This is a genomic window from Paenibacillus jilunlii (assembly GCF_900102965.1).
Classification (GTDB): Bacteria; Bacillota; Bacilli; order Paenibacillales; family Paenibacillaceae; genus Paenibacillus_AQ; species Paenibacillus_AQ jilunlii.
This window is the reverse complement of sequence record NZ_FNGM01000001.1, coordinates 1-57671: the sequence shown is the minus strand read 5'-3', so window position 1 is coordinate 57671 and position 57671 is coordinate 1. Positions and strand designations below refer to the sequence as shown.

The window sequence follows — 57671 nt, the reverse complement described above, 5'->3', positions numbered from 1 at the left end:
TTGCCCTTATGCACCAGCGTCACACTCTTGCGGCCATGCTTGATTGCATATTCCACCGCAGAGCGCACCAGGCGCTTCGAGCCTTCGGAGGATACCGGCTTGATGCCGATGCCGGATGTTTCCGGGAAACGGATTTTGTTCACGCCCAGCTCTTTCTGCAGGAACTCGATCACCTTTTTCACTTCTGCGGAGCCTTCCTTGTATTCGATGCCGGCATAGATGTCCTCTGTATTTTCACGGAAAATCACCATATCCACCAGCTCGGGATGCTTCACCGGAGAAGGCACACCATCGAAATAGCGTACCGGACGCAGGCAGACGTACAGATCCAGTTCCTGGCGCAGCGCCACGTTCAGGGAACGGATACCGCCGCCGATCGGAGTAGTAAGCGGCCCCTTGATGGCTACAATGTACTCACGGATTGCTTCCAGCGTATCATTCGGCAGCCATTCACCATATGTATTGAAGGCTTTTTCGCCGGCAAATACTTCGTACCAGGCAATCTGCTTCTTGCCGCCGTAGGCTTTGGCTACTGCAGCATCCAGCACCCGTTTGGAGGCTTTCCAAATGTCGCGGCCTGTACCGTCACCCTCGATGAACGGGATGATCGGATGATCCGGAACGAGCAGCTTGCCATCTTCGATTGTAATTTGTTCGCCTTCTGTCGGCAGATCGTATTTTTCCAGTTTCAACATTATTGGGTAGTCCTCCTAAAAGTTTATGAGCCTATACTCCCTTGATTGGTCTTCGCAAAAAACGCACGTTTGGAAGCATAGACTTTAGTATGGTTTATATTTCATTCTACTAAAGGGGTGTAGCGGCCCGCAAGGGGCCGCATTATCTCTCGTCCACCGGAACGTACTTTTGTTCGGACATGCCTGTGTATTCCGCACGCGGGCGGATGATGCGGTTGTCCTCATACTGCTCCAGAATATGTGCAGTCCATCCAGAGGTACGGCTGATGGCAAAAATCGGCGTGAACAGCTCCCGCTCAATGCCAAGCTGCGTATAGACCGAAGCCGAATAAAAGTCCACATTGGGCTTGAGGCCCTTCTGTGAAGTAATCAGCTCTTCGACTTTGACCGACATCTCGTAGAGCGTGGTATCATTCTTCATTAATCCCAGCTCGTGGGACATTTTCATCAGGTGTTTGGCGCGCGGATCGCCATTTTTGTAGACCCGGTGGCCAAAGCCCATAATCTTCTCCCGGCGCTCCAGCTTGCCTTGGATATACGGCTCAACCGCGTCCAGGCTGCCGATTTCCTCCAGCATCTTCATCACAGCCTCATTCGCACCGCCGTGCAGCGGCCCCTTCAGGGCGCCGATGGCCGAAGTGACACCCGAATAAATGTCCGACAGCGTAGCCACCGTTACCCGTCCGGCAAACGTAGAGGCGTTCAGCTCATGGTCGGCATGCAGCACCAGCGCAGCATCGAGTGCTTTGACGGATACGATATCCGGCTGTTTACCCCAGAGCATATAGAGGAAATTCTCGGCAAGCGATAAGCCTTCTTTGGGAGCAACAGGCTCCAGTCCCTTGCGGATGCGGGCCAGCGCAGCCACCACCGTCGGAATCTGCGCCTGCAGCTTCACAGCCTTGATCTCATTGGCCTCACGGCTCATATCGTCCGCTGCTTCATCGTACAGGGCAAGGCTCGATACAGCCGAGCGCAGCGCAGCCATAGTGTTGGCTTCTTTGGGATACAGCTTCATTTGCGCAATCACCTGTTCAGGAATCGGGGCAAAAGCGCTGAGATCACGCTGCAGAGCCTGCAGCTCGGGAGTTGTCGGCAGATTGCCGAACCACAGCAAATAAGCGGTCTCTTCGAAGGTGGCGTTCTCGGCAAGATCATCAATATCATAACCGCGGTAAGTGAGTACGCCGTCTACAATCGAACTGATCGAGGAGGTAGTGGCAACAATGCCTTCCAATCCTTTGGTAGCTGTCATAGTATCTCTCTCCTTTGCCAACAAGGGTATAAAAGCTGTTTTTACGCTAATGAAAACATTTACATTTTGATGTATCCCAATCTTTAATGACTAGGCGTTGTGGCCTCTTGCAGAGATTGCAACGAACTTTTTGCGTATAGCCTTTATTTATCATAACGGATTTTGACGGTTATGTGAACAACGTGGAAGCTTTGGAGAAGATCAAATGATTTTATCGGACAGATAGAAAAAAACTTCCGAATTCCCTGTTTCATGTTTGCGCTTTCAGTTTAGCGTTTGACTCCCATGAGCGGGATAAATGTATCCGGGTAGTCTCAAAAATCAATCTCTGAATATATATTAGACGAGCCGTTGTTGTGTCCGGGGAGCCTGATCAGGGGGGATGAAGCATGGATTCGCTGGTATTAAAAAGAGTGCTGCGCGGCCTCTGGGTCGTGCTGGCCGCCGCATTGCTGCTGCTGGGGGTCTATGTCCTGCTGCCGCTCGTGTACCCTCTGCTGCTTGCCTACCTGCTCGCCTACCTGATGCATCCGCTGGTGCTGATTCTGAGAGGCTTCAGGCTTCCGCGCTGGCTGGCCGTGTCGCTTTCTCTGCTCTTTTATGTCGGGGGTACCGCTCTGGTGCTGACCGCGCTGATCACCCGCCTTGTCAAAGAATTGATCGGGCTGCTGCAGACCTTCGATCTGCATACCGACCAGTGGCGGGAGCTGCTGCTGTCCATCAGCCGGAATGCCAGCATTCAAAATATTATTAATCAAATCAACCAGTTTTACCACGATAACCCGGACTATCACGCCACTATCGACAGCAATATCAGCAGAACCACGGAAACGGTAGGCCAGGCTGTGACAGAGGTCATCACCGGCTTCTTCAATATGGTCCTTAAGCTGATCTCCGCACTGCCCAGCATGGGCTCCATTATGATCGTCATCATGTTATCTGCCTTCTTCCTCAGCACGGGCTGGGAGCGGCACAATGCCAAACTGAGAGCACTGGTGCCTGCACCGCTGCGCAGACCGGTGTCAGAGATTTGGCAGGATCTGCGCAATGCGCTGTTTGGCTACCTGCGGGCGCAGCTGGTGCTGATTTCTATCACGGCCATTATTGTCATCACCGGTCTGCTGCTGCTTGGCGTGAATTCGGCCTTTGCCATCGGTCTGACGATCGGTCTGGTTGATCTGGTGCCCTATCTCGGCGTAGGAATTGTACTGCTTCCCTGGTCCATCTACTCTTACATGACCGGCAATCTGGCGCTCGGCATCGGGCTGTCGGTGCTCTACGCCGTGATTCTTATCACCCGCCAGATCCTGGAGCCAAAAGTCCTTGCGAGCAGCATCGGCCTGGACCCGCTTGCCATGCTGATCGGCGTGTTCGCCGGCCTTCAGCTGTTCGGCATGCTCGGTCTGCTCCTCGGTCCCGTCATACTGGTCGTGCTCGATGCCTTTCACCGGGCCGGTGTGTTCCGCGCCCTGCACAGTTATATTGTGAGCGGGAGACTGCATTAGATCTAAAGTGTGCTGTTTAACGGGTGAACCACCTTGAGACTGCAGCTTACGGCATCGGTATGATTGACTTTAGATGGTGTTTGTAATCTCAAAAACCATAGGAGTACCCCGGAAGCTATTCTTCATCGCTTTGGGGCACTCTTCTTTTTTTGCAAACGGGTGCTGCAGCCAATGATAGAGTGCGTGCCCGAACTTTCTTAAAGTGAAAAAGCGCGATATGATAGTTGCATCCTATCATGTAACGGGAGGTGAGCATCATCGCTTCAAACATACTCATTGTCGAAGATGACCATGTAATTCACGACCTGCTTATCGACTATTTACGAAAAGAAGGCTATGAAACGGAATCTGCTTATACAGGGGAAGAGGCAGTCCGCCTACTCAAGCAAATGCCTTTTCAACTCCTGATCTTGGATCTGATGTTGCCTGAGATGGACGGTTTCGAGGTGCTCCGCCGCGTGCGCGAAACCCAGACCATTCCTGTGCTGATCTTGTCTGCCAAAGGGCAGGAGGTTGATAAAATCATCGGGCTCGGGCTGGGAGCGGATGATTATTTAACAAAGCCGTTCGGGCTCGGTGAATTGTCCGCCCGAGTCAAGGCGATGCTTCGCCGCTACTTCTATTTCAACAACCATCCGAACGATCAGTCTCCATCCGTGCTGAACCATGGCGGGCTGGTGATCGACCTGCATACCTATGAAGTCTCTTCCCGGGCCGGTAAAAAGACACTGACAGCCAAAGAATTCGATATTTTGAAGCTGTTTCTGAGCTATCCGTCGCGAGTGTTCACGAAAGCGCAGATTTTCCAGGCCGTCTGGAAAGAAGACCCTACCTTCAACGAGAATACCGTCATGGTCCACATCCGCCGTCTTCGCACGAAAATTGAGCCGGATCCGTCAAGTCCGATCTATATTCAAACCGTGTGGGGAATCGGATACAAACTTGGAGAGGCCATGAGCTGATGCCGGTGTATATAATGATTTCCGTCCTCTTGCTGGCTGCGAGCAGCCTGCTCGTATACCGGCAGTGGCATCTGAAGCGGCAATTGACGCTGATGACCGCACGCATCGAGGAGATACGGGCAGGCGCTATCAACCAAAGAGTGCGCCTCCCCAGCGCGGACCCCGCTTTGAATAAGCTTGGAGGCGGTATGAACCGGCTCATTGACGACTTTCAGCAAAGTATGGAGAAGGTCAACCTGCTGGAATCTGAACGTAAGAAGATGATTACCCATCTCTCCCACGATTTACGCACCCCGCTGACGGCGATCATGGGATATGTGGAAGTCATGCAGCGAGATCCATTATTGACGGAAGCCGCACGGCAGCAGTACTTCCGTATCATTGCCGCCAAAGGGAACAAGCTGGACGCGTTAATCCGGGATTTCTTCGAATTGTCCAAATTTGAAGACGATAACAGTATGCCGGAGCCTGAGAGAATAAATATCGTCGAAAAAATGCAGGAGGCCGTCCTCTCCTTCTACCACCAGTTTCATCAGGCACAGCTCACGCCGCAGCTGCAGTTCCCGGAGAAGTCCGTTTACGTTTGGGGGGACAGACAGAGCATCGAACGAATCATGAATAATCTGCTCACGAATTCGCTTCGCTATGGGGCAGACGGCGAAACAATAGGTATTCGGGTCCGGGAAGAGGAAGACCATGTATGGGTCGACGTATGGGATTGCGGGCAAGGGATTTCGGAGATCGACTTGCCCCATGTCTTCGAACGCCTCTATACCGGCAAAGCTTCCCGCAACGCGGCACAGCAAGGTAACGGACTGGGGCTGACGATCGTTAAGAAATTGGTAGAGAAACAGCTCGGCGAAATTCATGTGAGCAGCATTCCGAACGAAATGACCATCTTTTCCTTTTGTTTGCCCAAAGCAATGTAAGAAATTTTTAAGGAATATGTCAGTCCCATGTAAATTCCCTATCGTATAATCAATCCAACCAAGCGAATGGTTATGAAGTCCAGTTGCTTCGAAAAATCTTAGGGGGTTGGAATTAAGTGGAATACATCTTGAAAACAAGGGATCTTACCAAGAAGTATAAGACACATACAGCGGTCGACGGGATCAGCATCTCTCTGAAAAAAGGGGAAATCTACGGCTTTCTTGGGCAGAATGGAGCCGGTAAGACAACTACAATCCGAATGATCATGGGCCTTATAAAGCCCACATCCGGCCGAATCGAATTGTTTGGGGAGAACGCCGAATCGAGCCGTAAAGCCGCTTTCGAACGCATCGGCTCCATGATAGAAATTCCCGGCTTTTACCCAAATTTGACCGCTGCCGAGAACCTGGACATTCACAGGCGGATGATGGGCATGGGGAACAAGGAGAGCATCGAGGAATCGCTGGAACAAGCCGGCTTGCTGGACGCCCGCAACAAAAGAGTGAAAAATTTCTCGCTGGGGATGAAGCAGCGGCTCGGCATTGCCCGCTCCCTGCTGCACCATCCCGATCTGCTTATTCTCGACGAGCCGACCAACGGGTTGGATCCGGCCGGAATCAAGGAAGTGCGGCAATTAGTTATGGACTTGGCCTCAAAACGGAATATTGGCGTGCTGGTATCGAGCCATATTTTAAGCGAAGTCCAGCAGATGGCGACGAAGCTTGGCATCGTCCATCACGGAAGATTAGTCGAGGAGATCGAACAGCAGGCGCTGCAGATGAAAAACAGGCATTGCGTCGAGTTCAAAGTGAGCAATGATCGCGAAGCAGTCATGCTTCTGGAGCAGAAATTGGGCATTTACGATTATTCGGTTCCCGAACCGGGGGTTGTCCGGGTGTTCGAGAAGTTGTCGGACTCTGCCGTAATCAACCGGCTGCTGGTCGAGAACCGGGTAGACGTCGGGGAGATCACGATGCTGCGCGAGACTCTGGAAGATTACTTCCTCAGCTTGACGGGAGGCGATCTCAGTGCTTAACGTTTTCTACACCGAGGTATTGAAATTGAAGCGAAGCAAGCTCGTGTGGCTAACTATCTTCGGCGGTGCGTTGCCGGCAATCTTGGCAATATTCGGACAATCGGGGCACATGAATTGGAACGATCTTTTGGTTAACAATTCTCTGTTTCTCAATGTCATGATCGCGCCGATGCTTCTATCGCTGCTCGCGGGTTTTGTTGTCGTCCGGGAATACGGAGATAATACGATCAACCAGCTCTTTGTATACCCTCACCGCCGAGTTACAATCCTGGTTGGCAAAATGGTCGTCATCCTGCTCCTGACGCTGGCAATCTTTGCGCTGAATTATGTCTTGATCTGGTCAGCAGGCAGCCTCATGACCGACCAGGCCATTACGGAAGAGCTCTTCTGGAAGTTTACCCGCGCGCAACTGTGGATGTTTGTACTGCAAGCACTACTGATCCCGGTTACAATGACGGTCGGGACCGTAGGCAAAAGCTTCATTCCTCCTGTTGTGCTCGGAATCATCGCCATTCTCATCAATATGATGGGGCTGCAGAGTGTCGAAGATAGTATTGACGGCCGGATTACGTTGGTCAGTTTTATCCCTTTCGGTTCTATGATCGTACATTTGCTGGATATCATGAAATCGAATGTCAACGAGGATATTTACCGTATCCATGCTTTGTATCCTCAGGGGGTTGTTTTTCTCATGTTTTTCATCTTCAATATCTTCTACTACGCCAAATCCGAGGTGCATAGCGGCTCTTGAACACCCGGACTGACAACAATATAAGCTGTTGCCGGGTTATCCGGAGATGTTGCGGATCACTGCGAATTCACCAGCGTGATGGGATAGATGCTCACCAGAATGTTTCACACCGCTTTTCACAAGACGCCGTTACTTTCCCATGGTAATTTAAACATCGTGTCTTTCCACAAAAAAAGAGCGTTTCTACTGCATAATCTGCAATAGAAACGCTCCAGATGAACCGGAAATTAGATTCTGCTGCATTTCCTGCACCAGATTTCAGGAATTATCCGATATTTCCCGGAATTCCCCGAATTAAGCACAAACTGCAACAAGGGGCCAAACCATGCAGAAATAGCATTTATTCTGCATCCAGGCGGAGCCTCTTGTACAGAACCGAGTGTGCTTCACACGGCGGTACCCTCCTCTTACCCCCCTTACCTGCGGTAAAAGGTGAAGGTGCCGTTTTTCATCTTTTTCTCAATCCATTTCAACAGAAAAACCCGGTACAGCGGCCGGGTCAGCGGAAATACCAGCGAAAAGCCGACGATATCCGTCACAAAACCTGGGAGAATCAGCAGCAGCCCGCCAAAAAAGATGCACAAGCCGTCCAGCATGGTCCTCCCCGGCACCCGGCCTTCCTGCATCTGCGTTCTGCTGTCCAGCAGCACCTTCTTGCCCTCGAAACGCATCATCAAGAAGCCGATCACGGAACTGGCCAGCATGAGCAGCAGCGTTTTGGGGGCTCCGAGAAAACCTGCCACGTAAATAAACCCGAATAATTCCACGGCCGGGATAACAAACAATGCAGCCCACAGCCATTTGTTCCTGATCATACTGCTCCTCCTTCTTTCCTCAGCGCCATGGTTATGGCCAAAAACAATTCCGGAAGCACCCGGTCCAGCCTTACAGGCTTCCAATCCGTATTCAGCCACACATGGCTCGTTGAGCCGGTAACCAGCAGTTCTCCGGGCAATTGCCCGGGATCAGCAGGCGCAGAAAGCCCCGCAAGCGCGGATGCCCCTGGTTCACCCGTCTCCGTCCCGGCCAGCCGGCGGATTTCATATTCATATACAACCCGAAGTGCCCCAAAAGTCGTAAGCCGTGCATACACAGCGACAAGATCATCATATCGCGCCGGACTTTTAAATTGCAAATCTGCTGTTGTTACCGGGAGAAACACCCCCATATTTTCCAGCGAACGGTAGGCAAAACCAAGCTCCCGGAACATCTCTGTACGCCCGCTCTCGAACCAGCTCAAATAATTGGCGTGATAGACTACTCCCATCTGGTCTGTCTCCTGATAGCGTACGCGGAACGTTGTGCCATGCCAGCGGCTGGTCCATACCGGATTACGTGATTTCATAAGAACAATGCCCCTTTCCAGGCAGAAACAGTTCCGCCAATCTTAGCTATCCACATGGGAATGTTATAACACAAAACATAGATATCCTCATAGTTTCGGCAGCTCCCCTAAAGGCTCGCTCTTTCGGACGCTACCGGTATTAGAACGCGCTTCCGCGTGCTCCGGGAGACGTAAAAGATCAGCAGCACTCCCACCGCAGAGCTGAGCATGCAGGATAAATTCATCAGCCACACTCCCCCCTCCCTAAGCAAAATCCCATTAAGCAGATTGCCCAGAATCCCCGCAAAACCGGAGAATACGATGTTGAACACACTTTGGCCTGTAGCCTGCATTTCCGGCAGCGTAATATGCGATACATACTCCACGGCGGCGATATAAAAAAGCCCGAAAGACAGGCCATGCAGCACCTGGACGCCGATCATCACCCCCGGGGTCGGAAAAGCGAACTGGATTCCCCACCGCAGCACATAGATAAGGGCACCAAGCAGCAGCGTACGCTCCCTGCCCAGCTTCTTGATGACCTTCGAGGCATACAGCATTGAGGGAAAGTTCGTAAATGAGGCTATGAACAACGCAATCCCGGCATGGCTGGTCGAGCCCCCCACAGATTGAAAGGCCAGTACAAAATAAGTACCGAAGGCTGTCATCGTCTGGTTTACGAGAAAACTCCCGCCCAGAAAAGCCAAAAATATTTTGTTGCCCAGCAGCTTTTTGATGCCCTTGGAGAACGACTGGCTCATCATCCGGTTCTCTTCCGCCTGCTTAGGCAGGGTAAGCGCAAACACAACGGCCACACAGTTCAGCAGCAGAAACGGCACCCAGATCGTGGATACGGAAAAATGCGAGACATACTGCGACCCCGCATAGGCCCCTACGGCCGCTCCTATGCTCAGCATCATCCGGATGCTCCCGTAAGTGGAGCCGGCCTTGTTTGCCGCTACAATGGCGTAGGAATCGGCGATAGGCGCCTGTGTAGAGGAGAAGATGGTCGAAAGCGTATAAACCACCAGCAAAACAATGAAATAATCCGACTGGTAAAAAACCGCCAATACCGCCGGAACCGCCACACTTAAAATCAGCACCAGCCGGGCTTGGTTGTAGCGGTCAGAGATTACGCCCCAGAGAGGCTGAATACAGATGGCAATCAGCGTGCCTGTCGCCATCAGCATTCCGATCTGGCCGCTGTCCAGTCCACCCTGCTTCAGCAGCAATGTAAGATATGAGCCGAATGAGCCGCCGGCAAGTCCCAAGAACAGATAAAATCCGCGCAGCTTGAGCAGTTTTTTCATTTGTGCAATAAGTCCTCTCTATTCCTTTTTAACGGAATACCCATACTTTATAACTTTGCGCCGCATTTAATAGAGCAGCAAGTCTTAACTTCTATATTAATAAAAGGCGGTGGATATGTGAACAGAACTGAGCTTTCAAAACGCACCCGGCCCTGCTTAACGGACAAATCCCATTCGGGCAAAGCGCAAAGCACCGGTTTTGGCTGGACCTCCGGCAACTGGAGCGGGTATGCCATCTCCGGAAAAAAAGGCGCGTTCCGGCGGATATCCGGCGAATGGATTGTCCCATTGGTCAAACCCACTTCCAGCCCTACCTACTCCTCAGCCTGGATCGGGATCGACGGCTTCAAAAACAGCAGCCTGATACAGACAGGCACCGGTCATGAATCTATAGGCGGGGTTGTCCACTATTATGCCTGGTGGGAGATTCTCCCTGCCGCAGAGACCGTTATTCCTTTTCCCGTATCGCCGGGGGATCACATGAAGGCTTCCATCGTTAAGCTGGGCAGCGGCAAATGGTGCATCACGCTCTCCAATCTCAGCAAATTATGGACCTTTCGCACATTTCAGCGTTACACCGGGCCCCAAACCTCCGCCGAATGGATCATGGAAGCGCCCCAAGTGGGCGGTATCATCGCAGCGCTGGCAAAGGTGTCAACCACCCGCTTCTTCCGCTGCCGTGTCAACGGGAAAAGCCCAAGGCTGACACCTGCTGACGGCGGAATCATGGTGCAGAAGAAAATTACAGTAGCTGTACCCGGTAGCCCCAATGCAAGCGGCGATGCTTTTATAGTCAAACGAGTCTATCGTAAAGGGAAACCTCTGATTCACTCCAGAAGCCCTATTATTGTCCGCTCTTAATGGTATTTTTGCCTCAAAGCGCCCGCTTCAATATACAAGTATTCATTTTAGCAAAAAAAAGCAATGGCGTCTTGCACCATTGCTTTTTTGGAATTCAATCATCATGGCAAAGAACAGATGTCCAGAAGACTAGTCAGCTGGAATCGTGTCAACCTTTACCAGGTTCGTGGAACCGGAACGTCCAAGCGGAATACCGGCTGTAATTACAACCAGATCGCCGGCTTTGACGAGACCGGAAGCTTTGCCGCCTTTAAGAGCCGTTTCCAGCAATTCATCGGTAGAAGTAGCTTCAAGTCCGTGAACCGGAGTTACGCCCCAGACAAGAGCGAGTTGACGCATAGTTCTTTCTTGTGTGGTCACAGCGATAATCTGTGATTTAGGACGGTATTTGGAAACCACGCGTGCAGTGTGGCCAGTTACAGTCGAAGAAATAATCGCTTTGGCATTCAGGTCCAGAGCGGAGATCGCTACGGATTGGCTGATTGCTTCAGTTACAGTGGTTTCTTGAGCGATCTGCTGCTTCATGAAGATCTCGCGGTGGTTCAAAGCGGATTCTGCCTTCTCAGCAATGCGGGACATGGTCAGCACGGATTCTACCGGATATTTCCCGGCAGCTGTTTCACCGGACAGCATGATTGCATCGGTTCCGTCAAAGATTGCGTTCGCTACGTCACTCGCTTCAGCACGGGTAGGACGCGGGTTGCGCTGCATGGAATCCAGCATTTGTGTTGCAGTAATTACCGGTTTGCCGGCAATGTTGCATTTTTGAATCATCAATTTCTGAGCCAAAGGCACATCTTCAGCCGGAATTTCCACACCAAGGTCGCCGCGGGCAACCATCAGGCCGTCGGAAGCTGCCAGAATTTCATCAAGGTTGTCAACACCTTGCTGGTTTTCGATTTTGGAAATGATTTGGATATGGGAAGCGTTGTGCTTCTCAAGCAATGCACGGATTTCCTGAACGTCGCTGGCTTTGCGGACGAAGGAAGCGGCGATAAAATCGATGTCCTGTTCGATCCCGAAAATGATATCATTGGTGTCTTTTTCCGTAATGCCCGGCAGGGAGATAGCAACTCCAGGTACGTTAACACCCTTCTTGCTCTTGATCGTACCGCCGTTAACAATGCGGGTCTTGATTTCTGTGCCTTGAATGTCAACAACGGTAAGTCCGATAAGGCCGTCGTCGATCAGGATGGTAGATCCTACTTGAACATCGTTAGGAAGGTCGGCGTAAGTGATGGAGATACGGTTTTGGTCACCAAGGATTTCTTCCGTAGTCAGTGTCAGATACTCATCCTGAACCAGTTCAATCGGTTCTACTTCCAGTTTGCCTGTGCGAATCTCTGGTCCTTTGGTGTCGAGCAGGATAGCAACAGTCTTGCCAAGCTCCTGGGAAGCCTGACGGATCGTTTTGATCCGGTTGCCATGCTCTTCAAAATCGCCGTGGGAGAAGTTCAGACGGGCTACATTCATACCGGCCAAAATCAATTTTTTGATATTCTCCAACGATTCACTAGCAGGACCAATCGTACATACAATTTTACTTTTCCGCATTAGGTTTTCCTCCGTTTTTTCGTTCTCTCTGTCTCACTTTTTCCAACTACAAAATCTACTATAAGGCATGCAATTTGCATAGGAACTTTGTCACATGTACCTTTTACTGCACCCTAATGAATATTACTGCAACTTGGACACAAAATCAATGTTGCAGCGACTTTTTACAGTAAATTTACTTTAGATTTTCAAAAAAAGCCGGCAAAACAAAAACAGCCCTGCAGCTATCACAGGGGTGTTGTATTGGTAATAAAAGTATACTGAAGCCCGTCCGGATTGAGGGCTGCCAAAAATATACTTATGTCTGAAAGTACAAATGGAAACCTGTCTTTAGTCGACGCTGTGCACTTCAGCCTCAGCACTGACCAGTTCAGCCTCAGCTTCGGCAAATACGCCAATTTTGCGGAATTTACGATAGCGGTCCTCTTTGAGCCCGGCCGGGTCCAGCCCCGACAGCTCCTGCAAATGGCGCCACACGGCATCCTTAATCGCCGCTGCGGTCTCTTCGTAGTCACGGTGAGCCCCGCCCCGGGGTTCCGGCACGATCTCTTCAATGACCTCCATCTCCAGCAGATCGGCGGCTGTAATTTTCATGGCTTCCGCAGCCTGCTCCGCCTTGGAGGCATCCTTCCACAGAATGGACGCCGCACCGTTCGGAGAGATGGCGGAATAAATGGCATGCTCCAGCATCAGGACGCGGTTGCCCACTGCCATAGCCAAAGCACCGCCGCTGCCGCCTTCGCCTATAATCACACAAACCACAGGTACGGCCAGCTGCGACATTTCATACAGATTTCTGGCAATAGCTTCGGATTGGCCTCTTTCTTCTGCCGTATTGCCGGGGTAGGCCCCCTTGGTATCGACAAAAGTAATGATCGGACGGCCAAACTTCTCCGCCTGCTTCATCAGACGCAGGGCCTTGCGGAATCCTTCCGGATGGGCGCTGCCGAAGAAACGGAGGATGTTTTCCTTCGTATCTTTGCCCCGCTGCTGGCCGATCACTGTGACGGGCGCCCCGTTTAGCTTGGCTATTCCGCCAACTACAGCCAGATCATCGCCGAAATGGCGGTCGCCATGCAGCTCGATAAAGTCGGTAAACATCAGGCTAATCAGATCGAGTGAGGTTGGACGGCCATGATGCCGGGCCAGATGCATCTTCTGGGACGGCGATATATTCGAGTATATCTCATCTTCCATCACACGGTACCGCTCTTCAAGCCGGGCGGTTTCATCGCTGAAATCAATCCCTTTTTCTTCACCGAACTGTTTCAGCTCGGCAATTTTCTTGCGCATCTCTAACAGAGGCATTTCAAAAGGCAACTCTCCCGCCAACCTAAAATCCCCCTTTCGAATCATGCAGATCCAGCAGCTTGGCAAGGGTTGCACGCATTTCCTTGCGGTGCACCACCAAATCCAGCTGCCCATGCTGAAGGTTGAATTCAGCGGTCTGGAAATCCTCCGGAAGCTTCTGGCGGATCGTCTGCTCAATTACAATCCGTCCGGCAAAGCCAAAGACTGCCCCCGGCTCGGCGATGATGATATCCCCGAGACTGGCAAAGCTCGCCGATACACCGCCCGTGGTAGGATCGGTAATGACGGAGATATACAGCCCGCCAACCTCGCCAAATCTGGCAAGCGCGGCGCTGGTCTTGGCCATCTGCATCAGACTGAGAATACTCTCCTGCATCCGGGCTCCGCCCGAAGTTGAAAAGATCAGCAGCGGCAGTCTCTTCTCGGTGGCTTCTTCCACCGCACGTGTAATTTTCTCACCCACAACCGAGCCCATGCTGCCGGTAAAAAATTCAAAGTTCATTACCGCAACAATCACCGGATGGCCGCCAATGGTACCCTGGCCTGTGATCACAGCTTCAACCTGTCCTGTTTTGGACTGCTGTTGTTCCAGCTTGGACGCATAGCCAGGGAACTGCAGCGGGTCCACCGAGGCCATCTCACTGTCAAATTCAATAAACCCTTCAGGGTCCAGCGTCATCGCGATCCGTTCAGAAGCGTTCAGGCGCATATGGTAGCCGCAGGAAGGGCATACCTTCAGGTTCTTCTCCAGCTCCTTGCTATACTGGATCGTTCCGCATTTGGTGCACTTGCTCATGAGCCCTTCGGGAATCTCCCGTTTGGGCCGCTCACCTTCACCCGGTCCGCCGGTCCTCTCCACACGTTCTGAAGGAATGGTCGCGTACTTCCGTTTTTTCTGAAATAAATCTTTGAACAAGGGTCGCACCTCTTCAGCCGTTTATTTGCGTATGCCATCTAATGTTTATCTAGGGATGCAGAATCAGATTAAGGGCTTCCTGCACTTCCTCAAGCTCACCCGAAGGAACCAGAATCTCAAACTGCTGCTTGGACATATTGACCGGACGGCATTTTATCAGAAATCCTTCTTCCGTAAGCTTGCTCTGAATCATATCCGCCACTTTGGCGGTCGGCGCTATATAGATTACCGTCCACATGCCCTGCAAAGCCTCCCTAATCTTAATTCCCAGCCGTATCCCGTATAATGGAATCATGATAACACAGTTTTCTTTTTTCCCGCAACAGGATCAGAGTGAAGGAATTCAGACAGGGGGCCGCATCCGTATATTCTCGGGCAGGCCATTATTCCGTTCCGGTCACGTGGGGATACACCTTTGCCCCTTCATGCCGGTGGGCGATTCTGGCCGACGCCGCAGCCGCGATCCCGGCGACCAGATCGTCCAGAAACACATGAATTCTTCCTCTATCATCGTTCAATTTGCCGATAATTCCCAGCTTTATTTTGTCGAGATAACCAAAACCTGTAAGTCCGATCATCCCGTATACGCCTGTGATGCCGAGCGCCAGCGTCTCATCTGCGCCGTAGAGCGATTCGTCCGCTTCGAGAACCGCCTGCAGCGGCTGGGGAAGCAGCCTCTTCTCTGCCAGCTCATCCAGCGCGACTCCGGTCATCAGCGTGTACTGGACCTCTCTTTTGCCGAGTACCGCCTTCACACTGGACAGGCACTCTTCTTCCGTTAAATCCGCATAATACGCCGATTGCAAAATATATACGATCTCAGCGATGGACTCAAGCGATACTCCCCTGCGCTCCAGCAGTTCTGCCGCCATTTGATAGGACATCATGGAACTCCCCTTTCCGCACGGGCCTTGCCCTGTGGTTTCCTAATGTATGCGGAAAGGGACGGAAATGTTCTTATTTAATTCTTACGGTTCCGTTGCCCATCATGGCCTCAATGGCGGCAACCAGATCCTCGGAGGGCCTGATCCGGTAGCCGTCGCTGAGCGCCAGCAGCTTCTGGTTACGCTCATAGAACAGCAGCGTGGCGGCAGGTCCGGGATGGCGCTGCAGCAGCGCCTGGAGGCGCGACAGCAGCGCCGGATTCTCGGCGGACGGCGTGATCTTGATGAAGACACGCTGTCCGCTGTCCGCTGCCCCGGAGTCCCGGGCAGCGGCTTCTCCGGCGGCCGGGCCAGGCTGGCCGCCGGTTTCCTGCGGCGGGCGCGGGGCGGCAGCCCCCGCCGCGCCCGCCGCTGGCGAGGCCGCGCGCGCAGCAGCACGCGGCGCGGCGGCAGGCGCAGCAGCTCCGCCGGCTGCGCCGCTGCGGGAGGCGCCGGCTGGGGCCGCCCGGCCCGGGCCGCCGGCCCGGGCAGCGGCTGCGCTGCGGCGCTGCAGCAGGCCGCGGAGCGTGTCCGCGCCAAGCGGCGCGACCTCTTCGGCCAGCAGCTTGAAGCCCTCATCCTCCTGCTGCACCTTGGCGCGCAGGGCCAGCAGCGCACCCTTCACGATCAGGGTGCGGCTGCGTTTCCAGACCTCGGGGAAGAGTACGACCTCGCAGCGCTCGATCTGGTCTTCCCACTCCACGAAGGCCATTGCCTTCCCGGCCTTCGTGGTGATTTCCTTGACGGATACGACCATGCCCGCGGTCACGGCCTGGCTCTCATCCGCCGCTTCGCCCAGATCCATGAGCCGCTGCAGGCCCGGCTCCTCCAGCAGCGCGGCGGCATCGTCAAGCGGATGCCCCGACAGGTAGAGCCCCAGCAGCTCGCGCTCCAGCTCCAGCTGCTGGGTAACTGTGAAGCCCGGGATATCCGGGTAGCGGATTTCCCAGTTGGGCGTCTCGATCAGATCGTCGAAGAGCTGAATCTGCAGCTCATCGCGTTCCTTCCGCCACTTCAGCGCGGCATCCACCGTCTCGTCCAGCATCGCAAGCAGCTGCGCGCGGTGGCCCGGCAGCTGGTCGAAGGCACCAGCCTGCAGCAGGGACTCCACCACCCGCTTGTTGCAGACACGGAGATCCACGCGGCGGCAGAAGTCGAGCAGGCTGTCAAAAGGCCGTTCCTTGCGGACTTCTATTATGTTCTCTACGGCGAGAGTTCCGACATTCTTGACGGCCGCCAGTCCGAAACGGATGGCTCCTGCGCCTTGATCATCCGGAACCGGAGTGAACAGCACGCCGCTCTCGTTGACATCTGGCGGCAGCACGCTGATGCCGCTGCGGCGGCATTCCAGCACATATTCCGCCACCTTGCGGTGGGTGCCCATCACAGCCGTCAGCATGGCCGCCATGAACTGGACGGGATAATGGGCCTTGAGGTAGGCTGTCTGGAAAGCCAGCACGCCATAAGCCGCCGCATGGGCACGCGGGAAGCCATAGTTGGCAAACCGCACGATCATATCATAGACAGCGTTGGCATCCGTCTCGGTATAGCCCTGCTGAAGGCTGCCCTGCACGAAATGGCCGCGTTCCTTGTCCAGCGTCTCCCGCTTCTTCTTCGAGACGGCCCGGCGCAGCAGATCCGCTTCACCAAGCGAGAAACCGGCCATCAGCGAAGCGATCTGCATGATCTGCTCCTGATAGACGATAATGCCATAGGTATCGTCCAGAATCTGCTTCAAATCGGCATGGGGATACTCCACTTCAATCTGGCCGTGCTTGCCTGCGATATATTTAGGAATAAATTCCATCGGGCCCGGACGGTACAGCGCGACCACAGATACGATATCCTCGAAGCCTGAAGGCTTCATATCCTTAAGCACGCGGCGTACGCCTGCGGACTCCATCTGGAATACTCCGGTGGTTTCCCCCGCTCCCAGCATTTCATAGGTGAGCGGATCATCATCCGGAATGGTGCGGAAATCAGGAGTGCTCCCGGTCATCTCCGTGATCCAGTTCATGCTGCGTTCAATAATGGACAGCGTGCGCAGTCCGAGAAAATCCATTTTCAGCAGTCCGATGCTCTCCAGATGCTCCATGGAATACTGGGTCAGCGCCGTGCTTTCATTGCCCGCCTGCAGCGGTACAGCATCCGTCAGGGGCCCCTTGGAGATCACGACACCTGCCGCATGGGTGGACGCATGGCGGGGCATGCCCTCGACCTTCATCGCCATATCTAGCAGTCCTTTGATCTTCAGATTGCCGTCGTACAGCGCCTTCAGCTCCGGAGTGCCCTCCAGTGCCCGGGAGATGCTGATGCCAAGCTGCCCCGGAATGAGCTTCGCCGCCTTATCTACCTCGTTATAAGGCAGGTTCAGCACACGGCCTACGTCCCGCACCGCCGCTCTCGCTGCCATGGTTCCGAAGGTAATAATCTGGGCCACATGCTGCTTGCCGTATTTATCCACCACATAGGCAATAACCTCATCGCGCCGTTCATCGCTGAAGTCGATGTCGATATCCGGCATCGTAATGCGCTCAGGGTTGAGAAACCGTTCAAAGAGCAGATTATACTTCAATGGGTCCACATCGGTGATCCGCAGGCAATAAGCAGTCAAGCTGCCTGCGGAAGAGCCTCTTCCCGGACCGGTAACGATGCCCTGCCGGTGGCAGAAGGCAATGAAGTCCCAGACGATCAGAAAATAATCGCTGAACCCCATGCTCTCAATAACGCCCAGCTCATACGCCAGCCGCTTCCCTGCGGCCTCCTTCTCCTCAGGAGAAGCCCAGCGGGGTGTATCCGCATAGCGGGCTTCCAGCCCGTTCCAGCACAGCTCCCGGAGATAGGCGGCCGCATCCATCCCCTCAGGGAGCGGAGAATAGGCAGGCAGGATATGCTCGCCGAAGGTCAGCTCCAAGTTGCATTTCTCGGCGATATTCAGCGTATTTGCGATAGCCTCGGGCACATGCGGGAACAGCGCGGCCATTTGCTCCCCGCTTTTGAGGAACAGCTGGTCTGTGCCGATCTTCAGGCGTTCCTCGTCATCCACCGTCTTGCCCGTGCCGATACAGATCAGCACATCCTGGACCTCGGCATCCTCCTTAGCCAGATAATGGACATCATTCGTGGCCACCAGCGGGATGCCGCATTCGGCGGCGAGGGCGATGAGCTGCGGATTGACCCGCTTTTGCTCCGGCATACCGTGATCCTGCAGTTCCAGATAGAAGTCCCCGCCAAAAATCTCCTTATACCGCAGCGCAGCCTTCCGCGCCTCTTCTTCCCGTCCATGCAGCAGGTGCTGCGGTACCTCGCCGCCGAGACAGGCGCTGAGGCAGATGATACCTTCGGCATGTGCCGCCAGCGATTCCATATCGATCCGGGGTTTGTAATGCTGTCCCTCCAGATGGCCGATGGTCACCAGGCGCATCAGGTTTTGGTATCCGGTCTCATTCTTCGCGAGCAGGATCAGATGGTAGATCGGCTGATCCTTGCGGCTGCCCCGCTCGCGGCGGGAGCCTGCGGTTAAATAGGCTTCGCAGCCGATGATCGGCTTGATGCCGCTGGCCTTGCACGCTTTATAAAAGGGGATTGCCCCGTACATCACTCCATGATCCGTAAGCGCAAGCGTCGTCATGCCGTATTCGCCGGCCCGGCGCACAAGATCTGTAATGCGCGCCGCCCCGTCCAGTAAACTGTATTCGCTGTGCACATGCAAATGCACGAAAGGGCTCATATCCCCACTTCCCTTCAGGTTCCAAAATCAAAACATAAGATGAAACTATTTTATCATATTAGAGGGGGAGCCGCCCATAGAATGAAGAAAGAGCACAAGGACAGGCTGAGTCAGGAAGAGCCTGGTTCGGAAAGGGGCCTTGTTATGAACATTTTTTTGAGCAAAGCCGTTCTCGATTTTTTTATTGCCTTCGGGATTGTGCTCGGAGGCGCCATGCTGGGGGGCATCGGGGCCGTTGTTTCCCTGCAGCCGCCGACGCAGACCATGCTGGATGTGGCCGACCGGATCAAAATCTGGGCGCTTGCCGCCGCCGTCGGAGGAACCATTGACCCGATGCGGGTCATTGAGAGCAATATGCTGGGCGGCAATCTCTCCCCTGCCATCAAGCAAATCCTCTATTTAGTTTTTGCGTTTCTGGGCGCTCATATGGGCAGCGAGCTGGTCAAATGGGTGTGCGGCAAGGGGTGAGACGGCCATGAGGGTTCCTCCTTTCCGGCAATTCCGCCGGTTTTCGCAGCTTTCTGCCATATTTGTGCTGGGAATGGTGGCCGGGAGCATCATGTACAATGCCGTTTTTCATATGGGCTATAATGTGCTCTGGCTGAACAATCAAGATCTGCGGGTCCAGATTGAGCAGTACCGCAAGGATATCCAGACGCTAAAAAAATACAATAATACCTCTACCGTGATCAGGGAAATCAAGCTGCGCACTGAAGACAGCAAAGCAAAGGAAGGTGCTGCCGCGCTCGATCCCGTAACCGTAAAGGAAATCATCCGCAAAATGAGCACAGACCTGGAGCCGATGCGCGGGCGCAGCATGTTCGATATCGACACCGACGGCAAGCTGGCCCGGCTGCTTCTGGACGGCAAAATCTACATTGTGCGCGAGAAGGAATACGCTGTCCGGATCCGCACCATGCTTGTGATGGAGGGTGTGCTGCAGATTTGGGTTGAAATCAGCCCCTATAGACGCAGCTGAGGGCAATCATGGTACAATAGTGGGCAACACGGCTTTTTATAATGAGCTAAAGGAGCTGCCTGTCCATGATTCTGTTCATCAAGTATGTGCTGTTCATTCTGGTGATGGTCTGTTTGATTGGTGCCGCCGTCTACAGCTACACTTCCCGCAGAGCGCAGAATCCGCTCGAAAAAGGAGCCAAACGCTCCATCATGAACATTCTGCTTGGCGCCATGCTGGTCTCGCTTTCCCTGATCTGCATGTTTGTGTTCCGCGGCTCCACGGTTAATGTGATTATCGAAGCGGTGTTTCTGCTGATCGGAGCGTTCAATATCTTTTCCGGGCTGCGCAGCTATGGATTTTACAGCCGGAACCGGAAAAACGAAACACCGCTTCATTGACTGCAGCACATTGAATAGAATCTGCGCCGCGCCAATACAATACAATACAATACAATACACTGGGATAACAGTGTATTTGTAATTGAACGTACCGCAAAAAGACTATCCCCGGCTTACGTGCACGCGCCCAGGATAGTCTTATTGGCATTTGACGGCAGCGGCGCCGTTTGGAAAATGTCCCGGTGGAATCCTGAACGGCATCGGCTAGTTGAAAACTTCAGCCGGCACGGCCGGAATCCCCCTGTCAGCCGTGGTCAATCGACTGCAGCATCAGCACCGCTTTGGCGACCAGGATGTCCATATGGCTGATTTCGATCTCCAGCTTACAGGTCCGGCGGCTGATTTCCAGCAGCTTCGGCATCACAATAACAGCATGCTCGATCTGTACCGGACGGATGAAATAGGTAGACATATTGTCCAGCACATAATCATTCCCCGTGATATCCTTGGCTGCCTTGAAGGCGGAAAGAGTCATCAGGGTAGACAATACGCCTTCGGAAATGGTCCCGAGGTCCGTCGCCATCTGCGGGGTAATGAAACCATGGAAAAACAATTTTCCCTCTTCGTCCCGCTCGTCGGCAAAGCCGTTCCAGATCAGATGGTCAAAGGTTTCCCCGAGCTGCGGCTGGTTGCTGACATCCCGCAGGCTCTGCAGCACCTCTCTCCGGGTCAGCGAACCGACCAGCTTCCGGTTGCGGTCAACGATCGGCAGGAAATCAATCCCTTCCCACATCATAATCTGCGCCGCTGAAGCCAGTGAGGTCTGAAGCGCCGCAGTAACGGGGCTGCGGACCATGACCTTCTCAATACTCTGGCCTTCGGCCAGCTCCTCTGCGTCCCTGCGGCCCACGATGCCGATGACCCGGTTCCATTCATCCGTCACCGGAAAACGCTGCTCCCCGCTGTCCAGCGACAGCTGCCGCAGCTCGGCAACCGTGCTTGAAATTTTGAGGGTGTTCAGGCGCGGCTTGCTGTCCACAATATCCTCAACAAGCATAATCTTCTTCTTGATCAGCCGGTCAAATATCGCCCGGTTGATCATCGAAGCTACGGTAAACGTATCATGCCTGGAGGAAATCACAGGCAGATCCAGTTCATCCGCCAGCGTTTTGACTTCACGGCTTGTCCCAAAGCCCCCGGTCACCAGCACCCCTGCCCCCTGCTCCAGCGCAAGCGAATGGACATCCTCGCGGTTGCCCACGATCAGCAGGCTGTCCGCATCGATATACCGGATCATGGCGTCCACCTTCATCGCCCCGATGACATACTTATGAAGATGCTTGTTCAGTCCGTTCGCACCGCCCAGCACATGCCCTTCTACGATATCCACCACATCACCAAAGGTCAGCTGGTCGGAGATGTTGCGTGGTTTCTTCTCCACCCGGACCGTGCCGATCCGCTCCTTCGTAATGACGATGCCGAGATTCTCGGCCTCCTTCACCGCACGGTAGGCCGTGCCCTCGCTGACCCCCATTTCCCTGGCCAGCTTGCGGACGGAAATTTCGCTCCCTACCTTCAGACTCTCGATGTGCTGCAGCAGTTGCTCATGCTTGGTAATGTTATCGCCTTGACCTTCCAACTGTTACACCCCCATGCTCCGATCTGTACTACTCTGTACCCATTATACACGGTTCGAACGCAGGAGCACAACCGCTTTGCGGGGCATTTTGATCAGGATGGACAGGGCTGGCGTGCATTGGCTCCCCTCCTATTTTCATATGATCTAATTCAGCATATTCGCACCCGTACCGGTGATTCCGCTTATATTAACTCTACTTTTTCCCCGGCCGCACCGGCATAGAATAATCAACAGGTCCGGTATGTTTGCATGAAAAAATCCCCCGTTCCCGCTGCTATTAGCGGACTCAGAGGATAGTTTCATATAAGACGCCGGTTTTAAGATCTCTGTGACGCTCTGGCTGCTTCTTCATTCCACTTCCCCTGCCATTGCTCCAGCTTGTGTCTGCGGACGGCTTCCAGCTGTTTGTGCTTCTCTTCATCCACGCCGATAATGAAATGCAGATGCGCAGCAATGACCAGAAAAGCAAAAAGACACCAGACTACACCAAAGCCAAACACCCAGCCGGGGCCGTTCTGAAAAGACAGCTGAGGCAGCGCATACAGCAGCATGGCCAGTGCCACCAGCATGTAGATGACATGCTTGAATTTGTTCCTTTTTTTCATTGAAGACAGCTCCTTCTTCCACAAGGTTGTTCAATTGACTCTATATCTCTACTCTATGAACAGGCTGCCTTAAATATGAGACAAGTCGGAAAAAAACATGCGGGATGAGCGTTTACTTATGGCAAAGGAGTGCGGTGATGTGAGATGATGGAACCATTTCAGGGGGGGATTTTCATTGAACAACGCATTTAACTATTCCGAGTACATTATCCGCAAAAAAGTATTTTCCATCATGGGAGCCAAGCTGCATATCTACAACAGCTCGGAGGAGCTGGTTTTGTATTCCCAAATGAAAGCCTTCAAGCTGAAAGAAGACATTGCTTTGTTCACCGACGAGGGTATGGAAACAGAACTGCTGCGCATTAAGGCACGCAATGTGATTGATTTCAGCGCCACCTATGATGTGCATGATTCACAGACCGGTGAGCATCTCGGCGCATTGCGCCGCAAAGGGCTTAAATCCATTGTAAAGGATGAATGGGTTCTGCTGGACAGCCGGGATCACGAAACCGGGCTGATCAAGGAAAACAGCACCTTTATGGCATTGCTGCGGCGGTTCATTACACTGATTCCGCAGAAGTATAATATAGAGCTGCGGGACATCACTATTCCCGCCTTCCGGCAGAACTTCAATCCCTTTGTCACGAAGATTATCGCTGACTTCTCTGAGGACCGCAAAGGCTTGCTTGACCGCCGCCTTGCACTGGCTGCCGGGGTTCTGCTCTGCGCAGTGGAGGGCAAGCAGGACTAAGGCGCTTGCAGCAAGCTCGACCGGGTAGCCGGGCTAACCGGCCGCCAGCGCTTCAACAACGGTATTTCTGCCGTTGGCATACAAATGCTTATATTTTTACAAAAAAACGGGGGCCGTTCCTTCAGCCGTGTGGCTGGTGGAACGGTCCTCGTTTTTTGCATTTTTTGCGGTGTTTCCAGTGTATCCGTAAATACTGTAAAACTTATTGTGCACCGCCGTACATTTGTGACAGGCTGTCCGTAATTATTTTGTTCACATCCTCAATAACCACGCTTAGGCGGCGTTCTGCATCGAATAAACGGCGGATGCCCAGATTCAGGTTAAGCACCTCGAACAGCTTCTCCATCTTTTCCATTTCTTCCTGCGGCGGCATTTCCCCGTTCATCATCCGCTGCTGCAGCTCGATCTGGCTCTGCCGGAAGTTGTCCAGCATCCGTTTGCTCTCCTGATCCGCTTCAATCACCCTCATCGCGCTTGTGATATCGGCTACCTCGCTGCTGTCCTTAATGGCCCGTGCCAATTCATGGGCTTTGTCGATTACGTTCATAATGGTTCCTCCTAAAGTTATTCTGCTGCTGGTCTGTTCCCTCTGCGGGCGGATGAATTCCGCCCAGTGCGGCTTTTTAGCAAATAGGTCAATCACCAAGGGTCAGATGTCTCCATATGATGAATGATATGTAACCCTTAAGATTCAAATAGCCGGCATCATGCTGCATACCGGAAGGAGATCCACGATGTCTAAGTTCAAGATCCCGGTCCAAACGGTCCACTCGGGCATCCTGCAGGAAAACGCTGTAATGCTTGGCGACAAATCCATGAAGAAGCTCAAAATACCGGCGCATGGAACCATCCAGCTCACCTTCGGATCTTTCCGGCAGGAGGTTACGGTTATTCCGGTACCCAAATCCGACATTCTCCGCGTCAGCGAAGGACTGGCGCGGCGGCTTGGGCTCCGGCAACGGCTGGCGCTCAATGTTTCCTACAGCTCAGGAAGCCGCACCTTGCGCCTTGGTCCGATCATCGGAGTGCTGGTGAGCCGTGACCATCCGGATCAACCCGACAGGCTGTTCGGCCCGATCACCATGTTCTGCCGGGAGCTGACCAATGCCTGCCATGCACAAGGAGCCTATGTATATTTCTTTACCCCGGAAGCGCTCGAATCGCACAGCACTTCCATTCAGGGCTGGGTATACGATGAAGGCTGGCGTAAGCTGAGTCTGCCTATTGCCGATGTGATCAACAATCGGCTTACCACGCGAAAGGTGGAGAACAAACCTAGCGTACAGCATTTTCTGGCGGATGTAAAATCCCGCTATGGGACACATTTTTTCAATGAGAAATTTCTTGACAAGACTGAGGTATTTGAAGCGCTGGCCCAAGACGCCACCCTGCAGCGGTATTTGCCGGAATCCCATGCCCTGAAGGGTTTCGCGATACTTAAGAAAATGTGCGGAACCTATAACAGTGTGTTTCTTAAGCCGGTTCGCGGGAGTCTCGGCAAAGGCATTCTGCGCATTTCCAAGGATGAGAGCGGCGGCTACCGGCTGTTGTCCACCACGCCAATGGGCACGCGCAAACAAACCTATTCCAGTCTGGCAAAGCTGTTCCAATCCGTTGCCCCCAAAATGAAAACCACCCGCTACCAGATTCAGCAGGGTCTGCCCCTGATGGAGGTGGGCAAGCGGCCAGTCGATTTCCGGGCCCTTGTGCAAAAGAACGGCACCGGAAAATGGGGGGTTACCTCAATTGTCGCCCGGACTGCAGGCAGCAACCATTTTGTCTCGAACCTGGCCCGCGGGGGGACGCTTAGCACGGCACGAGAGGCTATAACGAAAAGCAGCTTGCCCTCTGGAGTGAAAGAGAACTCACAGGTTCTGCTTCCGCGGGCCGCCCTGGCCATTGCCAGGGGTGTAGAAACGTATATCCCCGCACATTTCGGAGAGCTGGGTATCGACCTCGCTCTGGATCAATCGGGCAGAATCTGGCTGCTGGAGGTCAACTCCAAGCCATCCAAAAATGACAACACCCCGCTGAACGATCAAAAGATCCGGCCGTCTGTGAAACAAATGATTTTATACTGCCGTTATCTGGCCGGGTTATAAGGAGGACATCATGACGGAGACAGCAATGGGGTTCCTGGGCATTATGACAGGCCGGGGCCATGGGAATCCCCCTATCGCAGAACGGGAGTTCTGCAGCCAGCTATGCCGGGCAGCCCCGCTGTACAATCTCCAGGTCATCGTGTTTCACCCGGATGGCGTAGCCAGCGACGGTCAAACCGTCAGCGGATACGCCTGGGAGAACGGGAAGTGGAAGCCCGCGCGGGCCTCAGCCCCCGACGTCCTGTACAATCGCTGTCTAACCACCAGTCCGCAGGAAAAAAGAGCAGCTTCCTCCGCCTTGGCCGCTCTATCCCGCTCCCTTCCCTGGTCGCGCGGACTGCCCGATAAATGGAGGGTCTATGAAATTCTCCGGCGGAGCCGCCATGCTGCGGAGATACTGCCCGAAACCCGGCTCTACAAGAACACCTGGGAGCTGGGAACCATGCTTGCGGAAAGAGAACATGGGGTGTTCCTGAAGCCCAGAGCCGGCTCGCACGGCAAACGCACCCTTCATGCCGTCAGATTGCCCCGAAGCCAGGGCGGAGGGATTAACCTGCACGGGCGGGATGGGGCAAATCACCCTTTTCACCATGTATTCGGCACGGTGGATGAAGGGCTGGACTGGGTCCGCGGCTTCATCGGCTTGCGCCGCTATATTATACAGCCATATTTGCAGCTTACAGACAGCTGCGGCCAGCCGTTCGATGTGCGCGTGCTTATGCAGAAGAACGGCCGCGGCGTCTGGACGCTGACCGGCATGGCCGTTCGACTGGGCAGCCGAGGCTCGCTTACCTCCAATCTGCACGGTGGAGGAACTGCAGTCGCTCCCCTGCCATTCCTGCTTGCAGAATATGGGGAGTCTGGAGGGGAACTGCTGCAGGAACTGGCCGGGGCTGCGGCTTATTTGCCTCCATTGCTGGAGGAAGCCTGCGGGAGACTTGGAGAGCTGGGTCTCGATTTCGGCCTTGATGCCGCCGGCAGAATCTTTCTGCTTGAAGCCAATTCCAAGCCAGGGCGCACAGTGTTCCGGCTGACGGGCGACCGCCGGGCTGCTAGACTCGCTGCCGAGAATCCGCTGCGCTATACCCGGCATCTGCTGCTCACGTCTGCGGCGGGTTCGAATGTTCGCCGCTGGACCGCTCCATTATATAGGGGAGAATGATATATCAATGGTTCCTAAGGAGGATTCATAAATGGGTCTCACTTTTTGCAATGTGCATTTCACCAAGCAGCCCCAAAGAGTTGTCTACGTTTCGGGTGAACTGATGAAAAGCCTCAAACTGTCCGGCAAGAAAAACATCCGCCTGCGGCTTGGCAAAGATGCGACTCCGGCAACGATCAAACCGATCAAACGTGCCGGGAAACATCTGTTCCTTGCTTCCGGGGTGAAGAGCGCAATCAAAATCCCGAAGTCCGGAGGCGTCTACCTCCGCAATCTGCAGAATGATGAAGTTCAGCTGGGTCCGCTTGTCGGGGTGTTATCCGACGGGCCGTCTTCGTCGGGGAACCCTTTTGGCTCCCGTACCGGCTTCATCAAGCAGCTGCTGCGTGAGGGCAGCAACAAATGCTATATCTTTGCGTTCATGCCGCGGGATATTGACTGGCAGCAGGAGCAGGTCAACGGCTATTTCCTGAACGCAAGCGGCAAATTCGAGCGCAAGCTGGTTCCGCTGCCGGATGTCGTCTACAACCGGCTCCCCAGCCGCAGAGCGGAGACTTCACCCTACATCAACCAGCTTCGCGAACGGTTTGCACGGAAGAAGATCCCTTATTTCAACTGGAGCTTTTTTAATAAATCAGATGTATACCGGCTGCTGGAGAATGACGGCGTGGCTAATCGTTTTGTCCCCGAAACGCATAGCAACCCGAGCCCGGAACAGATGCGCGATATGCTTGACCGCCATCATTTCGTATATTACAAGCCTTCCGCCGGCAGCCTGGGACACGGGATATACCGGCTGACCTATCTCCCGAAGAAGGGCTACTTCGCCCGTTACCGGAAGAACGGCAAAAATGTGCTGCTGCGCTTTGCCAGCTTTGACAGCCTGATGCGGATGCTGCGGGGCCGGCATGGGCAAAGCCTGCAAAGCTATATAGTCCAGCAGGGCATACGGCTCATTGAAATCGACAGCTGCCCGATCGACTTCCGTTTTCACATGCACAAGAACGGCAGCAATCAATGGGTTGTCGTCGGTATCGGAGCCAAAAAAGCCGGCCGGGGCAGCGTCACCACCCATCTCAAGAACGGCGGTGCGCTGCTCACTCCGCAGCAGGCCCTTGGCCGCGTCTTTGGAACCAGAGCCGACGAAGTGCTGCAGCGGGCCAAAACGACAGCTGTGAAACTGGCCGAATCCCTGGAGCTTCAGCACCGGCATCTGCTCGGCGAAATTGGCTTTGACCTTGGAATTGACCAGGATGAGGACATCTGGATGTTCGAGGCGAATGCCAAACCGGGACGCTCGATCTTCCGCCACCCTTCCCTGCGCGCTGAGGGCAAAGCTTCCGTCGAGCATATCCTGGAGCATTGTCTCTACCTCAGCAAATTCCGCAGGAGGGATGAACTGTGAACAGCCGAATCCCGGACCCTGGCAAACCTGTAATTGCCATTCTGACAACCAGCGACAGACTGCGGCAGTTCCGCGGGAACCGTGAGAACTTCCGTGATATTATCCGTACCGGCAAGGAATTGGGATATCTGGTGTATGTCGTCACCGTCCGCGATCTGAAGCTGGATGAACCGGTGGTAAACGGCTACGTTCCTTCCGCAGGCGGCAGGATTTGGTACAGCACACCCATGCCGCTGCCTCAGGTCGTCTATAACCGGGTCCCCAACCGTAAAGAAGAGGAAAGGGCCTCGGTCGCACGCAAAATAGCAGAATGTCTGGAGCATCCCGAAATCCATCTTTACAACCCCAGCTTCTTTAACAAATGGAATTTGTTTGAATGGTTAAAGGAGTCACGGGCCACTTCGAAGCATGTACCCAAAACGAGACGTCTGCGCAGCGCCGACACGCTGGTTGCAATGCTGAAAAATCATGACAGCCTCTACCTCAAGCCGGAGAACGGCAAGGCGGGCAAAGGGATTATGCGGCTCAGATACCGCATAGATACCAGCCTCCCATACCGGCTGCAGATTCAGAGCGGTAAAAAAAATGTGACGTATAAAGCGGCATCCCTGGACCGTGTATGGGCACGCATCGGCAAAGAAAGAGGATCTTCACGTTATATTGTGCAGCAAGCGATTCAGCTTGCTGCACACCACGGCCGCCCTTTCGATCTGCGTGTGCTGCTGCAGAAGAACGGCAAGGGGGCCTGGGCGGTAACCGGCATCGGGGCGCGTCTGGCCGGAGCCCGGAGCATAACGACCCATGTGCCGCGCGGCGGCAGCATCGAAGAGCCTTCCAGCATGCTGGAAGGCACCTTCGGGGCGGAGCGGGCGGCGGCCATTCTGAAGTCTGTGCCCATGACCGCCCTGCTGATCGCCCGGCAGATCGAACGGGCATCCGAAACCATGCTTGGAGAGATGTCGATGGATCTGGGCGTGGATGAGGAAGGCGGACTGTGGTTTTTTGAGGCCAACTCCCGTCCGATGAAATTTGATGAGCCGGCCATCCGTAAGCTGTCGCTGGAACGGATTTTCCAGTTCGGCCAGCATCTGTCCCGTCACCGCAAATAGCCCATGAAACCCAGTAAAGGAAGTGACACCCGTGCAGATATCATCCCTCTTTGACAGCAACCCGGAACGGTGGAAAATCAGGCTGGCGGGTCTGCTGGAGTTCTTGAGGGAATATGGAGAGAAGCGGATTACTCTTCGCGGATGCAGAGTGCTGGCCCGGCTGACGCCAGAGCAGCTGTCACAGCCCGGCGTGTCCCTTCTGGCTGCCACCGTACGCGGCCAGAACGGGCGCCAGCTCGCAGGCGTCAGCTTCGTGTCCGGCTTCGGCAAGGAAGCCTGCCTTGTCGCCGTCCATCCCTTATACCGGAACCGCCATACCGGGACAGCGCTGCTGACCGCACAGCTGGAACGCCTCGGCACCCTCGAATGCACCGTGGCGTGCGACAATGCCGCCAGCCTGAAGATGTGCTTCAACACAGGGCTTGTGGCGGTGGCACTGCACCAGGGGCCAACCGGTAAGCCGACACTGCTGCTCCGTTCACCGCTGCAGCCAGCCTGCCTGCCCACAAATCTTCTACAAGAAGGTGAACTCCTTTGCCAGAACCCGTCTTAGGCATCCTTACGCTCTATATGAACGATGCGAAACAGCTTGAAGAGAAAAGCGTATACCGGAGAATGATTATTGAAGGCAGCCGGATTGGCCTGGATGTCTTTGTGTTTACACGTTTTTTATAGACGTATTATAAGTCAGTATGGGTAGGTATAGGAGAACGCCTTAGTCCCGTCAGGAATATTCTGCATATTATCCGGGAACGTTAACAGCAAAACTAATCGAAAGTCGAGCGCCTTATAATGACCAACCGGACTCAGACCTCATTCACTTCTGTGGATCAAAATTCTGATTACATCGAAGCAGCATTGTTCTATACAAATGACCTCAAAAAAAGAAGCATTTCCTTTCAGGGAAGGGAAGGAATGGTCCTTTATCTGGAATCCATCACAGACACAGAATTGATTGAACGAAACGTGATTATTCCTTTTAGCCGTAATCAGGACAAAGACCTTCCTGAGCTTTTCACAACCCTTACTTTCAGTTTGGAAACAGAATTAAACCAAGGCATTCAGGGGCTTCTTGAAGGAAGCTGTCTTTACTTTTTAGAGGGAATGTCTGAATTCTATGTCCTTCTCACTCCTGCCAAGTACGAACGAAGCATTAGCGAACCTGAGAATGAGGGGGTCATTCGGGGACCTCATAACGGTTTTATTGAACAGATGAAGGTGAACTTATACCTGATTCGGAAGCAAATAGCATCCCCAAACCTTAAGGTCCGCTACTTTACACTTGGAAAAACCGTCCCCAAACAGGTTAGCTTAGTATATATGGAGAATACCGCCAATCCTGAACTGGTAAAGATTGTAGAAGCAAGAATACAGAAGATTTCACTCGATTGGATACTCTCCACCGGTTTTATTCAGGAATTAACGGAGGATAATCCCTTCTCCATATTTCCACAACTAATTAATACGGAGCGTCCGGATCATACCTCAACCTATTTGCTGGACGGCTATGTCGCCATACTGCTGGATGGGGACCCTACAGCTCTGATTGTGCCGGCGAGCTTCTTCAGCTTTTATCGGACACCGGACGACTATAACAATCGATGGGTGATCACTTCTTTTGTCCGGTTTATCCGTCTGATCGGCTTTGTAACAGCATTTCAGCTGCCGGCGCTCTATATTGCCACCGTTTCTTTTCACCCCAATGTCCTTCCCTTGCAATTGTTCTTTACGATTCAAGGTTCATTGACCCGGGTCCCTTTTCCTCCGCTGATTGAAGCGATGCTGCTGGAACTTATTTTCGAACTGCTGCGGGAAGCAGGACTTCGTCTGCCCAGCCGTGTAGGTCAAACTATTGGGATTGTTGGGGGGCTGGTCATCGGGGATGCAATTGTTTTGGCAGGATTGGTTTCTTATACCATGATCATTGTTGTAGCGTTGACTGCCATTTCATCTTTTCTTATCCCGTCCAACGAAATGAGCTCAGCGATCCGGTTTTTGCGGTTTCCCCTGATGATTGCTGCCTCATTATTCGGATATATTGGGATATCCTTTGGGTTAACACTCATTTTCATACATTTGTGCAAGCTAGAATCCTTTGGGCAACCCTACTTTAGACCATTAAGTCCGTTAAAATCTCAAGGCCTGAAAGATACCTTCGTACGTTTTCCAATTTGGTCCATCCGAAAGAGTACGAGCAACCCGAAAACGGATAAATGAACATTAATCTATACTGTAATTACAGGAGTTGATATGGTGGCTCAAAAGGAAAAAATGATAACGAAGGGACAACTTTTCCTTTTTATTATCCAAGCCCAAATCGGTGTTGGTATTCTGTCTCTTCCTTCCAAGCTTAACGAAACTGCCAAAGGTGGAGGGGGACTTTCTGTATTAGTTGCAGGGGCTATCACCCAATTTGCCATCCTTCTTCTGTGGCTCCTGCTGAAAAATTTCCCCGGGCTTAACCTATTCAATATTTGCCTAAAACTCGGAGGCCCGATTATTGGCAGTCTGCTGATTATTGTGTACATCGGTTACTTTATTCTGCTTGGCTCCAATATTATGCTTAGTGCCGTAGAGGTGCTTCGGAGGTGGATGCTGCAAACTACGCCAAGATGGGCTGTACTGGGTCTTTTTTCTATCATGACTCTCTACCTTGCAAGAGAAAAGCTGACAGTATTGGCAAGATTTTATACGCTGGCCTCCTTGCTTTTTATTCCATTATTTTTATTTATCTGCTATGGATTAACGCAAGCCCATCTTGAAAATATGTTACCCCTATTGGAAAAAGGGGTCTGGAATATCGTAAAGGGAGCAAAGGACACAACCATATCTATGTATGGTTTCGAATTAATGCTGATCATCTACCCGCTATCTGAAGGTACAGATAAACAAAAATTGTTAACGGTCAGTCTCGCTAACTTGTTTGTGACCCTGTTCTATGTCTTCGTGGTCTCTACCTGTCTCATGTTCTTTAACTCCGAGCAAATGAAAATGATTCCCGAACCGGTCATTTACTTAATGAAATCTCTAAGCTTTTTCATTGTAGACCGTGCAGATATCCTGTTTTTGCCGATTTGGGCCATAACCCTTGTATGTTCTATCGTGAGTTATTGCTACGCAGCGTCATTTGGGCTCAGTGTTTTATTCAGACGAAAAAGCCACCGGAATTTTGCTCCGTTTGTGAAAATCACTACATTCATGATCGCGCTTGCGCCAGTAACTTCTGTTGGCATTCATTTACTGGATACAGCCTCTGCATATGCCGCCTATCTCTTTATTGGCGGACTCCCGTTGGTAATGTTAATCATTTCTCAATTTATCAAGAGAAAAGGAAGTGGGCCTGCATGAGCTGCCGCATAAAGTTAGGAACGATTGCATTGGCGGTGCTGATTATGCTTTCCTCCCTCAGCCTTACCGGATGCTGGGACCGGGAATATTTGAAGGATTTGCATCTAGCCTACGGTGTGGGGTTTGATATAGCCAATGATGGAAAGATACAAGAAACTGTGGAATTAATCATTCCGCCTGAAATCGAGCAAAAATCCACTACGAGCGAAATTCATACGAGTTATGGACATAACCTGCGCAGTGCCAGCAATCAGTTGCGTAATCGAGTGAGGGGAAACATAAGATTTCTTAAAAATGGTTTTCAGTTACTCGGAAAGTCAGTGGCAGAGCAAGGCCTTTATTCTAATTTGGATGTGAACTTCAGGGACCCAAGCAACCCGACATCCAACGTTAGGGTCATTATTGCGGAAGGAAAGGCCTCCGACATGCTTGAACAAAAAACGGTCGGGGAGTTAAAGGTTGGCGAGTTCATCACACAAAAGATTGAAAGTCTTGAGGAAATGAGTGTATTTCCAAAAGAAACGTTAGATACCGTGTTCCGGTTCCTGAAGGACCCTGGGCAGGACTTTGCTCTTCCCTATATAGCTGTAGAAGGCGACGAGATTATCACAAGGGGATTGGCCCTCTTTAGTGATCAGTATTATAGTGGGATGCTGAACCCAGATCAGTCAATATTACTGGTCCTACTAATGGGGCAACAAGGAAAAAATGCGAGATTCACAAAGAAAATTGATCTGGGCTACCCGGATAATATACAGGAGTACATTACCATTAACGTAGGTTTAAAAAAAACAAAGCGGAAATTCAAGGTATCGGTTTCTGCAGACGGAAGTGTTGAAGTCCATTTGAACTTAAAGCTACAAGCCATCGTAGAAGAGTTTCCCGGAGACCGTTCGCTCAAAGAGAAAGATCTTCAAAAAGTAAATCAAGCACTTTCGGAAATTCTCACAAAAGAAGCGGAGTCGGTTGTGGAAGAGGTCCAAAAGGCTAACTGTGATATCTTTGGTGTAGGGAGAAAGCTTATTGCTTACCATCACAATGTCTGGAAGGACAAAAATTGGTCTAAAGATTATCGTAAAGTACAATTCCATCCTAAAGTGGAGGTTAAAATTATAGATACCGGCATTATTGAGTAGAGATATTCCCTTACGAAAAGACTATCAAAGACCAAACCTCGCATAGGAAACTTACTCAAAGTAGAATTGAACTTTTCCGGTATCCACAAAACCGCGCTTGAATGAATTTAGAGTTTGAACAAAAAAAGCTTTGACCCGTTGAGACATGCTACCTCTCGATAACTGTAAGTGTCCACCAATTTCTTCAAGGCTTGGTCCATTCATACTTTATATCTTCAAGCTGCTCTTCATTGTCATTCCCTCTGCCGACAATCCTAAATCCGTTTCTCTCATAAAATTTCTGTGCCTTCTTGTTGACTTCAAAAGTGTATAAAAATAGTCTGCCTTCAGATTGCTGTTTGGCGAGGTTCAGGAGCCTATTCCCTATTCCTCTCCCTTGATACTGCGTATGAACGTATAACTGATTAACCCAATTCTCGTTACAAGCTAGTATGCCCACTACTTGCTCCCCAGAAGTCTCGATTGCAAGGTTCACCTTATTACTTTTGAGCAAAATGTTATTCAGAAAAAATACATGATCTTCAAAAGAATGCATCGCTTTTTGCTCAATTGCTTGTTCCTTGCTCTCTCTCCACATCTTAACCGTTTGTAACGCATAGGAAGGGTCGTATTCGATAATTGTAATTTCCATTCGGATTAGCTCCTTTGTAATATTTATTCATATAACTATCATCGCGTTATCCTGCCCGTTCGCTTAAGTAATTGCACAATTTCATTATTATGTAACACACAAGGGCTAGACCTAACGTCATAGTCAAGCTTTGAATCAAATACCTCGCGGGCTCTTATGGGGCTATGTTTTGTTCATGTTCTTCTCCCTCGGCCCAGTGAGCAATCGGATTATTTGATGTTGAATGTTCTGATAATGATAATGTTTGCTTCATTCCTGCTCTGCTTTGTCTTGCAGGCATGCCCAGGCGGCATCAGCAATAGCAATCTCCACTCTCTCCCGTTCATCCGGTTCTGTAACAAGATGGTCATCGCAGATATGAACCTTTGTCTCACCAAATGTGTAGGTTGCAACAATCATGCCAGCACCCCCTGGCACTATGTGTATGCCGGGATGACCGGGGGACAACCATGATTGTTACCTCCTCTTTTTAGTTTTAGATGTTATTGGATATTGGCTTACCCAATTAAAAACCGCTTGGTGTTACAGAAACCGACACCCCTCTCAAATAAAGAGAGCGATGTCGGCTTTAAACTTAACGGTTAAACTCCTTATTGAGTAATTTATCGTGAGCCTCTGTGGCTTCCGGTCCCACCGAGTTGATGGCCGTTACCAGAATATGCTTCCCGCCTAGAGTTCCGAAGGCTCTTGTCTCAAATCCGAAAGTACCGCCGGCATGCCCCCAATAGGATTGCCCGTCCGGCGTTCTCCCTTCAAAAATCCCTAGTCCGACTTTACCCAAAGGTGAATCTACTGTTGTGAGCATCTGGTCCATCATCTCTTGATTTAGTAGCTTTCCACCTAAAAGCGCACTGAAGAAGGTGGTCAAATCTTTGACGTTTGACACCATATCTCCGGCTGCATTTGCCCAGGATTGATTCATTTCCGTCAAATCATACAAATGGCCCGATCTGTCCATATTGTATCCTGTGGCATGCTTCCCCGGAATATGAGAACTATTCTCCATGACGAATGTATCCGTCAGCCCGAGCGGTTTGATGAACCGCTTCCTGATCTGTTCCGCATACGTATCCCCGGTTACCTTCTGAATAATTTTGCCGGCGAGTATCGTATTGACGTTGGAATAGTTCCAACCCTGCCCTGGTGCATATACAGGCGGCTTTGCAAGGGCCAAGCCGATAAGATCGTCGACGGAATAGTAATGGAATGGATTGTGAGGCAAGATAATGTCTCGCATATCTGGATCCGTATAGCTCGCAAGCCCGCTTGTATGGTTCAATAACTGACGAATCTTAATGTTGTTGCCGTCATACCCGTTCCCCTTTATGACCCCTGGCAGCCATTTTTCGACCGAATCATCCAGACTCAATTGTTTCTCCTCAGCCAATTGTAATATAACGGAAGCAGTGAACGTCTTCGTGATGCTTCCAATACGGAATGAAAAGTCCGGCTCCACTGAGCGTGGAACTTCGTAGCTAGCTGTGCCTGTAGCGTAGGACCAGCGTTCGCCATCCTGTAGTCCGCCGGCTATAACACTAGGGACTCTTTTGTTCGTTATCACCTCATCCATAACGCGTTTGACGTCTTCCCGATGCTTGATTTTCTTTTCTTTCTCGTTGAGTTCTTTTTTGGGTTCTTTTGTGAATTCCGCCTCTATAATATTGTTGATATGTCCAGCCGCATCTCCCAGTACATTAATATTGATCGAGATGACATGTTGACCGTCTTCCGTTCCGCCCGCAAAGTTGGTAAATCCGGGAATACCGCCGCCATGTCCCCATACAATGGTGCCGTCAGGTAGCTTTGTTTGATGTATGCCAAGTCCATACTTTCCAAATGGGGAATCACTGGTGCTAGTCAACATCTCCTTCTTCATCTCTGGCGTCAACAGCTTTCCGCCCAATAAGGCGCGGAAAAACGTCGTCAGGTCTTCCCCTGTCGAGATCATCTCTCCGCCGGAATTAGCAAACGATGGGTTAAGCACTGTAACATCTACTAATTTATTTCCGGTGTCCAAATAGCCGCGGGCATTTTTTTTCGGAATATCCATCGAATTGCCGGGGAGGAAGGTTTCTTTCAGCTGAAGCGGTTCAATAATTCGTTTCTTAATCTGCTCCGCATAGGTTTCCCCGGTAGCTTTCTGGATAATGAGACCCATAATCGTGTAATTTGTGTTCGAGTATGCCCACCCCGTTACCGGCTTTTGCTCCAAACTCATGGCGATTAACTGCTCGGCTGTATAATTCCCACCTGGATTCGCCAGTAATCTCGTTCTAAGTTCTGGCGTCAAGTAGTCTGGAAGTCCGCTTGTTTGATTCAACAATTGACGAATCTTAACTTTATTGCCGTCGTACCCATTGCCTTGTACGAGTCCTGGCAGCCACTTCTCCACCGTATCATCAAGGGACAGTTTCTTCTCGCCTGCAAGCTGCAAGGCAACCGTAGCGACAAACGTCTTCGTTGTACTTCCGATCCGGAAAGCAGAGTCGGCATCCACCTTTTGATTTCTTTCAATATTCCCTTCTCCGGAAGCATAGGACCAGCTTGCATCTCCTTTCTTAACGGTTACGATCACGCCTGGAATATTGTCGCTATTAGCAGCTTTATCAATCGCTTGATAGATTGCGGTGTGACCCGCTGCGTGTAGTGTTCCATAAGCAGGGAATACCGGTGTAACCGCCAATATAGCTGTTAACGTAAGTGCAACTCCTCTTTGCATGGTAAATAATTTCATAATGCATCGCTCCTATTATTTTCGAATGGTGTGTTGGTTCACTCCTTCACATTACCCCCGAAGTTGTTAAATCGGATATTGATGAAACCGCCAAACTTTTGATGACATCGTGCCTGGACCTGCCACATATACCGTATGACAAATTGTCAATGTCTCATATGACATTCTTGCTACAACCAAGTTCTAACCGTCCCCTCTCTCTCGCTTGACGAATAAGGAGGTGATGGTGCATGATAAGGGTCTGAATCAATCGGAAATTGATTATCATAAACATACAAGCAGGTGAACATAATCCGTGTTCTCTATCATGAAAAAATGGTTCTGGTATGATTGGATACTTGTGGCCACTCGAACAATTTGGCTGTTCATTATCGCAAGCGCTGGTTTTGTCGATTCGTCCTTAATCGCTGGGCCGCTTTGGATTGTAATTTCTTTTGCTCTTGTCGTTTACCTCGTTCCATTCATCGTCCGCTATCGAAAAGAAGCTTGGTATCTCGCTGTCGAAGTCACGGCAACGGGGTCTTTTTATCTTTATATAGCCTACACAGCTCCGGAACTGCTATGGTCTTTTGTTTTGCTTGTGATAACGATCGGCTTGTCGAGCAGCCGGACAACTTATGTGTGGACAGGGATCCTCTGCGGAATCGTATTCCCTGTAATGAACGGTTGGATCGCAGATCGTCTCCCGTTTGAGTTTATCTTTAGCTGCAGCCTAGGTTTTGCTATCGGCTTTGCGTTCAATATCTTAATTCAGTCCCATCAGCAAGCCCGAATTATTCAAGAGCAGAAGCAATTACTGGAGCAGCATATTAAGCGGATAGAGGAGCTTACGCTGCTGGAGGAGCGCAGCCGGATGTCACATGAGCTGCATGACACGATTGGCCATTCGCTTACCTCGCTCATCGTCGGTGTCGAATCGCTGCGATCGTCCGTACCGCATTCGCAGATCGAGAAGATCGATTCGCTTGTCGGTATCGCCCAGCACAGTATGGAAGATATCCGCAAGCATCTGCACCAGCTCTCTCAAGTTCCGCTCAGCCATTCGTTAAGTGAGTCGCTGCGGCAATTAACTGAGGAATTCATGAAATCGACGGGAATAACGGTTAAATTCCGTAAGATCGGCAGTGAGACACTTGTGATGCAAAAAATAAACTTTTGCTTACATCGCTGCCTTCAAGAGTCTCTAACCAACGCGGTTCGGTACGGACAGGCGAGCATGATATCCGTTCAGCTGCTTTTCGATAGTCAGCAGATCCGGTTACAGATCGAAGATAACGGCATCGGAATGGAAGAAACCCAATTTGGATTTGAGCTGAATGGGATGAAGGAACGGATTGAACTACTTCACGGCACGTTGTCCATGCATTCCGGACCAGGACAAGGTACTTTTGTCATATGTAATATTCCGTTGCTGACCGAGCCTGTACATGACGCGATCCGCTTGCTGATCGCTGATGATCAGGTCATCATTACCGACAGTTTGAAGCAAATTTTGGATCAGCATGTTGATTTTAACGTCATTGGTACGGCAGGGAACGGACGGGAAGCATTAGAGCATTGTGAGCGTTCCCGGCCGGATATTGTGCTAATGGATTTTCGTATGCAGGGAATTGACGGACTTGAGACATTACTCGAGATAAAACAACGTTGGCCTGATATGAAGGTTGTGTTCATGACGACGTTTGAGGATTCCTTACAGGCAGCATCTGCATTAGAGCGCGGAGCAGAAGGATACATGCTAAAGTCGATTCATCCGCGGGAGATGAAGGAAGCCTTGAAACTTATTTATAACGGTGGAACCTGGATCGACCAATCGGTTGCTACACGGGTTTTCGAAGAGATGAAACGTCAACGTGAGCAGTTGGAAAAGATAGGTTCAAGCCAGGAAAACTACCCGTATGGCCTAACGAAACGCGAGATGGAGATTCTGGAACATCTGTCGGGCGGACTGCGCTACAAGTCGATCGCCGCCAAGTTATTTTTATCGGAGGGCACGATCCGCAATTACTGTTCGATTCTCTACTCAAAGCTCAACGTCAACAACCGCGAAGAAGCGATAGAACTGGCGAGAACGGAGAATATCGTGTAGATGGCATTCACGATATAGCTGACAGAAGCACCTCCTTGAATTTAGTCACAACAACTCCTAATCCAACCATAATTCAACCTATTCGAAAGTTAGTATGTAGTGTTTTTTTAATGCCCAGCCCCATATAATACATCCATAAATATTTTCCTTTAACCCAAAGGGGATGTACATGTTGGATGTAGCTCTATACTTGCGAAAATCCAGGGCAGATGAAGAAGCGGAACGCCGCGGTGAAGGTGAAACCCTGGCCAAGCACAAGGCTGCTCTGCTCAAACTTGCCAAGCAATTACAATTAAATATCATTCGTATCCGCGAAGAGATTGTCAGTGGTGAAACCTTAGTCCACCGTCCGGAAATGCTGCAGCTGTTACAAGAGGTCGAATCCGGTGAATACGATGCTGTCCTGGTAATGGATATTGACCGTTTTGGACGCGGCAACATGCAGGAGCAAGGACTGATCCTGGAGACGTTCCGCTCAGCCAAGACCAAGATTATAACTCCGCGTAAGACCTATGACCTGATGGATGAATTTGATGAGGAGTACAGTGAATTTGAAGCCTTTATGGCTCGTAAAGAACTCAAAATTATTACCCGCCGGATGCAAGGAGGCCGGAAGCGGGCTGCGGAAGAAGGTAACTTTATAGGTACCCGTCCACCATTCGGTTACTTGATTGAGAATCTCCCGGAGGGCCGTGGCCGTACATTGAAGCCCCATCCGGAGCAAGCTGAAATCGTAAAACAAATTTTCGCCTGGTATACCCATGAAGATCCCGGGCAACAAAAAGGCGGAAATAAAATTGCAGCTGAATTAGAACGGCTCAAGGTCCCCTCTTATAAAGGAGGCAGCTGGTCGGCTTCTTCTGTCTTAACTATTCTAAAAAATGAAGTGTACATTGGAAGAATTCAATGGGGGAAGAAAGAGGTTAAGAAGAGCAAGGACGGAAGCACACACCGCTCTGCACGCCATAGAAGCCGCGATGAGTGGATTGATGTACAGGGAAAACATCCGCCCATTATTGACAACGAAACCTTCTTGAAGGCAAACCGGAGGCTCTCAGAGCACCATCACTCCCCGCATCAATACAGTATTGATGGCAAACCACGAATGACCTCGGCACTGGCCGGACTTGTTAAATGCTCCGAGTGCGGAATGACCATGGTTTATCGCTCATACACCAAACAACCTGCTCATTTCCGCTGTAGTACCGTTGGTTGTCCTACACGCAGCAGCCGTTATGATGCTGTAGAGGCCAGGATCGTTGAAGGACTTGAGATTTGGCTGAATGAGTATAAGATCAAATGGGGAAAGCGAAATCAGACCACACCGCAGAACGGGCTCAAGCTAAAAGAACGGGCACTAGCCTCACTGCAAAATGAATTAAAAGAGCTGGAGAACCAAAGAGGAAAATTATTCGATTTCCTGGAAAGAGGGATTTATACCGAAGAGGTGTTTATGGAACGGTCCCAGGATATCTCTACGCGGATAACAGCCACAACCGGGGGGATCAACAAAGTACAAAGAGATCTGGATCTGGAATTGACCCGGAAAGAAGCGAGAAGCAAAATCATCCCCATTGCAGAATCTGTTATTAAATTGTACTATCAGACAGACAATCCCATGAGCAGAAATACGTTATTGAAAGCTGTGCTGAACAAAATCGTTTATAAAAAGGGCCCCAGCCAGTATAAGGAGCAATTTGAGGTATTTCTATATCCGCGTCTATAATGGCATACTTTTCTCTTATAAAGACAGACCGCTGGCTGAGAACCGGCGGTCTGTCTTCTGAGCAGATCTTCTTTGTTTGCTTCAGCTCACCGTTATCCGGCAGCCTGGTATCGTTCCACTTCAAGTGAAGCTAATAATAATGGAGCTACCCCCATAGGCACATCCGACACCACATCCTCAGAGATATAGTAATCGTAAGAGCCATTGCGGTCTTTGCTCAAACCCGCGCCATGACAGATTTGGTGCAAGTGAACGCCATGTTCGTCCTCTTCAGCCAATTGCTCTATAATGCCCTTATAACCTTTCAGCATCGCCTCTCTAAAAGACGGTTCCAGATAACCCATTCTTAGCCCCTTGGCCATTGCATACACAAACATGCAGGAGCCGGAAGCTTCCAGATAATTGCCCTTTCGCCCCGCTTGATCCAGCACCTGGTACCAAAGGCCGGTCTCTTTGTCCTGAACCTCCAGAAGTGCACCGCACATCCGCTGAAAAATACCGATGATCGTCCCCCGCTTCGGATGAGTAAGCGGAAAATGCTCCAAGCAGTCAACCATAGCCATCGCATACCACCCCATCGCCCGGCTCCAGAAATGGGAGGACAATCCGGTAGACGAGTCAGCCCATTCCTGCTCTTTGGATTCATCCCAGCCATGGTAGAGCAGGCCGGTACGCGGATCGCGGGTCCGCCGCTCGACCAGCAGCAGCTGATGCGCTGCTTCATCAATCAGTTCGGGACGTTGAAAGACCTTGCCGTATTCCGCCAGGAATGGCGATGCCATGTACAGCCCGTCCAGCCACATCTGGAAGGGGTACACTTTCTTATGCCAAAATCCTCCTTCGGAGGTGCGGGGATGTCCAATAAGCTGTGCGGCCAGCAGATCGGCTGCCTTAGCATACCGTTCTTCTCCCGTTCTCTGGTACAGCAAAAACAGGTTTTTCCCCTCATTAATCTGGTCCAGGTTATATTCTTCCAGCCTGTAGGTACGAATGGAACCATCCTCGCCAATGAATGTGTCCATATGCCGCTCCATATAGGAGACATACTCTGACCGGTCGAGCTGGACACCCGCCCGGGCCATTGCCATCAGCAGCATGCCCGGAACATATGCCCATCGCTCCAGCACATATTCATCCTCTCCCTGCTGATTGCACCTTCCAAGAATTGTATCCGCGATTTTACCGGACCAGCGAACGGTTGTTGCTTCAGTTATAGACACTTTTATTCCTCCTTTATTAGTCATCCATAGTAGTCTAATCTCCTGCTCAGGCAAGCTGCTTCCGGAGCCAGGCAAAGGCCGGTTCGCCATGAATTTCATGACCTCCGGTGAAGAAGTCCGCCTCAACCTGCCCGGAATGATGTGCTGCCCCGTAAATAGTCTCCAACCGGGCTAAAGCAGTTCTTGCTCCCCGCGGGCCAAACAGATGATCGGCATCGCCGGATTCGAGGAACAGGCCCCGCGGGGCAATGAGGCCTAGAAGATCAGGCATCTCCGCTTCCAGCAATATCCCCGGAATATAATTGTCGAGGCAATGATTGCGTGTCAGAATACTGTCCGTAAAGGTATTCGCGTATCCGCTTACGACCGCACAAGCGATCCGCTCGTCAAGCGCAGCTGTGAAGCCAGCCACCAGTCCGCCGCCGGAAATACCCATAATTCCAATGTGGTCGCCCTTCACCTCATGCCTTGTCTGCAAATAATCCAGTGCTCTCATGGTTTCATAGATACGGTAACCGGCCATCGTCTTTCCAGCCATCAGCAGTGCCGAAGACAGGCGGAAGCAGGAATTACGTCCAGGCTCTCCGCTGGCCAGGTCTTCTTCCAGACGCCTGTCGCCAAAGCCGAGCAGTTCCGGGGCAGCCACTACAAAGCCCTGTTCTGCCAGCGAAACGGCAAAGTCCTTATGCAGCCCGGGATCTCCCCGCCGGTCCGCTCCGCCCGGGTCCAAGCCGACAATCTCCCGGCTTCCATAGCCATGTCCATGAATGGCAAGAACGGCAGGGACAGGGGTGGATAACGGCTGATCCGGGAGCAGAAGATACAGCGGCATGCGAAGTCCTTCATAGGTAGTGATCTCTATACGTTCACGGGTATACCCTGAGCAGACTGTACGTTCCAGAAGAACCGGCCGCAGCTCCTCAGCTATGTCCGGAAAGCCGCCCAGCCGCTCCGTAAAGGCTGCGGCAAGCCCATCGCGCCACTGCTGAAAGGGGATGTCCTTGCTGAAAGCCGAATTGCGCTGTGTTGAACCGGCCAGTTTTTCCATGTATTGTTCCAGAGGCTCCATCCGAAGTGCTCCTTCCCTTAATAGCCTTCGGGATGCCAGCCGTCAAGCACGGACAGCACCCTATACTGCGCCGCTTCCTGTGGAGTCAGCTGCCGCGACCAGGCGGCTCTGGCTTCAGGATTGGCTCCCGGGCCACTGCTGCCATATTCTTCATAGCGGCTGGTTTCCTCCCTGTCCGGCTGCCCCCAATTATGCCAGCCTTCCCCGATAATCGAACTGTCCATGACAGTGCGGATAAAGGCCACATGGGCATAAGGCCGCCAAGGGCGTCCAAGATATACCTCGCTTACACCTTCACTGCTGGTAATTTCACAATCGAGGAACACATAACCAAACGATGCGCCTTCGGGCGTTGAGGCGGCTGTAATATATCCTCTGGAACGCTTGTTATGCAGCCGGCAGCGTTCAAACAAAGCCGTAGCAGCGCCAAAAATATAATCCACATCGCCTTCAATGTAGCATTCGTTATAATATTGTTTCCCTTGCCCTGTATACAAAGTATCCTGATCCCCCAGCAGACGTACACGCCGGAATACGGCATGACCAGCATCAACAAAAGCGGCTACCGCCTGACCGGTACCGGGACCGGATGTATTGCGAATGGTCAGATTTTCAGCCGTAAAATGCTTTGCGAATACATTGAGGGTGCCGGATTTGAACGTGCCCAGCGGCTCTCCGTCCGGCCCTAAAGTATGGGCGTTGTCTGACCAGGTAATGATAGTGGAATTCGTGTCCTCCCCCAGCAGAAGAACCGGAGGCGTTCCCTGTTTCACCGTAATCTTTTCCTCGTAAATGCCGGGCTTGATGCGTATCGTTACTGCTTCCTTGTATTCCAGCGGAATGGAATCCAGCGCTGCCTGTAGACTGCTGAATCCCTCATCGACACTCTTAGTGACTGTAATTAACATCTGCGGCTCCTTTCCTATCAACCTGTGTTTATTCTATAATAACCGTAACGCTTCGTAAGAGAAGAGGAGAATTATGACCAGCCTGACCAGTCCCAATCACAAATATCATATTGAAGAAGGCCGCTACAGCATCCAGCATATGAAACGTAAAGGCATCACCGCAATGCCGCGTCCCCACAGCCATGACTTAACCGAGCTGTACTATCTGATACAGGGGGAGCGCGTATACTTTGTGGACGACCGGGTCATTACGGTTCATAAGGGTGAGCTTATTCTTATCTCCAGCCGGGAGCTTCATTCCACTGCAAGCTCTGAGGTCGCCGAATTTGAACGGATTCTGATCAATTATGACCCCGCTCTTCTGCCGCCTTCCCTGCAGAATGAAGCCATCTGGTTTCAAGACCGCGGGTACCGCTTATTCAAGCTGAACCTGCGCGAGCAGGACGAAGCGGAAAGCCTGATGAACCGGATACTGGAAGAATGCCGGTTGCAGCGGTCCTATTACGAAACCAGCATAATCACTTTATTCACCGAGCTGATGATTCTCCTCCAGCGTTCAGAGAACATCTCACAGGCCGGCGGGACCAAACATCCGCTTCATCATCTGGTAACCGATGTCGCCACCTATATCCGCGAGCACTACCGTGAAGCCCTGACTCTGGAAGAGACAGCGAGTAATTTTTACATTAGTCCTTCATACTTGAGCCGGGTATTTCACCGGTTGACGGGTTTTCACTTTCGGGAATACATCGTTCATATCCGCGTAAGGGAAGCTGAACGCCTGCTGGCCGGGTCTACAGGCAAAATTCAGGAGATCGCCTCCGCTGTAGGGTTTGAACATCTCTCCCATTTCAATAAAACCTTCAAAAAATCAACCGGTCTGACCCCGCTCCAATACCGGAAAGAAGCAAGGTCACACCCTTCGCGGAAGGTCAAGACGGACTTTCATCATCCATAGAAATTTATTTATTTCTCAGTAACCGACAAATCTCCGGAATGGGTGAGTGTGACTTGGCTGCATCTATGCGCTGTTATCTTCGGCATTTCCGCGGTCTGTAACCAGATGCCGTCCAGCGTAAGTCCCGCGGCTTGCCGCAGCACAATTCCCCGTTCACTCACTGCGCGGAATTTTTCAATGGTCAGATCAGCAAGCGGCATCTCCGGCAGCCCATTCACGAGCAGCGCGGTTGCCGCTCCATGGCACACAATGTTCCTCATTGTAATCTTCCGGAACTGCGGAGTTTCCTCTGTAACCGAATATAACTGCTCGTCATACCCTTCTGATCCTTCAACCCCTGCATAGAACATATGGAAGGATACCGCCTCGTGGCTGATTCCGGTCATGCTGATATTCTCCATTACAATATCCTCCACCACACCGCCTCTTCCCCGGTTGCTCTTGAACCGCAGGCCAATGTCCGTGCCGATGAACAGACAGTCGCTAACCCGAACTGCATGTACACCTCCGGACATCTCGCTGCCGATCACCACTCCTCCATGTCCGTGATATACCGTGCAATTCCGGATGGTAATATACCGGCAAGGCATCGCCCGCTTACGGCCTTCCTCATTCTTGCCCGACTTGAGGCAGATGGCGTCATCCCCCACATCGAAGCTGCTGTGCTCAACTAGAGCATGAGTACAGGATTCCAAATCGAGGCCGTCCCCGTTCTGCGAATACCAGGGATTGCGGACCTGAACATTCCGCACGGTAATCTGCTCGCAACCAAAGGGATGAAGACACCAAGCAGGCGAATTTTGGAAGGTTGGCCCGTCCAGCAGCACCCGCCGGCAGTTGCGGAGGCTAAGCAGTGTTGGCCGCAGATATGCACGGGCCGGCAGAAACGCCTCCATGCCGGTTTCTCCCTTCTCCCGCAACTTCCGGCAGAAGCCTTCTCCCTCCATGGCTTCCCGGGAAGGCCACCATACTTCACCCTGCGGATCAAGCACACCTCCGGATTCGATCAGGTGGATCCACTGCTTCTCCGTCATCTTGAACCGCTTCACCGGACGCCAGCCTTCGCCGCTGCCGTCGAATATGCCCTCTCCGGTGATTGCCACATCGCTTAGGCCTTCACCATCGAGCGGAGCCTGACAGCGCCAGCCCGCATTCCCCTCGTAATGGGAAGAAAGCAGCGGATATAAGGTGTGGTCCGGGTCAAACTGCACCAATGCTCCCTTGTCTACACTCAGATTAAGCCTGCTGTGCAAAGTAAGCGGCCCCGTGCGCCAGATGCCGGCTGGAATGACAACCTTCCCGCCTCCCATGGCGGCGCAAGCGTCCAGTGCAGCCTGAATGGCGGAGGTGCACAAGGTAAGTCCTCCTTCTTCTGCCCCAAAATCCGTGATTACAAAAGTCCGTTCGGGAATCCGGGGAAGCTCTGGAACCGGATAAGCTATTGTTTCCGGATTGCTGCACATTGAATTTTACCTCCCCTGTTATTCAAGTCCTTCATAGCTGAACCAGTCAAAATCGGCATAATTTTCGCTCTTCGCGCCTTGCGAGCTTGTGTACATCCCGATATAAGCTCCTGTAAAACCTCCGGCCAGATCGGTGCTGAGCACTCTGCCATCAGCCTGTTCGAGGAAGGCTGTCCACTTGGCGGCTTCAGAGGATCTGTAATAGAAGCTATATTCTTGTCCTCTGGCTTCCACCTTAAGCTGCACCTGATCCTGCGGATATGGAACGGATGCCAGCAGCTGTTCGCTGCCGCCCATTCGTTGAATCAACTGCAGCACACGTTGACCTGCCTCCAGCCCCAATTCATACCGGAAGTGGTAATCCGCATTCTGGAGGAGGACCAGTCCGGCAACTTCCCCTTCGGCAGCGGGACGGAACGTCATGTCAGCTGCCGCCCTGAAGCTCAAATGCTGCTGGCGTCTGCCGAGATAGGATGGATTGGCAATCTCCGAGAGCCGCTCTGCCTTCAAATGAAGCCGCAGGACTCCAGGCTTCTCGGTGAGACTCCAGAATTCCCCCCGCGGTGTCCGCAGGAAATTCCAGATCAGCGCAAGCTCACTGCCCGTAAACTCATCGCGTGCAGGCAGCTCCGGCCACCTTGTCTCCGGCAAATCCGGAGCCGGCGTCTCCAATTCAAGCACGCCTTTGCCGGGGTTGACCACCGGCCACTCATTCTCCCATATGACCGGTGTCAGGAAGGTTTCGCGTCCCAGATTACGGTAATAACCGCCGCAGGTCCGCGAAGCCAGGCAGAACATCCACCAGTCACCGTGCTGGGTCTCCACAAGCTCCCCGTGTCCGACATTGACAATGGGATAAGCTCTGCCGAGATGGCGGTGCGTCAAAATCGGATTGGCTTTATGGCCCTCATAAGGGCCTGTCACACTCTTGCTTCTGGCGATTGTAATCGCATGAGTATGCCCGGTGCCGCCTTCGGCAATCAGTACGTAATACCAGGCGCCGATTTTATAAATATGGGGTCCCTCCTGGGCGTGTGCCACCTTAAGAGCGCCTTGCCAAATGCTATGCTTCGGGCCAATCAGCCTGCCTTGGCTAAGATCGATCTCCTGCAGCCAGATATCCATATGCTTCGGATAATCCTGCCCTTCCGGCGGAACCCGGTTGCCCGTATAATACACCTTACCGTCATCATCGAAGAACAAAGAGGAGTCAATGCCGGGTGCATCCTCCAGCCATACGGGGTCAGACCAGTCTCCGGCCGGATCGGTTGCTGTAACATAGAAATTATGCTGGTTTTTGTCATTATCAACATAGGTGGTAATCATATAGAAGACACCCTCATGATAGCGGAGCGTCGGTGCCCAAATGCCCATGGAAGGAATCGTGCCATCCAGATTGAGCTGGGACGGACGGTCCAATACATGGCCGAGCTGGCGCCAGTTGACCAGATCCTTGCTGTGGAAGATAGGAACGCCCGGGAAAAACTCAAAGCTTGAAGTCACCAGGTAATAATCTTCGCCTACGCGGATCGCGGAAGGGTCAGGATAAAAGCCCGGCAGCACCGGATTGCGGAATGTTCTCATTACAGTAGTCCTCCTCAAAACAATTCAAATGTAAGCACCACCAATTATAGTTTGTATAAGTTTAACTTTCTTGTATTTTCTATGTTCTATTTCTCCGTTTTTATACTTTCATGCTATATTGGCGATATTTCACTCCTTGTCAGCGGATGGCTTTTCCCTCTAGAATGGGGGTAATAGATTTACCTTAAGGGGTGAGCAGCTTGGGAAAAAGAAAAAAATTATACACCCGCTTTTTTATAAGCCTGACCGCAATATCAGTCTGCTGCATTCTTGTACTGGCCGTTGTGATCTTTTATTGGTACCGGAATATTACGATAGATAATGTCAACAAGGCGAATCAGAATGTGCTGGTGAATACTGAAACCGTTTTTATAAACTATAAAGAGATTGTCCAGAATTACGCTATGGACTTCTATAGGAACCCGAACATCAACGCACTCATGATGAACGGGGACACAAGCTGGAGCGACCAGCTGTACAGTGCCTTAAGCCAAATCCGCGGAGCGTTGGTTGTCAACCAGTATATGGAGAACGCCTACATCATGGGGGTAGAGGAACCTGTTGCGATGTTTGAGAACCTGCCCCTAAGCCCGGAATCTAAGCTGGAGCTGTTCTCGCGGATCCGGAATAATGTGATTGTTGAGTCTCCGTTTCTGTGGAAGGCAACCTTAAATAACGGTACCCCGGTCACCCTGCTCACCGTGTTCTATAACGACCGGGCGTTTGCAGACAGCGAATATAACGGGGCGGTCGCACTGACCGTCAATCTGGGCAAGCTGCAGAACAATCTGTTCACACAAAAGGAAGGGGAAGCAACCCGTTACGCGGTGCTGGACGGAAGCGCATCCGTGCTCATGCACAGCGCACTATCCGACACCCCGCTGGAAGAGGGCATGCTGAAGCAGGTGGTAGCTTCCTCCCCGGAAAGAGGCTCCTTTGTCTATAGGGGAAGCGGAGAGCCGCAGCTGATTACCTATGTATATTCTGCTGCCGACAAGCTATGGTTTGTGTCGGAGACTTCCTACAAGGACAGCATCCGCGATATCTCCAATGCCCGCAATCTGATGACCGGTCTGTGCTTAGCATTGATTATTGCCGCTTCCATAACCGCTAATCTAATCTCGCGGCGGATGTACAAGCCGATTGGCCGGCTGTTCGGCAATATCGTTCATCTATCCGGCAATGAAGAAGCGCTGAAGACGGGTGGTGATTTCGATACCGTGAGCCAGGAACTTGAGCAGATTGGCGTAAAGCTGGAGCAGCTCAAGAAAGAAAGCGATGACAGCGCCTTGATGCGGTGGCTGCTGTCCCCCCGGGGAACACCGGAGAACAGCAGTACGCCACTGATGAGCATAGCCGCTGCCGGAGGGGCGTACTGCGTATGCGTACTAACTTTGTTGGAGTCCGGACAAGCTGAAGGCTCCGGGCTGACCTTTGGGGAGAGCATTAAGCAGGTTGAACTTGCCTTCTTCGAACTTGCAGCTGTTCAATCCTTCCGTCCGCATCAGGGAACTGCCGTGCTTATTCTAAGCGAGCTGAGAAGCGGCAGCTTCGACGATTACGCCTTGTTCCGCGGCAAATGGGAAGAAACTGCTGCTCAGCTTCAGCATTCAGGTGCCAGCTGCGCCTTAGGCATCAGCGGACTGACGGATGATCTACACCTGCTGAGGGCTAAATATAATGAGGCTGCGGACAGTCTGCAGTATATTAAATTTCATGTACAGCAGAACATCATCTTTGCGGATGATACCATCCATCTCAACAGCAGCCCCATGCCTGACAGCGCCCTTGAACCGGTGCTGCAAGCTGTTAGGCAGACGGAACACTCGGGCCATATTCCGCAGGCGGTGGAACGATTGCTGGCAGTAGCCTGCAGTTACCGCGCCGAGTCTGCCACCATCGCTTTATCGAGACTGGCCTTTGAGCTCAGCCGCACGGCCGAGCTTAATGCGGACGTTCAGCAATCCGGATTTCTCGATAATTACCAGCGTATCTGGCAGATCCAAAGCTATGACAAGCTGCTGCATTGGATTGTAGACAACTGTTATACCGCCCTTGAGCGGATTGCCAGCATGAGCGCTGTACAGACCAAGAGCATTGCTGTAGAAGCCATTTGTTACATCAGAGATCATTATGACGACTCCAGACTTTCCCTTAATGCGCTTGCCGACAAGCTGTCGTTAAGTCCCGCTTATCTCAGCAGGCTGATTGCTGACGAAGTAAACTGCAGCTTTCCCGATTTTGTCAACCTGCTGCGCCTTGAGCAGGCACAGATGTTATTAGTCACTGAGCTTAACTTAGATATCCGGGAAATTGCAGAGAAGGTTGGCTACAATAGCAGCACTTATTTTACAACCCAGTTTAAAAAGCGTTTTGGGGTTACACCCTCCAAATGGAGAATGAATCATATTCTGCAGAAACAGGAAACTTCCTGATTGACCCGCGATAAGCAAGGAACAAAGGGGATGTCCCGGCAGCATTTTTACAGCCGGGGACATCCCCTTTTTTGACTTTTAATGAAACACCTTCACCCGCAAATTCTGTGGATTTCCCCCTTAAATAAGGCTTTTACACGCCTAAAGAACAGAAAAGTGATATCTTTTTCGTTTTTTTAATCCGCCCTTTTCCGCTTTTTTAACTTTTTTTCGTTTATTATGATAGCGTTTACATTCCGGGCCGATTTATGATTTCCATGTAAAGCGTTCTCCTGAAACAAGGGACAGAAATGACAACGCTATATAAAGGAGTGGACTGTTAAATGATACAAGAGGCTACACCGGAAACACAGGGACGGCTAAGTCCGGGAATCAGGACAACCCGAGCCAAAAGCTTCCGTAAATCCCTAAGGAAGGACAGCACACTATACCTGCTCGCTCTTCCGGGAATCGTCATTCTCATTCTTTTTGCTTATCTGCCGATGAGTGGTCTGATTCTTGTCTTTAAAAATTACAACTTCAATGACGGAATCTTCGGCAGCCCGTGGGCCGGTTTCTCCAACTTCGAGTTTTTCTTCTCCAGTATGGAGGACTCTCTCAGAGCTACACGCAACACGGTGATGCTAAATGCGCTTTATATGCTGACCGGTACATTTTTTTCAGTAGCCATCGCCATTATCCTGAATGAGCTGCGCAGCAAATGGTTTATCAAAATCACGCAGAGCGTCATGTTTTTCCCGTATTTTATTTCTTGGATTATTATCGGAGCCATTCTGTTCTCCCTGCTGGATTATGACAAAGGCATAATGAACCAGCTGCTCCAAACGCTCGGCTTCTCCCAGGTCGACTGGTATTCCAGCCCCTGGCTGTTCGTAATCATTCTGGTGCTGGCGAATATCTGGAAAAGCGCCGGCTACGGCGCCATCATCTATTATGCGGTGCTGCAGGGCATCGACACTTCCTATTATGAAGCCGCAAAAATCGATGGTGCCTCCAGATGGCAGATTATTACCAAGATTACGGTGCCAATGCTGATTCCGTCGATCATTCTAATGACGCTGCTCGGCATCGGGGGCATGCTGAAAGGCGATCTCAGCATGATTATGGGAGTAACCTTCCTGAATCCGCTGCTTCTGCCAACTACCGACATTATCGATGTGTATGTATACCGCACAGCCATCCGTTCCGGAGAATTCGGCTTTGCTTCAGCCATCACGCTCTATCAATCCGTCTTTGGCTTCATTCTGGTACTGGTAGCGAACAAACTGGCCGGCTGGTATGACAAAGACAGCAAACTATTCTAGGAGACTGATAAGATGCAAACTACCGAAAACAAAGGCCTGCTCATTTTCTTTTATTGCTGTATAGCCGTATTTTCAGTCATCTGTCTAGTGCCTTTTATACTGGCCGTATCCGGCTCATTATCCACCGAATCCCGGATCGCTGCGGAAGGATATTCGTTCTGGCCCAGAGGCTTCACCTTTGAAACGTATGAATTCCTGTTTGGCTCCAAGGCGCAGCAGATTCTGCGGGCGTATTCCATGTCGGTGATCGTTACGGTACTGGGTACCATATCAGCCGTACTGGTGACCACCGCTTACGCCTATGTCATATCCGTTAAAAGCTTCCGGCTCAAAAATTTCTTCGCTTTCTTCGCCTATTTCACGATGTTGTTCAGCGGAGGAACACTGCCATGGTATCTGCTAAGCACCAAATACTATCATTTGGGCGATACGCTTATCGGCCTCTTCATCCCTTATGTGCTAAGTGTTTTTCTGATGTTTCTCATGGCCAACTATTTCCGCAGCATCCCGCATGAAATCGTGGAATCTGCGCAAATCGACGGTGCCGGACATCTGCGGATCTTCTTCAGCATTATGATTCCGCTGGGCCGGGTCGGACTGGTCACAATTTCGCTTTTTTACGCGCTGCAGTTCTGGAATGATTTCTATCTGCCGCTAATGCTGGTATCCGACCAGAAGCTCTATACGATCCAATATTTAATGTACAACATGATGGCGAACATCCAGTTCCTGGCCTCCGGCAATGCGGCTCAGGTCGGCGGAGCTATCATCGCACCGCCACTGGAGACAGCCAAAATGGCGATGACCTGCCTGACCGTTTTGCCAATCGCCATATTATATCCTTTTCTCCAGCGCTTTTTTGTCAAAGGCATTATCGTGGGTTCGGTCAAAGGCTAGTTCCCGGCAAAATGCCCTGTTATGTCCGGTTGCACCGGGTTTATGCTCCCCTGCTTCTTGATGTACAATAAGACTTAAGGGAGCACGACCTTTGCAATAGATGCCTCAACATTATGATTCTATTACATTACAGGAGGGTTCATCATGAAAAAGAAAAAAGGTTGGTTAAGCTTGCTCCTTGCAGCGGTGTTCCTGGTAAGCGGCTGTTCTCAGGGCAACAATGAAAGCGCTGCCCCTAGTTCCGGAAGCGGAAATGAAGGTACAGCTTCCGTTACAGATAACGGCAGTAAAGACGGCAGCACCTTGGCTCCCGCCAAACTGAAAATTGTGCTGTACGGGGATGAGTCAAACCGGATGAAGGAACTGGCGAAGACGGAGTTCTACAACGTAATCAAGAAAGAAATCAACGCCGAGGTTGAATTTCAGTTTCTTCCCTGGACAGAATATGGCGGCGGTAAAACTGACCTGATGCTGTCTACGGGAGAGGACTTCGCCACCTATACCGATGCCAATTACATGGTGAAATCTGTGGCTAAAGGGCTTTATGCCGACCTTACCCCATATGTCAGTGTTGCAGCTGATTTGAGTAAAAATGTAGACGAGGCCTCCTTCAAGGCCTTTCAACTAGATGGCAAGCAGTATGCAATTCCAGTCGGCAACAAGCCGAATTCTGCAGAATTCTACAGCGTGCTGGTTCGACAGGATCTACTGGAGGAAGCCGGCATGACGCAGGTCACCTCGCTGAAGGAACTGGAGCAGTTCTATGATAAGGTGCATGCCATTCATCCCGAACTGATCGGGTACGCCAACACTGATGCCCGCCGGATCCTGCAATATGATTACACGGACAAAAACCTGTATTGGCAAAATGATTTTATTGCCCTGGACGAGTCTGCAAAAGATGATAAAATCATCAGCTGGTTTGAAACCGAAGAGTTCAAGAAGTATGCGAACCTGATGCACGGCTGGTATGAAAAAGGAATCATTCCGAAATATGCCGCCACCAATGTGCCGCAGCTGCAGTCTGACTGGAACTCCGGCAAAGCGATGTTCTGGGCCGGCACAGCGGCACGCCCTTTTGAAGGGGCGGCAACGATCTCGCAAGCAGTGCCTGAGGCCAAGCTGGTCAATTATTTCCTTGGCAGCGGCCGCCCAAAAATCAGCCGCGGCACGTACAGCACCGCCTTCTTCGTCTCTACCGCAGCCAAAGACCCTGAACGCTATGTGATGTTCTTCAATCTGCTGCAAAAAAACCAGGAGCTGTACGACTTGTTCGCCTACGGGATAAAGGGAACCGATTATACGCTGGACGCGAACGGGCGTCTGACCAGAATAAACACCGATTCACTGATTCCCGACTGGCTGCTGATGAACAAAAACTTCATCCGTTTCGACAACACCGTTCCGGATGAATTCATCACTGAATATAAGGCTTGGGACGATGGAGCAATCATTTCGAAGGGTGCCGGCTTCAACTTTGACAATACGCCAGTCAAGAATGAAGAAACGAAGCTGAACGGCGTATTCACTGAATACCTCGCCCCCATCGGCAGCGGCTTCAGCGATTATGAGACCGCCTTCCCCAAAGCGCTGGACAGACTTAAAGCAGCGGGGATTGATAAATACATCGCTGAATATCAGAAACAATTCTCAGAATGGTACGCCAAGCAGCAGTAAGTACTGTCACAGCAATCATTGTGTGGACAATAAAGAAGCGTGGCTCCTCAAGGGAGGCACGCTTTTTTTGTCCAATAGATTGTCTGCCTCCCGCGCAAAAGAAAATCTAAACTCCTCCCCGTTCAACACAGCCTTTGGCAGCTTAGAATTTCTTCATACCGGATTCTCTTTGAATAACTTCATGGTATATTCTTAAATAACTGTCAGTCATCTGCTTATTGGTGAAGTGTTTCTGAACATACGCTCTCAATATGTGCGGCGAAGGATATTTCTTCTGCCGAACCTTAGCTGCCATCTCACTCACGTTATTACAAATCAGGTTAGGAAATCCGGATAATACTTCCGGTACCGCACCATTTCTGAGCGCCAGCACCGGAGTCCCGCAACCTAAACTTTCAACCAAGACCAGACCGAATGGTTCTTCCCATAATGTCGGAAATAGCACACATTCCGCATGCTTGATTAGTTGCTGCTTCATTTTCCCGCCCACAGGTCCAACATAATGGATATTGGGATTGTTCCGGATGCGCGGCTTGACCTCTCTCTCAAAAAATTGGGAGGCTTTCACGGGACCAGCAATAATCAGCGTCTTACCAGTCCTTTCGGCAACTTGTATAGCTTGCAAAACACCCTTATTCCGGATAATCCTGCCTATATACAACAGATATAAATGTTTCTCTGTGCTAAATTCATATTCACGCGTATTAATCCCATTGTATACGCAGAAGCCTTTGTTGTTCCCCATCAGCCGGCGGGCGCGTTTACTTACGTATACAGGGTATTTAACCCGCCGTTTGACCGGGATATGCACAGTGCATACCGTTGGAATCTTAGGATTAGTTACGCCGAGCGCGGAACGAAAAGTATGGTCATGGATAATATCAACCCGCTCAGGCAATTTTTTCAGCACAAATCTTGCTATGCTTTCGTGGCGGAGCCCCTTAGGGTAGGGAATAAGCTTTGCCTTGCTCCTGCTCCCTAGAGCTGCAAATAAATAGACCTTATGCCCTCGCCTAACCAGTTCTTCCGTCAGCTCATAAACAATTTTTTCAGTCCCTCCTTTGATGGAAGGCACCGGCTGTGCCTTTGGATAGTTCGAAATCACTTGTGCGATTGTTAATTTTCCGCTTTTCGGAAGCATAATCGGCTTTTTCATGCAAACGAGGTCCCCTCCAGTTTCCCCAAGAGATTTAGATAAACTAGCCTTAATTTCTGTGATGCTCCTGCTTATAGCTGCCGTAATCGGCCTATATACCGCTTGGGATACGCTGAAGTATCCAACCCCGTCATCCGAACTTATGATTTAGCTGCTCCTCAGGGTAAAAGGCCAGAGATAAATTAAACTATGCAATAAAATAAATCTTGCGTGGGCAGCAATTGACATTCAAGAATGTCCCGCTGAAACACCAACTTTGGAGCTCGCGCATTTTCATGTGAGTAAAATAAAGAGCAGTTTAAGCCGTTCCTACATCCACGTCTATAATGAACATGTTATTGTGTTTACCCCCGCCGATGTGCACGTCAGCAAGGATCAGATTCACGCGCTGGTATACGACGTTAAAAAGGGAACATGGTCGCGAAAATGGCGCTCTTTTCCGAATATGATCTATGACCGCTGCCGGATTCAGCGCAGCCAGCGGTTCCAGCAGCTGCTGCGCTTCCGTGCGAAGTACAACCACCTGACCTTTCTGAACCGGCCGCTGCGCAACAAATGGACCGTGTACCAGACCTTCTCGAAAAAAATCCGGTTCCGGCAGCATATGCCGGAAACCTTGTTATACCAGTCTTCCGCCGATCTGCACCGGATACTAAAATCCAGTCCGGTCGTCTATGTCAAGCCGGCCAGTGGAACGGGCGGGCGCGGCATCCTGCGGATTGAGCGGCTGAAGGAAGGCAAGTCCCTCTACGATATCCAGGGACGCCGCCTGAGCCGGCAGATCATCGCCCCCCGCAAGGTTTCGCTCACCCGCCTGGAGTCCATTGTGCGCCAGTGGTGCCTCGGCGGGCGGTTCCTGGTGCAGCAGGGTATCCCGCTGCGCCTGCCCAGCGGACGCTACCACGACTACCGCATGCTGGTGCAAAAGAACGGTCAGGGCGTATGGGAGCTGACCGGCATGGCCGGCCGCGTGGGCGCCGCCCGCAGCGTCACCTCCAATCTGCACGGCGGCGGCCACGCCGTCCGCGCCGAGATTCTGCTGAAGCAATGGCTCGGCAGCCAGGAGAAGGCTGAGAAAGCGATGAAAACCGCCGAGAAGCTGGGCCTCGAGGCGGCAGCCTATCTCGAGGACAGCTTCGGTACCCTCTGCGAGCTGGCCCTGGACCTCGCCATTAACCGCGAGGGCCAGATCTACGTGCTGGAGGTCAACCCCAAGCCCGCCCGTGAGGTCTTCGCCCGCTCCGGCGACAGCAGCACCTACCGCAAGGCGCTGATGCGCCCGCTGGAGTATGCAATGTGGGTGTATAAGAACAAGAACACGCCGAGTGCGGTAAAGACAGTTGAGGAATAGTGGATGATCTTTTCTCTTCAATTATTATCAATAACTATTGCATAAGAAATCAAAAAGACATCCTCCACATGCGTCTGTGCGGAAGATGTCTTTGTGCTTCTAAATGGCATTAAAAAAAGTATGGTCCGTTTTGACCATACTTTTAGTGTGCTTGGCGGCGTCCTACTCTCCCAGGACCCTTCGGTCCAAGTACCATCGGCGCTGGAGGGCTTAACGGTCGTGTTCGGGATGGGTACGCGTGGAACCCCTCCGCTATCGCCACCAAACGGGTTTTTTCCGGTCGTGTAACTCCCTGAAAAACTTCAGGAAAATAACCAACCTTCTAAAACAATCGCTGCAAGAAAAGATCAAACCTTGCGGTTTTTTCTCCTGCTCAAGCTTGATCGCCTGAAAACTGAACCCGAAACGAAAATGGCGTTTGCCCTTCTTACGGGGCCCCCGGAAAGTACTCGGAATCGGCTTCGTCAGCCTCTTCTTCACTTTGTGGGGTCTTTTTTTGGATAAGCCCTCGACCGATTAGTATTGGTCAGCTCCACACGTTGCCGTGCTTCCACCTCCAACCTATCTACCTCGTCGTCTTCAAGGGGTCTTACATGCTGGGAAATCTCATCTTGAGGGGGGCTTCACGCTTAGATGCTTTCAGCGCTTATCCCGTCCGTACGTAGCTACCCAGCCATGCTCCTGGCGGAACAACTGGTGCACCAGCGGTACGTCCATCCCGGTCCTCTCGTACTAAGGACAGCTCCTCTCAAATTTCCTGCGCCCACGACAGATAGGGACCGAACTGTCTCACGACGTTCTGAACCCAGCTCGCGTACCGCTTTAATGGGCGAACAGCCCAACCCTTGGG

Annotated in this window: 49 protein-coding genes, 2 rRNA genes and 1 pseudogene (1 of these 52 running past the window's edge); 27 read left to right on the top strand and 25 right to left on the bottom strand. The window is 51.5% G+C overall.

Features of this window, described 5'->3' with window-relative positions; all coding sequences use genetic code 11:
* On the bottom strand, positions 1-695 hold the 5' portion of the coding sequence (gene icd, locus BLQ82_RS00255; RefSeq protein ID WP_062526270.1) for an NADP-dependent isocitrate dehydrogenase. 601 nt of this gene lie to the left of the window's left edge; 695 of the gene's 1296 nt are visible here — the first part of the coding sequence; its start codon is at positions 693-695; its stop codon lies off the left edge, out of view.
* A gap of 142 nt (positions 696-837) precedes the next feature.
* On the bottom strand, positions 838-1950 hold the full coding sequence (gene citZ, locus BLQ82_RS00250; RefSeq protein WP_062526268.1) for a citrate synthase: 1113 nt from the start codon (positions 1948-1950) through the stop codon (positions 838-840).
* Positions 1951-2339: 389 nt separating this feature from the next.
* Between citZ and ytvI the strand changes: the two genes are divergently transcribed.
* From ytvI to BLQ82_RS00225, 5 genes are all read left to right on the top strand, one after another.
* The gene (gene ytvI / locus BLQ82_RS00245) at positions 2340-3455 is read left to right on the top strand and encodes a sporulation integral membrane protein YtvI (RefSeq protein WP_062526266.1); all 1116 of its coding nucleotides are present in this window, start codon (positions 2340-2342) and stop codon (positions 3453-3455) included.
* 257 nt (positions 3456-3712) lie between these two features.
* Positions 3713-4417: a response regulator transcription factor gene (locus BLQ82_RS00240; RefSeq protein WP_062526861.1), complete on the top strand. Its 705-nt coding sequence runs from the start codon at positions 3713-3715 to the stop codon at positions 4415-4417.
* The gene (locus BLQ82_RS00235; protein ID WP_062526264.1) at positions 4417-5346 is read left to right on the top strand and encodes a sensor histidine kinase; all 930 of its coding nucleotides are present in this window, start codon (positions 4417-4419) and stop codon (positions 5344-5346) included. Before BLQ82_RS00240 ends, BLQ82_RS00235 begins: the two co-directional genes overlap by 1 nt.
* A 116-nt stretch (positions 5347-5462) precedes the next feature.
* Positions 5463-6383 carry an ABC transporter ATP-binding protein gene (locus BLQ82_RS00230; protein WP_062526262.1) on the top strand — a complete coding sequence of 307 codons (921 nt, stop codon included), beginning with the start codon at positions 5463-5465 and terminating at the stop codon, positions 6381-6383.
* Positions 6376-7134, top strand: coding sequence for an ABC transporter permease (locus tag BLQ82_RS00225; protein WP_062526260.1), 759 nt, complete (start codon positions 6376-6378; stop codon positions 7132-7134). Before BLQ82_RS00230 ends, BLQ82_RS00225 begins: the two co-directional genes overlap by 8 nt.
* 416 nt (positions 7135-7550) lie before the next feature.
* Here the strand turns inward: BLQ82_RS00225 and BLQ82_RS00220 are convergent, their stop codons facing one another.
* From BLQ82_RS00220 to BLQ82_RS00210, 3 genes are all read right to left on the bottom strand, one after another.
* Entirely contained in the window at positions 7551-7949 is a 399-nt protein-coding gene (locus tag BLQ82_RS00220) for an FxsA family protein (protein ID WP_062526258.1), read from the bottom strand.
* Positions 7946-8479: an acyl-CoA thioesterase gene (locus BLQ82_RS00215; protein WP_062526255.1), complete on the bottom strand. Its 534-nt coding sequence runs from the start codon at positions 8477-8479 to the stop codon at positions 7946-7948. Before BLQ82_RS00215 ends, BLQ82_RS00220 begins: the two co-directional genes overlap by 4 nt.
* A 107-nt stretch (positions 8480-8586) precedes the next feature.
* A complete protein-coding gene (locus BLQ82_RS00210) occupies positions 8587-9768 on the bottom strand; it encodes an MFS transporter (RefSeq protein WP_062526252.1) in 1182 nt (393 codons plus the stop codon).
* A 117-nt stretch (positions 9769-9885) separates the two neighbouring features.
* Between BLQ82_RS00210 and BLQ82_RS00205 the strand changes: the two genes are divergently transcribed.
* Positions 9886-10629 carry a G1 family glutamic endopeptidase gene (locus BLQ82_RS00205; RefSeq protein ID WP_062526250.1) on the top strand — a complete coding sequence of 248 codons (744 nt, stop codon included), beginning with the start codon at positions 9886-9888 and terminating at the stop codon, positions 10627-10629.
* Positions 10630-10758: 129 nt separating this feature from the next.
* On the opposite strand, the gene pyk is transcribed toward BLQ82_RS00205, so the two are convergent.
* The 6 genes from pyk to BLQ82_RS00175 form a co-directional block, all read right to left on the bottom strand.
* Positions 10759-12183, bottom strand: coding sequence for a pyruvate kinase (pyk, locus tag BLQ82_RS00200; protein WP_025707773.1), 1425 nt, complete (start codon positions 12181-12183; stop codon positions 10759-10761).
* 330 nt (positions 12184-12513) lie between these two features.
* Positions 12514-13515 carry an acetyl-CoA carboxylase carboxyltransferase subunit alpha gene (locus BLQ82_RS00195; protein ID WP_062526248.1) on the bottom strand — a complete coding sequence of 334 codons (1002 nt, stop codon included), beginning with the start codon at positions 13513-13515 and terminating at the stop codon, positions 12514-12516.
* Position 13516: 1 nt separating this feature from the next.
* On the bottom strand, positions 13517-14410 hold the full coding sequence (gene accD, locus BLQ82_RS00190; RefSeq protein WP_025707771.1) for an acetyl-CoA carboxylase, carboxyltransferase subunit beta: 894 nt from the start codon (positions 14408-14410) through the stop codon (positions 13517-13519).
* Positions 14411-14459: 49 nt separating this feature from the next.
* On the bottom strand, positions 14460-14648 hold the full coding sequence (locus tag BLQ82_RS00185; RefSeq protein WP_062526243.1) for a hypothetical protein: 189 nt from the start codon (positions 14646-14648) through the stop codon (positions 14460-14462).
* Positions 14649-14793: 145 nt separating this feature from the next.
* Complete coding sequence (locus BLQ82_RS00180) at positions 14794-15294, bottom strand: phosphatidylglycerophosphatase A family protein (RefSeq protein ID WP_042266504.1); 501 nt, start codon at positions 15292-15294, stop codon at positions 14794-14796.
* A 73-nt stretch (positions 15295-15367) separates the two neighbouring features.
* Positions 15368-19063, bottom strand: a complete 3696-nt coding sequence (locus tag BLQ82_RS00175; protein WP_074647549.1) for a DNA polymerase III subunit alpha — start codon at positions 19061-19063, stop codon at positions 15368-15370.
* Between the two features lie 144 nt (positions 19064-19207).
* On the opposite strand from BLQ82_RS00175, the gene BLQ82_RS00170 reads away from it, so the two are divergent.
* The 3 genes from BLQ82_RS00170 to BLQ82_RS00160 all read left to right on the top strand — a co-directional run bounded on the left by BLQ82_RS00170 (position 19208) and on the right by BLQ82_RS00160 (position 20422).
* Positions 19208-19531, top strand: a complete 324-nt coding sequence (locus BLQ82_RS00170) for a YtrH family sporulation protein (protein ID WP_062526859.1) — start codon at positions 19208-19210, stop codon at positions 19529-19531.
* A 7-nt stretch (positions 19532-19538) separates the two neighbouring features.
* Complete coding sequence (locus BLQ82_RS00165; RefSeq protein WP_062526239.1) at positions 19539-20042, top strand: sporulation membrane protein YtrI; 504 nt, start codon at positions 19539-19541, stop codon at positions 20040-20042.
* Between the two features lie 65 nt (positions 20043-20107).
* Positions 20108-20422 carry a YtpI family protein gene (locus BLQ82_RS00160; protein WP_062526238.1) on the top strand — a complete coding sequence of 105 codons (315 nt, stop codon included), beginning with the start codon at positions 20108-20110 and terminating at the stop codon, positions 20420-20422.
* A gap of 244 nt (positions 20423-20666) precedes the next feature.
* Here BLQ82_RS00160 and BLQ82_RS00155 read toward each other — a convergent pair whose 3' ends face one another.
* On the bottom strand, positions 20667-22001 hold the full coding sequence (locus tag BLQ82_RS00155) for a DRTGG domain-containing protein (protein ID WP_062526236.1): 1335 nt from the start codon (positions 21999-22001) through the stop codon (positions 20667-20669).
* Positions 22002-22318: 317 nt separating this feature from the next.
* Positions 22319-22606 (bottom strand): hypothetical protein, encoded by a 288-nt coding sequence (locus BLQ82_RS00150; protein ID WP_062526233.1) that lies wholly within the window; start codon positions 22604-22606, stop codon positions 22319-22321.
* A gap of 175 nt (positions 22607-22781) precedes the next feature.
* Between BLQ82_RS00150 and BLQ82_RS00145 the strand changes: the two genes are divergently transcribed.
* The gene (locus BLQ82_RS00145) at positions 22782-23357 is read left to right on the top strand and encodes an LURP-one-related family protein (RefSeq protein WP_062526231.1); all 576 of its coding nucleotides are present in this window, start codon (positions 22782-22784) and stop codon (positions 23355-23357) included.
* Between the two features lie 202 nt (positions 23358-23559).
* Here the strand turns inward: BLQ82_RS00145 and BLQ82_RS00140 are convergent, their stop codons facing one another.
* Positions 23560-23904, bottom strand: a complete 345-nt coding sequence (locus BLQ82_RS00140) for a YlbF family regulator (RefSeq protein ID WP_020429231.1) — start codon at positions 23902-23904, stop codon at positions 23560-23562.
* A 187-nt stretch (positions 23905-24091) separates the two neighbouring features.
* Between BLQ82_RS00140 and BLQ82_RS00135 the strand changes: the two genes are divergently transcribed.
* The 9 genes and pseudogenes from BLQ82_RS00135 to BLQ82_RS00100 all read left to right on the top strand — a co-directional run bounded on the left by BLQ82_RS00135 (position 24092) and on the right by BLQ82_RS00100 (position 33619).
* Positions 24092-25459 carry a YheC/YheD family endospore coat-associated protein gene (locus BLQ82_RS00135; RefSeq protein ID WP_062526229.1) on the top strand — a complete coding sequence of 456 codons (1368 nt, stop codon included), beginning with the start codon at positions 24092-24094 and terminating at the stop codon, positions 25457-25459.
* A 10-nt stretch (positions 25460-25469) separates the two neighbouring features.
* On the top strand, positions 25470-26621 hold the full coding sequence (locus BLQ82_RS00130; protein WP_062526227.1) for a YheC/YheD family endospore coat-associated protein: 1152 nt from the start codon (positions 25470-25472) through the stop codon (positions 26619-26621).
* A gap of 31 nt (positions 26622-26652) precedes the next feature.
* Positions 26653-28026: a YheC/YheD family endospore coat-associated protein gene (locus tag BLQ82_RS00125; protein ID WP_062526225.1), complete on the top strand. Its 1374-nt coding sequence runs from the start codon at positions 26653-26655 to the stop codon at positions 28024-28026.
* Positions 28023-29135 (top strand): YheC/YheD family endospore coat-associated protein, encoded by a 1113-nt coding sequence (locus tag BLQ82_RS00120; protein ID WP_062526223.1) that lies wholly within the window; start codon positions 28023-28025, stop codon positions 29133-29135. The genes BLQ82_RS00125 and BLQ82_RS00120 overlap by 4 nt, the downstream gene beginning before the upstream one ends.
* A gap of 31 nt (positions 29136-29166) precedes the next feature.
* Positions 29167-29688, top strand: coding sequence for an N-acetyltransferase (locus tag BLQ82_RS00115; RefSeq protein ID WP_062526222.1), 522 nt, complete (start codon positions 29167-29169; stop codon positions 29686-29688).
* Positions 29670-29798 (top strand): annotated as a pseudogene (locus BLQ82_RS31205) (YheC/YheD family protein); the annotation flags it as partial. The gene BLQ82_RS00115 and the pseudogene BLQ82_RS31205, both read left to right, overlap by 19 nt.
* Positions 29799-29927: 129 nt before the next feature.
* Entirely contained in the window at positions 29928-31352 is a 1425-nt protein-coding gene (locus BLQ82_RS00110) for a spore germination protein (protein WP_062526219.1), read from the top strand.
* A gap of 33 nt (positions 31353-31385) precedes the next feature.
* Complete coding sequence (locus BLQ82_RS00105; RefSeq protein WP_062526217.1) at positions 31386-32483, top strand: GerAB/ArcD/ProY family transporter; 1098 nt, start codon at positions 31386-31388, stop codon at positions 32481-32483.
* Positions 32484-32518: 35 nt separating this feature from the next.
* On the top strand, positions 32519-33619 hold the full coding sequence (locus BLQ82_RS00100) for a Ger(x)C family spore germination protein (RefSeq protein WP_244280693.1): 1101 nt from the start codon (positions 32519-32521) through the stop codon (positions 33617-33619).
* A 184-nt stretch (positions 33620-33803) separates the two neighbouring features.
* Here BLQ82_RS00100 and BLQ82_RS00095 read toward each other — a convergent pair whose 3' ends face one another.
* The 3 genes from BLQ82_RS00095 to BLQ82_RS00090 all read right to left on the bottom strand — a co-directional run bounded on the left by BLQ82_RS00095 (position 33804) and on the right by BLQ82_RS00090 (position 36984).
* Positions 33804-34250 carry a GNAT family N-acetyltransferase gene (locus BLQ82_RS00095; RefSeq protein WP_062526214.1) on the bottom strand — a complete coding sequence of 149 codons (447 nt, stop codon included), beginning with the start codon at positions 34248-34250 and terminating at the stop codon, positions 33804-33806.
* A gap of 249 nt (positions 34251-34499) precedes the next feature.
* Positions 34500-34649 carry a hypothetical protein gene (locus BLQ82_RS31710; protein WP_157243845.1) on the bottom strand — a complete coding sequence of 50 codons (150 nt, stop codon included), beginning with the start codon at positions 34647-34649 and terminating at the stop codon, positions 34500-34502.
* A gap of 175 nt (positions 34650-34824) precedes the next feature.
* Positions 34825-36984, bottom strand: a complete 2160-nt coding sequence (locus BLQ82_RS00090) for a serine hydrolase domain-containing protein (RefSeq protein ID WP_062526212.1) — start codon at positions 36982-36984, stop codon at positions 34825-34827.
* Positions 36985-37279: 295 nt separating this feature from the next.
* Between BLQ82_RS00090 and BLQ82_RS00085 the strand changes: the two genes are divergently transcribed.
* On the top strand, positions 37280-39073 hold the full coding sequence (locus BLQ82_RS00085) for a hybrid sensor histidine kinase/response regulator transcription factor (RefSeq protein WP_062526210.1): 1794 nt from the start codon (positions 37280-37282) through the stop codon (positions 39071-39073).
* Positions 39074-39242: 169 nt separating this feature from the next.
* A complete protein-coding gene (locus tag BLQ82_RS00080; RefSeq protein ID WP_062526208.1) occupies positions 39243-40799 on the top strand; it encodes a recombinase family protein in 1557 nt (518 codons plus the stop codon).
* Positions 40800-40891: 92 nt separating this feature from the next.
* On the opposite strand, the gene BLQ82_RS00075 is transcribed toward BLQ82_RS00080, so the two are convergent.
* Genes BLQ82_RS00075 through BLQ82_RS00065 form a run of 3 tightly spaced genes read right to left on the bottom strand, consistent with a single transcriptional unit; the run spans position 40892 to position 43996 of the window.
* Positions 40892-42013, bottom strand: coding sequence for a glycoside hydrolase family 88/105 protein (locus BLQ82_RS00075; protein WP_425281133.1), 1122 nt, complete (start codon positions 42011-42013; stop codon positions 40892-40894).
* 52 nt (positions 42014-42065) lie between these two features.
* Positions 42066-43088, bottom strand: a complete 1023-nt coding sequence (locus BLQ82_RS00070) for an alpha/beta hydrolase family protein (protein ID WP_062526204.1) — start codon at positions 43086-43088, stop codon at positions 42066-42068.
* A 17-nt stretch (positions 43089-43105) separates the two neighbouring features.
* Positions 43106-43996, bottom strand: coding sequence for a pectinesterase family protein (locus BLQ82_RS00065; RefSeq protein WP_062526202.1), 891 nt, complete (start codon positions 43994-43996; stop codon positions 43106-43108).
* Positions 43997-44069: 73 nt separating this feature from the next.
* Between BLQ82_RS00065 and BLQ82_RS00060 the strand changes: the two genes are divergently transcribed.
* Positions 44070-44954: a helix-turn-helix transcriptional regulator gene (locus BLQ82_RS00060; RefSeq protein WP_062526201.1), complete on the top strand. Its 885-nt coding sequence runs from the start codon at positions 44070-44072 to the stop codon at positions 44952-44954.
* An 8-nt stretch (positions 44955-44962) separates the two neighbouring features.
* On the opposite strand, the gene BLQ82_RS00055 is transcribed toward BLQ82_RS00060, so the two are convergent.
* Both BLQ82_RS00055 and BLQ82_RS00050 read right to left on the bottom strand, forming a co-directional pair.
* A complete protein-coding gene (locus BLQ82_RS00055) occupies positions 44963-46417 on the bottom strand; it encodes a glycoside hydrolase family 28 protein (RefSeq protein WP_062526198.1) in 1455 nt (484 codons plus the stop codon).
* 18 nt (positions 46418-46435) lie between these two features.
* A complete protein-coding gene (locus tag BLQ82_RS00050; protein ID WP_062526194.1) occupies positions 46436-48001 on the bottom strand; it encodes a glycoside hydrolase family 43 protein in 1566 nt (521 codons plus the stop codon).
* Positions 48002-48201: 200 nt separating this feature from the next.
* Between BLQ82_RS00050 and BLQ82_RS00045 the strand changes: the two genes are divergently transcribed.
* The 4 genes from BLQ82_RS00045 (at position 48202) to BLQ82_RS00030 (ending at position 54314) form a co-directional block, all read left to right on the top strand.
* Positions 48202-50436, top strand: a complete 2235-nt coding sequence (locus tag BLQ82_RS00045; protein ID WP_062526192.1) for a helix-turn-helix domain-containing protein — start codon at positions 48202-48204, stop codon at positions 50434-50436.
* A gap of 323 nt (positions 50437-50759) precedes the next feature.
* Positions 50760-51740, top strand: coding sequence for an ABC transporter permease (locus BLQ82_RS00040; RefSeq protein WP_062526191.1), 981 nt, complete (start codon positions 50760-50762; stop codon positions 51738-51740).
* A gap of 12 nt (positions 51741-51752) precedes the next feature.
* Positions 51753-52637, top strand: coding sequence for a carbohydrate ABC transporter permease (locus BLQ82_RS00035; protein ID WP_062526190.1), 885 nt, complete (start codon positions 51753-51755; stop codon positions 52635-52637).
* Between the two features lie 144 nt (positions 52638-52781).
* Positions 52782-54314, top strand: coding sequence for a DUF3502 domain-containing protein (locus tag BLQ82_RS00030; protein ID WP_062526189.1), 1533 nt, complete (start codon positions 52782-52784; stop codon positions 54312-54314).
* Between the two features lie 142 nt (positions 54315-54456).
* Here the strand turns inward: BLQ82_RS00030 and BLQ82_RS00025 are convergent, their stop codons facing one another.
* Complete coding sequence (locus BLQ82_RS00025; RefSeq protein WP_062526188.1) at positions 54457-55470, bottom strand: glycosyltransferase; 1014 nt, start codon at positions 55468-55470, stop codon at positions 54457-54459.
* A 277-nt stretch (positions 55471-55747) separates the two neighbouring features.
* Here BLQ82_RS00025 and BLQ82_RS00020 point away from each other — a divergent pair, with 277 nt between their 5' ends.
* Complete coding sequence (locus BLQ82_RS00020) at positions 55748-56821, top strand: YheC/YheD family endospore coat-associated protein (protein ID WP_244280661.1); 1074 nt, start codon at positions 55748-55750, stop codon at positions 56819-56821.
* 149 nt (positions 56822-56970) lie between these two features.
* Here the strand turns inward: BLQ82_RS00020 and rrf are convergent.
* Together rrf and BLQ82_RS00005 are read right to left on the bottom strand one after the other, a co-directional pair.
* Positions 56971-57087, bottom strand: a 5S ribosomal RNA gene (gene rrf, locus BLQ82_RS00015).
* Positions 57088-57317: 230 nt separating this feature from the next.
* Positions 57318-57671 (bottom strand): 23S ribosomal RNA (locus tag BLQ82_RS00005); the annotation flags it as partial.

Bases quoted from the DNA above. Each gene is read 5' to 3' on its own strand.
- citZ (WP_062526268.1), bottom strand. From the start codon at position 1,950: ATGACAGCTACCAAAGGATTGGAAGGCATTGTTGCCACTACCTCCTCG.
- ytvI (WP_062526266.1), top strand. From the start codon at position 2,340: ATGGATTCGCTGGTATTAAAAAGAGTGCTGCGCGGCCTCTGGGTCGTG.
- BLQ82_RS00235 (WP_062526264.1), top strand. From the start codon at position 4,417: ATGCCGGTGTATATAATGATTTCCGTCCTCTTGCTGGCTGCGAGCAGC.
- BLQ82_RS00220 (WP_062526258.1), bottom strand. From the start codon at position 7,949: ATGATCAGGAACAAATGGCTGTGGGCTGCATTGTTTGTTATCCCGGCC.
- BLQ82_RS00215 (WP_062526255.1), bottom strand. From the start codon at position 8,479: ATGAAATCACGTAATCCGGTATGGACCAGCCGCTGGCATGGCACAACG.
- BLQ82_RS00210 (WP_062526252.1), bottom strand. From the start codon at position 9,768: ATGAAAAAACTGCTCAAGCTGCGCGGATTTTATCTGTTCTTGGGACTT.
- pyk (WP_025707773.1), bottom strand. From the start codon at position 12,183: ATGCGGAAAAGTAAAATTGTATGTACGATTGGTCCTGCTAGTGAATCG.
- BLQ82_RS00185 (WP_062526243.1), bottom strand. From the start codon at position 14,648: ATGTGGACGGTAATCTATATAGCGCCGACCGCCAAAGTGGCGGATATG.
- BLQ82_RS00180 (WP_042266504.1), bottom strand. From the start codon at position 15,294: ATGTCCTATCAAATGGCGGCAGAACTGCTGGAGCGCAGGGGAGTATCG.
- BLQ82_RS00175 (WP_074647549.1), bottom strand. From the start codon at position 19,063: ATGAGCCCTTTCGTGCATTTGCATGTGCACAGCGAATACAGTTTACTG.
- BLQ82_RS00170 (WP_062526859.1), top strand. From the start codon at position 19,208: ATGAACATTTTTTTGAGCAAAGCCGTTCTCGATTTTTTTATTGCCTTC.
- BLQ82_RS00165 (WP_062526239.1), top strand. From the start codon at position 19,539: ATGAGGGTTCCTCCTTTCCGGCAATTCCGCCGGTTTTCGCAGCTTTCT.
- BLQ82_RS00160 (WP_062526238.1), top strand. From the start codon at position 20,108: ATGATTCTGTTCATCAAGTATGTGCTGTTCATTCTGGTGATGGTCTGT.
- BLQ82_RS00150 (WP_062526233.1), bottom strand. From the start codon at position 22,606: ATGAAAAAAAGGAACAAATTCAAGCATGTCATCTACATGCTGGTGGCA.
- BLQ82_RS00140 (WP_020429231.1), bottom strand. From the start codon at position 23,904: ATGAACGTAATCGACAAAGCCCATGAATTGGCACGGGCCATTAAGGAC.
- BLQ82_RS00135 (WP_062526229.1), top strand. From the start codon at position 24,092: ATGTCTAAGTTCAAGATCCCGGTCCAAACGGTCCACTCGGGCATCCTG.
- BLQ82_RS00130 (WP_062526227.1), top strand. From the start codon at position 25,470: ATGACGGAGACAGCAATGGGGTTCCTGGGCATTATGACAGGCCGGGGC.
- BLQ82_RS00125 (WP_062526225.1), top strand. From the start codon at position 26,653: ATGGGTCTCACTTTTTGCAATGTGCATTTCACCAAGCAGCCCCAAAGA.
- BLQ82_RS00110 (WP_062526219.1), top strand. From the start codon at position 29,928: ATGACCAACCGGACTCAGACCTCATTCACTTCTGTGGATCAAAATTCT.
- BLQ82_RS00105 (WP_062526217.1), top strand. From the start codon at position 31,386: ATGGTGGCTCAAAAGGAAAAAATGATAACGAAGGGACAACTTTTCCTT.
- BLQ82_RS00095 (WP_062526214.1), bottom strand. From the start codon at position 34,250: ATGGAAATTACAATTATCGAATACGACCCTTCCTATGCGTTACAAACG.
- BLQ82_RS31710 (WP_157243845.1), bottom strand. From the start codon at position 34,649: ATGATTGTTGCAACCTACACATTTGGTGAGACAAAGGTTCATATCTGC.
- BLQ82_RS00090 (WP_062526212.1), bottom strand. From the start codon at position 36,984: ATGAAATTATTTACCATGCAAAGAGGAGTTGCACTTACGTTAACAGCT.
- BLQ82_RS00080 (WP_062526208.1), top strand. From the start codon at position 39,243: ATGTTGGATGTAGCTCTATACTTGCGAAAATCCAGGGCAGATGAAGAA.
- BLQ82_RS00070 (WP_062526204.1), bottom strand. From the start codon at position 43,088: ATGGAGCCTCTGGAACAATACATGGAAAAACTGGCCGGTTCAACACAG.
- BLQ82_RS00065 (WP_062526202.1), bottom strand. From the start codon at position 43,996: ATGTTAATTACAGTCACTAAGAGTGTCGATGAGGGATTCAGCAGTCTA.
- BLQ82_RS00060 (WP_062526201.1), top strand. From the start codon at position 44,070: ATGACCAGCCTGACCAGTCCCAATCACAAATATCATATTGAAGAAGGC.
- BLQ82_RS00055 (WP_062526198.1), bottom strand. From the start codon at position 46,417: ATGTGCAGCAATCCGGAAACAATAGCTTATCCGGTTCCAGAGCTTCCC.
- BLQ82_RS00050 (WP_062526194.1), bottom strand. From the start codon at position 48,001: ATGAGAACATTCCGCAATCCGGTGCTGCCGGGCTTTTATCCTGACCCT.
- BLQ82_RS00040 (WP_062526191.1), top strand. From the start codon at position 50,760: ATGATACAAGAGGCTACACCGGAAACACAGGGACGGCTAAGTCCGGGA.
- BLQ82_RS00035 (WP_062526190.1), top strand. From the start codon at position 51,753: ATGCAAACTACCGAAAACAAAGGCCTGCTCATTTTCTTTTATTGCTGT.
- BLQ82_RS00030 (WP_062526189.1), top strand. From the start codon at position 52,782: ATGAAAAAGAAAAAAGGTTGGTTAAGCTTGCTCCTTGCAGCGGTGTTC.
- BLQ82_RS00025 (WP_062526188.1), bottom strand. From the start codon at position 55,470: ATGAAAAAGCCGATTATGCTTCCGAAAAGCGGAAAATTAACAATCGCA.